This window comes from Pedobacter yonginensis (assembly GCF_003173595.1).
Classification (GTDB): domain Bacteria; phylum Bacteroidota; class Bacteroidia; order Sphingobacteriales; family Sphingobacteriaceae; genus Pedobacter; species Pedobacter yonginense.
On sequence record NZ_QGNZ01000006.1, the window covers coordinates 1 to 56,946 of the forward strand.

At 35.0% G+C, this 56,946-nt stretch carries 67 protein-coding genes (1 of these 67 only partly in view); 21 read left to right on the top strand and 46 right to left on the bottom strand.

Annotated features, from left to right (window positions below):
* Positions 1–132: 132 nt before the first annotated feature.
* Positions 133–408: a hypothetical protein gene (locus DHW03_RS18740; RefSeq protein WP_394340904.1), complete on the bottom strand. Its 276-nt coding sequence runs from the start codon at positions 406–408 to the stop codon at positions 133–135.
* A 171-nt stretch (positions 409–579) separates the two neighbouring features.
* Between DHW03_RS18740 and DHW03_RS19375 the strand changes: the two genes are divergently transcribed.
* Positions 580–747 carry a hypothetical protein gene (locus DHW03_RS19375; RefSeq protein WP_165825469.1) on the top strand — a complete coding sequence of 56 codons (168 nt, stop codon included), beginning with the start codon at positions 580–582 and terminating at the stop codon, positions 745–747.
* A 579-nt stretch (positions 748–1,326) separates the two neighbouring features.
* On the opposite strand, the gene DHW03_RS18745 is transcribed toward DHW03_RS19375, so the two are convergent.
* Positions 1,327–2,616 carry a hypothetical protein gene (locus tag DHW03_RS18745; RefSeq protein WP_109927394.1) on the bottom strand — a complete coding sequence of 430 codons (1,290 nt, stop codon included), beginning with the start codon at positions 2,614–2,616 and terminating at the stop codon, positions 1,327–1,329.
* 247 nt (positions 2,617–2,863) lie between these two features.
* Positions 2,864–3,223, bottom strand: coding sequence for a DUF6876 family protein (locus tag DHW03_RS18750; protein ID WP_109927395.1), 360 nt, complete (start codon positions 3,221–3,223; stop codon positions 2,864–2,866).
* 467 nt (positions 3,224–3,690) lie between these two features.
* Between DHW03_RS18750 and DHW03_RS18755 the strand changes: the two genes are divergently transcribed.
* A complete protein-coding gene (locus tag DHW03_RS18755; RefSeq protein ID WP_109927396.1) occupies positions 3,691–4,098 on the top strand; it encodes a hypothetical protein in 408 nt (135 codons plus the stop codon).
* 238 nt (positions 4,099–4,336) lie between these two features.
* Here the strand turns inward: DHW03_RS18755 and DHW03_RS18760 are convergent, their stop codons facing one another.
* The 31 genes from DHW03_RS18760 to DHW03_RS18910 form a co-directional block, all read right to left on the bottom strand.
* A complete protein-coding gene (locus tag DHW03_RS18760) occupies positions 4,337–4,831 on the bottom strand; it encodes a hypothetical protein (protein ID WP_109927397.1) in 495 nt (164 codons plus the stop codon).
* Positions 4,832–4,853: 22 nt separating this feature from the next.
* A complete protein-coding gene (locus tag DHW03_RS18765; protein ID WP_109927398.1) occupies positions 4,854–5,327 on the bottom strand; it encodes a PH domain-containing protein in 474 nt (157 codons plus the stop codon).
* 1 nt (position 5,328) lies between these two features.
* A complete protein-coding gene (locus DHW03_RS18770) occupies positions 5,329–6,411 on the bottom strand; it encodes a hypothetical protein (protein ID WP_109927399.1) in 1,083 nt (360 codons plus the stop codon).
* A gap of 344 nt (positions 6,412–6,755) precedes the next feature.
* Entirely contained in the window at positions 6,756–7,580 is an 825-nt protein-coding gene (locus DHW03_RS18775; protein ID WP_109927400.1) for a topoisomerase C-terminal repeat-containing protein, read from the bottom strand.
* A gap of 51 nt (positions 7,581–7,631) precedes the next feature.
* Positions 7,632–8,303: a hypothetical protein gene (locus DHW03_RS18780; protein WP_133248559.1), complete on the bottom strand. Its 672-nt coding sequence runs from the start codon at positions 8,301–8,303 to the stop codon at positions 7,632–7,634.
* Positions 8,269–9,570 (bottom strand): DUF3945 domain-containing protein, encoded by a 1,302-nt coding sequence (locus DHW03_RS18785; protein WP_109927402.1) that lies wholly within the window; start codon positions 9,568–9,570, stop codon positions 8,269–8,271. Before DHW03_RS18785 ends, DHW03_RS18780 begins: the two co-directional genes overlap by 35 nt.
* An 11-nt stretch (positions 9,571–9,581) precedes the next feature.
* On the bottom strand, positions 9,582–10,796 hold the full coding sequence (locus tag DHW03_RS18790) for an ArdC family protein (RefSeq protein WP_109927403.1): 1,215 nt from the start codon (positions 10,794–10,796) through the stop codon (positions 9,582–9,584).
* Positions 10,796–10,960, bottom strand: a complete 165-nt coding sequence (locus DHW03_RS19380) for a hypothetical protein (RefSeq protein ID WP_165825470.1) — start codon at positions 10,958–10,960, stop codon at positions 10,796–10,798. Before DHW03_RS19380 ends, DHW03_RS18790 begins: the two co-directional genes overlap by 1 nt.
* 1 nt (position 10,961) lies before the next feature.
* A complete protein-coding gene (locus tag DHW03_RS18795) occupies positions 10,962–11,615 on the bottom strand; it encodes a M23 family metallopeptidase (protein WP_109927404.1) in 654 nt (217 codons plus the stop codon).
* 160 nt (positions 11,616–11,775) lie between these two features.
* Positions 11,776–13,749, bottom strand: coding sequence for a type IV secretion system DNA-binding domain-containing protein (locus DHW03_RS18800; protein ID WP_109927405.1), 1,974 nt, complete (start codon positions 13,747–13,749; stop codon positions 11,776–11,778).
* A gap of 412 nt (positions 13,750–14,161) precedes the next feature.
* Positions 14,162–14,635, bottom strand: a complete 474-nt coding sequence (locus DHW03_RS18810) for a hypothetical protein (RefSeq protein WP_109927407.1) — start codon at positions 14,633–14,635, stop codon at positions 14,162–14,164.
* Positions 14,635–15,483 (bottom strand): conjugative transposon protein TraN, encoded by an 849-nt coding sequence (gene traN / locus DHW03_RS18815; protein ID WP_109927408.1) that lies wholly within the window; start codon positions 15,481–15,483, stop codon positions 14,635–14,637. Before traN ends, DHW03_RS18810 begins: the two co-directional genes overlap by 1 nt.
* A 10-nt stretch (positions 15,484–15,493) precedes the next feature.
* Complete coding sequence (traM, locus tag DHW03_RS18820) at positions 15,494–16,744, bottom strand: conjugative transposon protein TraM (RefSeq protein ID WP_109927409.1); 1,251 nt, start codon at positions 16,742–16,744, stop codon at positions 15,494–15,496.
* Between the two features lie 7 nt (positions 16,745–16,751).
* Positions 16,752–17,189: a hypothetical protein gene (locus DHW03_RS18825; RefSeq protein WP_109927410.1), complete on the bottom strand. Its 438-nt coding sequence runs from the start codon at positions 17,187–17,189 to the stop codon at positions 16,752–16,754.
* Positions 17,167–17,781, bottom strand: coding sequence for a conjugative transposon protein TraK (gene traK / locus DHW03_RS18830; RefSeq protein ID WP_109927411.1), 615 nt, complete (start codon positions 17,779–17,781; stop codon positions 17,167–17,169). Before traK ends, DHW03_RS18825 begins: the two co-directional genes overlap by 23 nt.
* 229 nt (positions 17,782–18,010) lie before the next feature.
* Complete coding sequence (locus tag DHW03_RS18835) at positions 18,011–19,162, bottom strand: plasmid transfer protein (RefSeq protein WP_240618575.1); 1,152 nt, start codon at positions 19,160–19,162, stop codon at positions 18,011–18,013.
* Entirely contained in the window at positions 19,159–19,941 is a 783-nt protein-coding gene (locus DHW03_RS18840) for a hypothetical protein (protein WP_109927413.1), read from the bottom strand. The genes DHW03_RS18835 and DHW03_RS18840 overlap by 4 nt, the downstream gene beginning before the upstream one ends.
* Complete coding sequence (locus DHW03_RS18845) at positions 19,938–20,603, bottom strand: hypothetical protein (protein ID WP_109927414.1); 666 nt, start codon at positions 20,601–20,603, stop codon at positions 19,938–19,940. Before DHW03_RS18845 ends, DHW03_RS18840 begins: the two co-directional genes overlap by 4 nt.
* Entirely contained in the window at positions 20,600–21,250 is a 651-nt protein-coding gene (locus tag DHW03_RS18850) for a hypothetical protein (protein WP_109927415.1), read from the bottom strand. The genes DHW03_RS18845 and DHW03_RS18850 overlap by 4 nt, the downstream gene beginning before the upstream one ends.
* A gap of 3 nt (positions 21,251–21,253) precedes the next feature.
* Positions 21,254–21,919, bottom strand: coding sequence for a hypothetical protein (locus DHW03_RS18855; RefSeq protein WP_109927416.1), 666 nt, complete (start codon positions 21,917–21,919; stop codon positions 21,254–21,256).
* A gap of 11 nt (positions 21,920–21,930) precedes the next feature.
* Entirely contained in the window at positions 21,931–24,762 is a 2,832-nt protein-coding gene (locus DHW03_RS19555) for a TraG family conjugative transposon ATPase (RefSeq protein ID WP_109927417.1), read from the bottom strand.
* Entirely contained in the window at positions 24,734–25,045 is a 312-nt protein-coding gene (locus DHW03_RS18865; protein ID WP_109927418.1) for a DUF4133 domain-containing protein, read from the bottom strand. The genes DHW03_RS19555 and DHW03_RS18865 overlap by 29 nt, the downstream gene beginning before the upstream one ends.
* A gap of 5 nt (positions 25,046–25,050) precedes the next feature.
* A complete protein-coding gene (locus DHW03_RS18870; RefSeq protein WP_109927464.1) occupies positions 25,051–25,356 on the bottom strand; it encodes a DUF4134 domain-containing protein in 306 nt (101 codons plus the stop codon).
* A 204-nt stretch (positions 25,357–25,560) separates the two neighbouring features.
* Positions 25,561–25,881 (bottom strand): DUF4134 family protein, encoded by a 321-nt coding sequence (locus DHW03_RS18875; RefSeq protein WP_109927419.1) that lies wholly within the window; start codon positions 25,879–25,881, stop codon positions 25,561–25,563.
* A 2-nt stretch (positions 25,882–25,883) separates the two neighbouring features.
* Positions 25,884–26,270, bottom strand: a complete 387-nt coding sequence (locus DHW03_RS18880; protein WP_109927420.1) for a hypothetical protein — start codon at positions 26,268–26,270, stop codon at positions 25,884–25,886.
* Positions 26,271–26,272: 2 nt separating this feature from the next.
* Positions 26,273–26,680, bottom strand: coding sequence for a hypothetical protein (locus tag DHW03_RS18885; protein ID WP_133248560.1), 408 nt, complete (start codon positions 26,678–26,680; stop codon positions 26,273–26,275).
* Positions 26,667–27,314 carry a ParA family protein gene (locus DHW03_RS18890; RefSeq protein ID WP_109927422.1) on the bottom strand — a complete coding sequence of 216 codons (648 nt, stop codon included), beginning with the start codon at positions 27,312–27,314 and terminating at the stop codon, positions 26,667–26,669. The genes DHW03_RS18885 and DHW03_RS18890 overlap by 14 nt, the downstream gene beginning before the upstream one ends.
* Before the next feature lie 11 nt (positions 27,315–27,325).
* Positions 27,326–28,810, bottom strand: coding sequence for a relaxase/mobilization nuclease domain-containing protein (locus DHW03_RS18895; protein ID WP_109927423.1), 1,485 nt, complete (start codon positions 28,808–28,810; stop codon positions 27,326–27,328).
* A 1-nt stretch (position 28,811) separates the two neighbouring features.
* Positions 28,812–29,213: a plasmid mobilization protein gene (locus DHW03_RS18900; protein ID WP_109927424.1), complete on the bottom strand. Its 402-nt coding sequence runs from the start codon at positions 29,211–29,213 to the stop codon at positions 28,812–28,814.
* A 1,127-nt stretch (positions 29,214–30,340) separates the two neighbouring features.
* Positions 30,341–31,264, bottom strand: coding sequence for a helix-turn-helix transcriptional regulator (locus DHW03_RS18905; RefSeq protein ID WP_109927425.1), 924 nt, complete (start codon positions 31,262–31,264; stop codon positions 30,341–30,343).
* Positions 31,265–31,296: 32 nt separating this feature from the next.
* Positions 31,297–31,866: a GNAT family N-acetyltransferase gene (locus DHW03_RS18910; RefSeq protein ID WP_109927465.1), complete on the bottom strand. Its 570-nt coding sequence runs from the start codon at positions 31,864–31,866 to the stop codon at positions 31,297–31,299.
* A gap of 179 nt (positions 31,867–32,045) precedes the next feature.
* Here DHW03_RS18910 and DHW03_RS18915 point away from each other — a divergent pair, with 179 nt between their 5' ends.
* The 6 genes from DHW03_RS18915 (at position 32,046) to DHW03_RS18940 (ending at position 35,714) form a co-directional block, all read left to right on the top strand.
* A complete protein-coding gene (locus DHW03_RS18915; protein WP_109927426.1) occupies positions 32,046–32,447 on the top strand; it encodes a helix-turn-helix domain-containing protein in 402 nt (133 codons plus the stop codon).
* A gap of 57 nt (positions 32,448–32,504) precedes the next feature.
* Entirely contained in the window at positions 32,505–33,257 is a 753-nt protein-coding gene (locus DHW03_RS18920; protein ID WP_109927427.1) for a ParA family protein, read from the top strand.
* A gap of 4 nt (positions 33,258–33,261) precedes the next feature.
* On the top strand, positions 33,262–33,525 hold the full coding sequence (locus DHW03_RS18925; RefSeq protein ID WP_109927428.1) for a hypothetical protein: 264 nt from the start codon (positions 33,262–33,264) through the stop codon (positions 33,523–33,525).
* 182 nt (positions 33,526–33,707) lie between these two features.
* Positions 33,708–34,244 (top strand): thermonuclease family protein, encoded by a 537-nt coding sequence (locus tag DHW03_RS18930; protein ID WP_109927429.1) that lies wholly within the window; start codon positions 33,708–33,710, stop codon positions 34,242–34,244.
* Positions 34,241–35,353, top strand: coding sequence for a hypothetical protein (locus DHW03_RS18935; RefSeq protein ID WP_109927430.1), 1,113 nt, complete (start codon positions 34,241–34,243; stop codon positions 35,351–35,353). The genes DHW03_RS18930 and DHW03_RS18935 overlap by 4 nt, the downstream gene beginning before the upstream one ends.
* Positions 35,343–35,714, top strand: a complete 372-nt coding sequence (locus DHW03_RS18940; RefSeq protein WP_109927431.1) for a hypothetical protein — start codon at positions 35,343–35,345, stop codon at positions 35,712–35,714. The genes DHW03_RS18935 and DHW03_RS18940 overlap by 11 nt, the downstream gene beginning before the upstream one ends.
* A gap of 49 nt (positions 35,715–35,763) precedes the next feature.
* Here the strand turns inward: DHW03_RS18940 and DHW03_RS18945 are convergent, their stop codons facing one another.
* Both DHW03_RS18945 and DHW03_RS18950 read right to left on the bottom strand, forming a co-directional pair.
* Positions 35,764–36,777, bottom strand: a complete 1,014-nt coding sequence (locus tag DHW03_RS18945) for a DUF4339 domain-containing protein (RefSeq protein WP_133248561.1) — start codon at positions 36,775–36,777, stop codon at positions 35,764–35,766.
* Positions 36,778–37,039: 262 nt separating this feature from the next.
* The gene (locus DHW03_RS18950) at positions 37,040–37,822 is read right to left on the bottom strand and encodes a recombinase family protein (protein ID WP_109927433.1); all 783 of its coding nucleotides are present in this window, start codon (positions 37,820–37,822) and stop codon (positions 37,040–37,042) included.
* A gap of 250 nt (positions 37,823–38,072) precedes the next feature.
* Here DHW03_RS18950 and DHW03_RS18955 point away from each other — a divergent pair, with 250 nt between their 5' ends.
* From DHW03_RS18955 to DHW03_RS18975, 5 genes are all read left to right on the top strand, one after another.
* Positions 38,073–39,791, top strand: a complete 1,719-nt coding sequence (locus DHW03_RS18955; RefSeq protein ID WP_109927434.1) for a DUF262 domain-containing protein — start codon at positions 38,073–38,075, stop codon at positions 39,789–39,791.
* A gap of 74 nt (positions 39,792–39,865) precedes the next feature.
* Entirely contained in the window at positions 39,866–40,438 is a 573-nt protein-coding gene (locus DHW03_RS18960) for a hypothetical protein (RefSeq protein ID WP_109927435.1), read from the top strand.
* Between the two features lie 450 nt (positions 40,439–40,888).
* Positions 40,889–41,569: a hypothetical protein gene (locus DHW03_RS18965; protein WP_109927436.1), complete on the top strand. Its 681-nt coding sequence runs from the start codon at positions 40,889–40,891 to the stop codon at positions 41,567–41,569.
* A 137-nt stretch (positions 41,570–41,706) separates the two neighbouring features.
* The gene (locus DHW03_RS18970) at positions 41,707–43,401 is read left to right on the top strand and encodes a site-specific DNA-methyltransferase (protein WP_109927437.1); all 1,695 of its coding nucleotides are present in this window, start codon (positions 41,707–41,709) and stop codon (positions 43,399–43,401) included.
* A complete protein-coding gene (locus tag DHW03_RS18975) occupies positions 43,398–46,214 on the top strand; it encodes a DEAD/DEAH box helicase (RefSeq protein WP_109927438.1) in 2,817 nt (938 codons plus the stop codon). The genes DHW03_RS18970 and DHW03_RS18975 overlap by 4 nt, the downstream gene beginning before the upstream one ends.
* A gap of 173 nt (positions 46,215–46,387) precedes the next feature.
* Here DHW03_RS18975 and DHW03_RS18980 read toward each other — a convergent pair whose 3' ends face one another.
* Positions 46,388–46,735, bottom strand: coding sequence for an MGMT family protein (locus tag DHW03_RS18980; protein ID WP_109927439.1), 348 nt, complete (start codon positions 46,733–46,735; stop codon positions 46,388–46,390).
* 403 nt (positions 46,736–47,138) lie between these two features.
* Between DHW03_RS18980 and DHW03_RS18985 the strand changes: the two genes are divergently transcribed.
* Genes DHW03_RS18985 through DHW03_RS19020 form a run of 8 tightly spaced genes read left to right on the top strand, consistent with a single transcriptional unit; the run spans position 47,139 to position 50,859 of the window.
* Positions 47,139–47,573, top strand: coding sequence for a LexA family protein (locus DHW03_RS18985; RefSeq protein ID WP_109927440.1), 435 nt, complete (start codon positions 47,139–47,141; stop codon positions 47,571–47,573).
* Positions 47,557–48,804 (top strand): Y-family DNA polymerase, encoded by a 1,248-nt coding sequence (locus DHW03_RS18990; protein ID WP_109927441.1) that lies wholly within the window; start codon positions 47,557–47,559, stop codon positions 48,802–48,804. The genes DHW03_RS18985 and DHW03_RS18990 overlap by 17 nt, the downstream gene beginning before the upstream one ends.
* A gap of 1 nt (position 48,805) precedes the next feature.
* Entirely contained in the window at positions 48,806–49,327 is a 522-nt protein-coding gene (locus DHW03_RS18995) for an SOS response-associated peptidase (protein ID WP_109927442.1), read from the top strand.
* On the top strand, positions 49,300–49,509 hold the full coding sequence (locus tag DHW03_RS19605) for an SOS response-associated peptidase family protein (RefSeq protein WP_109927443.1): 210 nt from the start codon (positions 49,300–49,302) through the stop codon (positions 49,507–49,509). The genes DHW03_RS18995 and DHW03_RS19605 overlap by 28 nt, the downstream gene beginning before the upstream one ends.
* A gap of 2 nt (positions 49,510–49,511) precedes the next feature.
* On the top strand, positions 49,512–49,736 hold the full coding sequence (locus tag DHW03_RS19005; RefSeq protein ID WP_109927444.1) for a hypothetical protein: 225 nt from the start codon (positions 49,512–49,514) through the stop codon (positions 49,734–49,736).
* Positions 49,737–49,747: 11 nt separating this feature from the next.
* A complete protein-coding gene (locus tag DHW03_RS19010; RefSeq protein WP_109927445.1) occupies positions 49,748–49,978 on the top strand; it encodes a hypothetical protein in 231 nt (76 codons plus the stop codon).
* A complete protein-coding gene (locus DHW03_RS19015; protein ID WP_165825471.1) occupies positions 49,971–50,408 on the top strand; it encodes a hypothetical protein in 438 nt (145 codons plus the stop codon). Before DHW03_RS19010 ends, DHW03_RS19015 begins: the two co-directional genes overlap by 8 nt.
* A 1-nt stretch (position 50,409) precedes the next feature.
* Complete coding sequence (locus DHW03_RS19020) at positions 50,410–50,859, top strand: hypothetical protein (RefSeq protein ID WP_109927447.1); 450 nt, start codon at positions 50,410–50,412, stop codon at positions 50,857–50,859.
* Positions 50,860–50,964: 105 nt separating this feature from the next.
* On the opposite strand, the gene DHW03_RS19025 is transcribed toward DHW03_RS19020, so the two are convergent.
* From DHW03_RS19025 to DHW03_RS19070, 9 genes are all read right to left on the bottom strand, one after another.
* On the bottom strand, positions 50,965–51,903 hold the full coding sequence (locus tag DHW03_RS19025) for a CHC2 zinc finger domain-containing protein (protein ID WP_109927448.1): 939 nt from the start codon (positions 51,901–51,903) through the stop codon (positions 50,965–50,967).
* Between the two features lie 283 nt (positions 51,904–52,186).
* Positions 52,187–53,617, bottom strand: a complete 1,431-nt coding sequence (locus tag DHW03_RS19030) for a hypothetical protein (RefSeq protein WP_109927449.1) — start codon at positions 53,615–53,617, stop codon at positions 52,187–52,189.
* Positions 53,618–53,768: 151 nt separating this feature from the next.
* The gene (locus DHW03_RS19035) at positions 53,769–54,230 is read right to left on the bottom strand and encodes a GIY-YIG nuclease family protein (RefSeq protein ID WP_109927450.1); all 462 of its coding nucleotides are present in this window, start codon (positions 54,228–54,230) and stop codon (positions 53,769–53,771) included.
* A gap of 24 nt (positions 54,231–54,254) precedes the next feature.
* Complete coding sequence (locus tag DHW03_RS19040) at positions 54,255–54,629, bottom strand: LytR/AlgR family response regulator transcription factor (protein ID WP_109927451.1); 375 nt, start codon at positions 54,627–54,629, stop codon at positions 54,255–54,257.
* A 114-nt stretch (positions 54,630–54,743) separates the two neighbouring features.
* Positions 54,744–55,355 carry a hypothetical protein gene (locus tag DHW03_RS19045; RefSeq protein WP_109927452.1) on the bottom strand — a complete coding sequence of 204 codons (612 nt, stop codon included), beginning with the start codon at positions 55,353–55,355 and terminating at the stop codon, positions 54,744–54,746.
* 14 nt (positions 55,356–55,369) lie between these two features.
* Positions 55,370–55,537: a hypothetical protein gene (locus DHW03_RS19390; protein ID WP_165825472.1), complete on the bottom strand. Its 168-nt coding sequence runs from the start codon at positions 55,535–55,537 to the stop codon at positions 55,370–55,372.
* A 285-nt stretch (positions 55,538–55,822) separates the two neighbouring features.
* The gene (locus DHW03_RS19055) at positions 55,823–56,128 is read right to left on the bottom strand and encodes a hypothetical protein (protein ID WP_109927454.1); all 306 of its coding nucleotides are present in this window, start codon (positions 56,126–56,128) and stop codon (positions 55,823–55,825) included.
* 496 nt (positions 56,129–56,624) lie between these two features.
* Entirely contained in the window at positions 56,625–56,852 is a 228-nt protein-coding gene (locus DHW03_RS19065) for a hypothetical protein (protein ID WP_109927456.1), read from the bottom strand.
* Between the two features lie 2 nt (positions 56,853–56,854).
* Positions 56,855–56,946, bottom strand: the final stretch of a protein-coding gene (locus tag DHW03_RS19070; RefSeq protein WP_109927457.1) for a hypothetical protein. 727 nt of this gene lie beyond the right edge of the window; the window shows 92 of its 819 coding nt (coding positions 728–819); the start codon falls outside the window, past its right edge; it ends in the stop codon at positions 56,855–56,857.

The window sequence follows — 56,946 nt, forward strand, 5'->3', positions numbered from 1 at the left end:
ACAGAAACAAAAGTGTTCCAAATAACCCAAATCCATCGGGAAAAATAAAACTTGTACTTAGCCTTTTTATATAGGTGGTGCTTTGTGATATCCATAGTAATGTTTATGTAATGACATATAGACGTCTATACATCAGCGCAATTTAGTTTGTGTCAAATCCTGTAGCCCAGCAATTCCACTTAATAATTCTAAAGAATGTTCCCTGTATTTAGCCAATTTACTTAATAATTCCTTACGTTCCTGTTCAAGTCTGGCAATTTGTTCTTCATGCTTTTTATTAATGTGTAAGCAGTGCATAAGGGCTTTTGTTTTAGTGCTGATATTATGCTTGTTTTTTACTGCTTCAACTACGCTTTCATCAAAATCGGTCAATTTTACTGTTAGAGTTCCCATGTTATTTTTTTTAATTGTTTTTCAATACACAAATATATAAATATATATTGACTTATTGATGTAATGACGTCATTTTTTTCATTTTTATTTGCTAATAGTTTTGGGATTTTGGCATTAATTTTGTATATTAGATGTAAAGATGCATTGACGTAATGATGTCTTATTATTAATTTAAATATAAATGTTATGACTGGGGTAGGAAAATTTATTGTAGCTGTTTTTGTAAGTTTCTTTTTAATGATCGGTGCTTTAGGTTCAAGTCATCCAGTTTTATTAATATGCCTGGCATTTGTAGTATGGATTTTATTTGTGCTTTCAGTTTCAGGTTCTTCAAAAAAATATCGTGCTAAATAGGGGAGTGGTATAATTGGTTTTTAGATACACAAAAACTATAATAGTATTTCGACCGTAGCCAACTAAGAAATTATATTATTCTTTTTGCTATAATTAGACCCATTACCGTTCTACTGTTTTTCTCTTCCAAAACCCAGCTTTATTTTTTTCTTTTTGCTGTAATAGTTCTTTAGAAAGGTATGAGACTATCCAGTTAACATAATTTTAAGCTCTTACATGCCGTTTTATTTGTAAAAGTGTAACTTTAGACGTTAAGCATAAACAAAATCGAATGAGGGGCTTTAAAATGACTTTTTTTGAAACTATGGCCGAAGGCAAAAACAAAAAAAATGTTTGCGGTTTTTCCGCAAACGCCTTATATATAGATTATGTTATTAAGATATAATAATGGTCGAAATACTATTAGGGTTCTTAAAAAAAAGTGCCATTCAATCAAATGAATGGCTTTTTTATTTTAGCCTCGGTCGAAATACTATTACGGTCGGTATCTCGGGTCGAAATACTATTACGGTCGGTCGAAATACTATTAGGGTTTATAGGCCATCGGTCGGAATACTATTAGGGTCGGTCGAAATACTATTAGGCTTTTTCTTTAGCGGTCGAAATACTATTAGGGTCGGTCGGTATACTATTAGCGGAGGTCGGTATACTATTAGGGTCTTGGGGTATTGAAACAGGTTCGATACTTAAAAATCCGCTATAGATCATAGAAATTGCTTCCTTGTCTTTTAGTTCTTTCTTCTTATCCCAATTATTGGCTTTGAAGTGTGCATTTTTTAGGATTTCAACCTTTTTTTGCAAATCAGCATCATTGTTATTTAACCAGCGTTGGAAGTTGTCTGCCTCACTCTCTAAGGCTTCTATTTTACTTAGGCGCTCAATAGGGTAGGAGATATCAAAGAACGTCCTTAAATCCTTTAATAGTGAGAATTTCAGGTTGTGGCTAACTTGTAGCTGTTTAACAATATCAGGATGTAAATTAGATTTGAAATCAAACTGTACAAAATAATCTTCCTGATACGGATTACTGGTGTCTCCATTCACAAATTTATAATCAAAAGAGAAGTGAAGTTTATTCTGCTCGCTATTAATCTGCTTATGAATTGCCTTTAGGATATTGCTTACGGCCTCTTTTTTGTGTTTTGGCTCTTTCTCGACTTGCTTTTTATTTTCAAGTTCCTTTTTAAATCTTACACCAGCGATATCGGCTAAAAAGTCGATGCTATAAAATGGTATCTGTTCATTATTTCCCCTCGAGGAATAAATATGAAAAACCTTGTTAAGCCAAATATAGATTTTCTTTCGGCTGTGGCCTCCTTTTCCCTTGCCGATCACTGGTAAGCGTGTGGTATCTAAGGTATAGTAACGCTGAACAAAACCGTTCATCATTACATCAGAAAGTCTGACTTCGTAAATCTTTTTAGTACCCATTACATTACCTCCCTGAACAATAATATCTTTCAGGATGGGGAAGTTTTCAAGCTGGATGATATTACCATCATCTTTGTATTGGATTACTTTTGAAAACAAAATGTTGTTTTTAAGCATCTTCAATAAGGTAAATTCTAAAATACTTTCAAAACTATGATCTGAATAAACAGTGTTTCCTGCAATGCCTTTAGCAACATCAGGATGCATAGAACAAAGGTTTTGTGCAGTAATACCAGTAAATTCGCTGTATTCCTTAATTGTAAATCGGGTATATCCGAATAGATTGTTATTTAACTTTTTACTCATAAAGATGATAAAGTCTAAAACATTCTGTGCATCATTCCCAAAAGACTTATCGATGTCCATCAAGTTATCTGCGATAGACCTATCAACTCTGGAAAGGTTATAGCTTAAAGTGGAAATATCGGTTGTACTCATATTATTAAATTTATACGTCTTGACGTCTTGACGCAAATATATAAATATATATTAAATTAACAAAAATTGACAGGCATTATTTTGACCTTTTCATGCATTTAAAAGTACGGTTTTTTTCTTTTGCTGTAAATCTGCTTATGGATAGCGTAGGGGGGATTTCTTAGTTTTATGATACACGAAAACCCTAATAGTATTTCGACCGTAAGCGCATGATCATAAAAAAACCCCATTACTGGGGTTATAAGGTTTAATATTCAGCAGGTAACATAATTGTACCGTTTACAAGCCAAACATCTAACTGGTTGGCCTTAAAATCCGAAAATGGGATATCTAAGGTTTTAAGTACATTCTTATTGCCGTCTGTAACGGTTATTCTAAATTGAGAGGTTTCGTTTATTCTTTTCAAGTTCCAAACCTGAAATTCTTCTCCTTGTATCTCATTTGAGTAGATGGAAATTGTATCTAAGAACCAATAACATTCATAAGTATCGGCCAAGTATTTTATGCCATCGGTGTAAATTGAACCGAAAGTATGCTGATAGAAGTTTTCTGAACCGCCAATAAATCCATTAAATTCATGTGTGTTGTTTAATTTAAAATTTTCCATTTTTTTTATCTTAATCATAAACCTGAATTAGTTTATATGCGCTCCATCGGCTCTATTACCGAATAAGTGCAATTCATTTCAAAAAAAAATGTGGTGGGTTTTTCCCTTTTGGGATACCCATTTTATTTTTAAATTATTTGGTGTGGTAGGATAGGGGGTTGCCCACGTTTCGGGGATATGTGCCGAACTTTGTATTTAAACTGATATGTCCTAACTCCCCCTTACTTATAGGCGTTTTGTTTAATACTATCAAAATTTGAAAAAGCTGATCAGCTGAGGTACATTTTTCACTATCGTTTCTGAATGGCCGGCTTTCTCCAGGAATGATAAAACAATTGTATTTTTCATTGGCCACCTGGTCTGCAGAAATTCAAAACACTATCAAATCTTATTGAATGAATTGGTTTACTTTAATTTCTTGTACCTATATTATATTTGTGACTTAAATTTATCTTAAACATCATACAATGAAGAAACTCTCATTTTTGCTAATCTTTACGCTTACTATCCTCGTTTCACATAGTCATGCGCAAGTTCAAACTAATACACAAACCAATTCATCTGATAATTCTATTATTGAAAAGGCTACTTATCGACTTTTTCCAACAACAAATATCTATAACTTCATAAAGCTGAATACCAGAAATGGTAAAATGTGGCAAGTACAATGGTCAACTGATACCGATAAACGATTTGTCACTAATTTAAGTTTGGTGTCTTTGGTCGGTGAAGCAGATGAGAAAAACGGCAGGTTTACTTTATCACCTACTCAAAACATTAATACATTTCTGCTCATTGACCAGTTGGACGGTCGGGTATGGCAGGTACAGTGGTCGATTGATCCTGAAAAAAGATTTATCATCCCGATAGAATAAAGCCTATTACGCTTCACTATTGTTTTCTCATAACCAGGTTCAACCGGCCATTTAAAAACAATAGTATTTTTTTCATTCCGGAAGATCTCCAGAACTTGAAAACACTATTGTTTTGGAAGTGCAGCGCAATGGATCTGCGCTTGCTCCACTATTGAAACGATAGTAAAATGTTTCAAAATAAAAAAAGGGCGTTGGCAAAAGCCAACGCCCTACAATGACAATTAGTCAAAGCTATTATTTAATTTATTTTAATTGACTTAACTAAAGGGTCGGTAACCTGCCCAACTGGTTTGGCTGTGTAATTAAAAGTTTCCAAAAGCTTACCATCAGCATAAACCTTTACAACTGCCGTAACTGGTATTTGTGCGTTGTCATCCGTATTATGCACCTGTGTAGCCGATAATGTAAAAGCCAAGTTACCTGCAACCGTTTTACTTTCAATTACCAATTTGGAACTGGTAGGCTCTCCAATATAATTGTAGGCATTTCCTTGTGCTATAATCTGTGTCCAAGCTGTATTTGCTGGTGTTGTAATTTCAGGAACAACAAAGCCACCTGTAGATGTGGTTAAGGTCGTTACAGCAAAAAGTAATTGGTAATTTTGATAGTTCCCTGAAAGGTCAACTTCGACCTTTACCTTTTTATCTGCGACTGGGGTAATTTCATCATCACTTTTTTTACTGCAAGAAACAAATAGCAAGGCTATTAAACTTAAAGATAGTACGTTTTTCATAATCTGTTTTTTTAAGGTGTTTTTAATTTAATTCAATGATTTTACTTTTTGAACGGGCTTTTTGTACCAGTTCTCTAACGGTATCCCCGAGGGTTGATTGGTTAACTCCCGTCAGGGCAATTATTACATCTTGCTTATCGGTAGTGATCAGGGTTAAGGTCATTATTTTTAAAATCCGCATTATAAAGCTTTGGGTTATGATATAATCTTTGACCCTGTAAAGTTCTAATGTAATGAGGGTATAACTGAAAATACCAGTTCGGATTTTTAATGTTTCTTCCGTAAGAATGTAGATGGTGTTTCGGATAGTCCAAAAACGATAAAAGGCAATACCCAAAATAATAATTGCAGGTAAGCAAAGCATATTTATCCAATATGCCCCAACTAAAAAGCCTATAGAAAGAAAAAGCCATCCGAAGATGGCTAAAAAACAATAGGCTAATGTTGGGCTTAACTGCAAATAGGGTTGCTGTACTGGTGTCCCTATGCTGTTCATATTATCTTCCTCTCGATGGGGTTTTAGTTTCCTGATTATCAACTTTGATATCCTCTTTCTTTTCAAACTGTAACTTCATATCCTTATCGTAGATATTGAGGTTCTTATATTGAGGGTTTGCAGATACGTAGCCCTTTTCTTCTCCGCTACTTTTCTCAAAGGTTACGGCTTGTAAGTTGCCACGGTTGAGGGATGAAATTAAACGTTCCCTTTTATCAGGGTCGTTTAGTTCTTTAATGGGATGCTTTTGTAAAGAAGCCTGTAGGTCGAAACCGTATTCTTTGTGGAACGTTTTAAAAGGGGAGTTTCCCTGTTCGTTCTTTTTTTCAAAGTCTAATTTCACCCAAATTTCCTCTTTACGTTTTGGGGTTTCCTGACCATCAATAACTTTGCCTCCCAACTCTGCTTTCTTTTGGATGGCTCGACCAGATAAAAGATTGTAAGCCTCTTTAGCAGTAATATCATTTCCTTTATTTAAGAAAAAAACCTGATTGACAGGGCTATCGAATTTCCCATCTTTAAGCCCCTTTTCTAATGATGCCTGATAGTTGTTTAAAAAAAATTTATCGGATGTGGTACTTTTGCTAAACCTTAATTCATAATTGATCAGGTCTTTTGCTACAGGGGTACTAAACTCTGCTGTTGCTCCGAGTGTGAATTTATCGGCTCCCTCCCTCATTCTGGCTTCTAATGCAGAATTGAGGTTTTCGCCAAACCCTAAATATTTAAGGCTGTTTTTTAAATAGTCAAAATTGTCTAAGTTGAGTTCAGTTTTCTTCATATCGAATTTAACACTATCAAAACTAACAAATTTTACCCCATTTTCCAGCTCTTTACCATCGTTTTTAGCAATAATTTGATTTTTGTCTACGAAATAATACACATCTTTATCAGCTGGCTGAAATTTATCGAAAAACAGGCTTTGTTTATCCTTTTTAGATAGGTTAAAACCATCAATAACATCAGGAATAGATTTTTCCTGCTCGGGACTAAGTTTAAGTTTTGAGTTTTGCTCTTTAGATACAAATTCAATTTGTTCAGGGGTCTGCCTTGCAACCTGAACAGGATGCGAAAGAATTTCCATTTTTTTGGGTTTAAATTTTGGTTGTTTGAGACACTTATGTTTTCTTGTTTTCGTTCCCCATCATCCTTAATTGGTTTAGGGGCTTGCTTTTGTTCAAAAAAATCAATTAAATCATCGGTAAAATCTGTTTCCCCTAAATCTGTTAGGGGGTTAACATCTCCTTGGTTTCTATCCATTGCGGTATAGTTAATAAAATGGGTTTACTAAATAAAAACTCTATTAAATGAGCATCAGGGATAGTAGTGGTTATCCTTTTTGATGTGGGGGGAATAGTGAAAGGGGCAAAAAGATATGAACGGATAGCCCGTGCAAGCCTAGAGCATTGGAATGCCCTAAAACTTTTTTTAAGAAACCTTTACAATATCTAGCTTATATTCATTGTTCAATTGGAACTGCGCTTTATACTGATCTGCATCTTTAGGCTTAAACAATTTCACCCCTGTTTTTTTACCATTACACAAGTCTATCAAGTCATTAAGCATAATCTTATTACCCGAAACCTCACGCCAGATCGTAAAATCACACTTAATATTTTCATCCCTATAATTTGAGCATCCGTACGCTTTATTATTAGACGAAACGTTACCAGTCTTACACTTTGGACATTTCAAAATTTCAAAATCAAACTTCAAATGATAATTTTCATCAAGGCTCAACTTAGCCCCAAACTCCTTACCGTTATTGCTTATAAAATCAGTCCTATAATCAGTCGAATTACCATTTAAAAGGGTTTCAGCATCATCATTAGAAAGTTCTACCTCCGCAATTTTTTTACCGATATACAGATCGCAAGCCTTATCGTTAAAATAATCCTCGCACGCAAACGCCTTATTAGTCACAACAACGCCTTTACCACATTTCGGGCATTCGCTCTGCAATTTAATTTGTTCCTGATTATCAAACTGGGGCTTAATATAACCGTCAACAATCGTCAACTTAGCACCGAAAGGCTTATTATCCTTATTAACGAAATCGTCAAAAAAAACAGTCTCCTTATTATCGCACAACTGTTTAACAATGTCATCGGTCATATTCTTTCCGAAGTACGTTTTAAAAATCCGAAAGCTACATTTGTCATCCATACTTTTAAAATGGTTACACAAATAGCCATTTGCGCCCTCAATCAATTCTCCTTGATTGCAAACCGGGCAATTTAAATTTCCATTCATAAATTAAAGGTTTTATATATTGACGTCTTGATGTGTTTACACATCGTTAATTCATCCTTTTGATTTCAAAAGATCTAAAAAATATATGTTTTGGCCGTTTTTCGGCTTATGTACTTTCAAATTGACACGCTTACCAAAAACACGGCAAAAGGAAGAAAAATTAAATCTTTTACGGTTTATCTCGGCAGTTTTATAAGAGCTATTAAGATTGCTGGAAGCGATATGTATAATGTCGTTTTTCAAAGAAAAATGACAATCTTTATTATTGAGCCAAAGTGAGATTTTACAATCATAGATATGCCCTAAAAGATCATTACCGAAAACGGTATGGTAATTGGCCGAGTGAAAAAGGCCTTTAATTTTTGAAATTTGACTTTTTGAGGGCTTAGCCCCTAGAGAAATAAAAAGACACCTATCAAAGTCATAATTTAACTCAAAATAATTTGTAAAGGCGATAGCCTCTATTGCTGAAAAAAAAAGAAAAATATCGGTCGGGAAACTGTCATTACCCCATGACCAAAAGTCTGTAGAAATGCAAAGCTTGTGGGTATTGAACCCAAAGATTTCAGAGCCGAAAAGATCATAATTAAATACTAACCGCCCAGCTATATCAGTTGAAAAGGAGTTATAAAAAAAACGTTGGGCATTGTGCCCAACGTTTAATTTTGATAGTAAAGGTACGATAACATTATCGGCCTCGGCCTGTTGATTGTTTTTCATCATTTTGTTTATCCTCATTTCTATCTTTGACTACATCAGGAAAATCTTTATCATATCCGCTATCTTTTTCCTTACCGTGATCAGGGTCGTTAACGCTTTTTTCGTTTTTGATATCGTCAGCATCTTTTACACTTAGGGCGTTCAATTCTGAATGCGACATATTGGATGCTTTACTAAACTCCCCTTTAACAATGGAGATTTCAGCCGAGATTGATTTATCATTCGGGAACTTGGCTTGCTTTCTTTCAAGTTGTATTTCAACCTCTTTTAAAGCTTGTAAGTAGCCTTTAGAATACGCTTGTTCTTTCTCTTTAGTGTTTAACTGTTGGGGCTGATTAACCCTATTTAACAGGCTTTTTATACCTGTAATTAAAAGGTAACTTATACCTCCATCTATTAGTATTGAAAGTACCAACCCTGCACGATTTGAGCGAATACCATTTTTGTCAGATGTACTCAACTGGATTTCTGTACCATCTTCTAGCGTTACGACCTCGCCCTCTTTTAGCTTACGTTTCTTTTCCTCGGTCAAAGTTTCTCCGTTGATTTTTTCGGGAGATTTAATTTTGGCTGGGTCATAACTCATAAACTGTTTAGTTTGTGGGTCATATTCGATTACGGCATCTTTATCCTTTTTAAATTCCCGAGCTTCGACAACCTCCCAGGTATTGCGGTTAACCATTTTTTTCTCCCAAGAGGTAATTTCTCCAACCTCGTTTTTGATGGGGGCATCAACCTCGACCAATTTATTACCTAGATTGTTAAGCTGTACCTTATCCCCAATTTTTTGGCCTGATTGAGCCAAAGCCCTATCTAAATCAACACCCCAAATATGTTTTGAAGTGCCGTCTTTCTTTGCAAGCTCGATGTAGTAACTAGAACTTTCTTTAGGGTCGAATTGAAAATGATCTTTACCATGAGATACGATTGTACCATAAATGGAAGCCGTTTTTTTGATATTTGCCTGTTGACCGTTAACAAGCTTGTCCTTTTCTTCTGTTTCTAAAAGTGGGTGGTCTTGTATTTCTTTATAAACAGGGTCTAATCTAACCTTATTTTCGCCCTCCTCCTGAACGATTGATACACGGGCATTTAAGGCCTCTATACCATAACCATTGCCTCTAATATCTTTGATCTCCAATAGATCAGTAACGTTACCCCGTTTTAGTGCGGTCGCATTTGAATTGTCCATTAATAACTGACCATCTTTCATAAGGCCAATTTTTTCTAATTCCTGTACTGGTAATTGATTTTCTAATACCGTATTCATAATTTCTATAATTAAAATTTGCGTTTAATACTGTTTTCTGTTTGTAATTCGGGTGTGGGGTGGGTCGAAATACTATTATGCTTTTCGGCCTTGATAGCTTCGACCTTTTCAGGGTTTCGTTTTGCCTCTACCAATGAATTAAACAACTGGTCGCTAGTCGTCAATTTCGTTTTGTGTTTTGTGTCGATGTCCTGAATTATAAATTCTTTACCATCGGCCTTTAAGACTTTTTGAGTGGCAGAATTATATTTAATCTCGTCTCCCAGTTGCAATGTGTTCGGGTTATAAGCTTCTGCTTTTGTAACCTCAATCTTAATATCCTTTTTTTGTTCAAAGCCGATAACATAATCAGCTATCCTTTGAGCATCTGCCGAAGCGGAATGGATTTCGTAAGGGGTATCGGTTAAAATTTTAATCCAACTGTCCACATAAGCAATATGCTGTTTTGGGTCATGGCCGATCTTCAATTCATGGCCTAACATCATGGATGCAATTTCTGCCCTTAATTCCTCACGGGCATATTCAGGAGTACCAAATTTGTTAACCAAATCACGATTTAGCCTTGAATGGTGGCCTGTCCAATGCCCTATTTCGTGTAAAAGGGTTGAGTAATACCGATCTGCCGTCTCAAATTGTTTTCTATCTGGCATCTGTATTTTATCAAACAAGGGGGTGTAATACGCACGATCTCCTGCAACGTGTTCAATTTTCGCTCCTGAAGCTTTTACGATATTTTCTGCCCTAGCGACTTTTTCCCATAATTCAATATCGTTAACCTCTTTAATAGGAAGCTGTGGGATACCTTTAATTTGTTCGGCATTAAAAACCCAAGCTTTGGTAACGATGGGGTTGTTATACTTTACGTTAATCATCACGGGTTTGCCCTTTTCGTCTAAAATGGGTTTTCCATTTTCATCAAGCTTCTTTCTTAAATCGTGGGTTTTGACAAAATTTATCATCAGGCCTTTTGAGCCTTTTTTAATTTCCCATCCCTCGGCTGTAGCCTGTTTGAAAGTTGCAAAACGTGGGTCTGAATAGGGGCTAAATAAATGGAGATAAAGAGAATTTAACCCCTTATAGTTTTTTCCAGTAACAGCGTTGTAAGGCATTACATAATCTGTACCTGCACTATTCCACGGCTTTTGCCACGGGGCAATGCCCTCTTTAAGTTGTTCGATTATCTTTTCTGCAACTAACTCATAGAGTTTTTTTGGTTCTTCTGCCATTATTCTACCCCCTCTCCATCATTAATTAAATCTTCATCGGGTAGGATATCGGCAACGTCTACACCGTACAATTCGGCCTCGGCCTTATTTAATTCAACATCTTCGCCATTGGCTACCAATTGCAATTTGTTCTCGAGTGAAATTTCAGTTTTAGTTTTCGACATGCTATCTGTTTTGAGTTAAAAAATCTGTTAATTGATCTTTCCTGTTTACGGAAAGAATTTCTTTGAGAAATGGAAGTGGGTTAATGCTATTCCCTTTGTACTTGACAATGAAATGTAAATGTTCCCCAGTTACCCGACCTGTTGCTCCACTAATTCCTAAAACCGTTCCTGCTTTAACTAAGTCCCCAACTTTAACGAACCTTACGGAAAGATGGCCGTAAGTAGTTTCGTATAAGCCATGATTGACCACAACATAATTACCGATGATATTATCATAACTGGAAACTACTACTGTACCGTGTAAAACCGAATGGATATCGGCCTGTCTTGCTGAAAGATCAATTCCATTGTGGAATTTTACAGCCCCTAGAACTGGATGGACACGAAAGCCAAAGGATGATGTTAATATTAATCTATCTATTGGTAGTGATGAAATTTCCAAAGGTTCTTTATCAGGTACGCTATTCGTAGCAAAAATTGTATCTCTAACAATCTTTATCTTAGTGATTGTATCCCTTTCCTTTTCAATTGGCTTCAATCTTATACCTACAGAATTAACCTGCTCAATGCTCCTGATAGAATTGAACTGCTGGGCATTAACTTTAACGACAGCAAAAAGAAAAAGCACAAATAAGTGAATTATAAATTTTTTCATAACGTTTTACTATTATTTTGGCGTAGCCGGTTTATTCCAGGATTTCGAAAACGATAGTGTTTTTTTTCTTCCGGAAAATCTGCAGAACTTCAAAACACTATTGTTTTGGAAGTGCAGCGCACCGGATCTGCGCTTGCTCCACTATCGAAACGATAGTATTCTATGAATAATAAGCGATGATATCCTCAACATCTTTCCTGATCTTCATAAAATTAGCATTCAGGATTTTTGCCTTATTACCTTTAAAATCATAGAAGTTTGGTAACTCCCTATAATTATCTTCTTCTCTTTTGATATCGGCCATATTAAGATTGACTTTGCAATGGACATTTGAGGTTTGGTATTTTCCCGTAAATTCTCCCCCTACATCCTCCGCAATTAAACCTACCAACTCCCCAGTATTTAAAGAAGCTATTTTACCGCTTGGTATTAATGGTTCATATTTTTCATTAAGGGAGACCGAAGTTTTAGAACGGTCGATACTTAAACCCTCTCCAATTTGTTTTTTCTTACCGAATAGGGTTTGTAACCATTCTAAGGTTTCCTTATTTCTTACTGAACCTGAAAGAACATTACCGATAACTGCGGTCATTGTTGTAGCGGTATCCTTGCCTTGAAGTTGCTTTAATTGTGGTAATTCTTGTAGACCTAAAAGAACAGCCACCTTATTACTTCTTGCCGTTGAAATTAGATTTTCAACCTTATGTATAAATAGGGTTGGTGCTTCATCAGCGATAATGGCCGTGGGTAAATTTCCTTTTGTATTTATTAGTCTGGTCAATCTATTTACCACAACTGAATAACAGGTTGAATTAATATTTTGTGTAGCAGGGCTGTTAGCCAAGATTAACAGCGATGGGTTTTTCTTGTCGCTTATTCTTAAATCAAAATCATCAGCAGAAAATACCCAAGCGGTTTCTTCCGTATTCAGCCTAGATATAAAGATTTTTAATGTTCCAATTTGCCCCTCTAACTGATCATAAGCCTTTTTTTCAAGTGCCGACCTAAAGGGAGAAAGTAAACTTTCCAATACTGGGAAAGTCGTTAAACATTGAAAAATCTCTTCATAGGTTCTATTCAGGAACGCAAGCAAATGTGAGAATGTAGAATATTTGCCGTCCTCGTGTCGGGATACAAAGAAAATGCAGGATGCTAAAAAGTTAACCGCCGATTGAGTAAAAAACTTATCAGCTCCACCACCTCCATCACTCTTTTGTAAGCTTTCGACTATTGCCTCTGCGGTTTCGGATGCATCGGCTAAAGTTTCAATATAATCAGCTCTAAGCGGATTAATACGTCTGCTTTTCTCTACCTTATCCAAGTTGATAACATTAAACTGAAAATCTTTCATTTTCCCGTTCTGCTTTGCCAATAGATAGTGATAGTAGGCAATCTGCCCCAAATCGGGAAATTTAAAATCGTAAAGGCACATTGTATATTCCTTTGCAATCATTTGCCTGATAAAAGGATTGACCACACCAAAGGATTTTCCCGAACCAGGTGTGCCGATTAAAATTGTTCCCCTGAAAGGATTAACTACATTGATAAAACCATTGTGAACTTTCCCTTTATAATAGAACTGCATGGGAATATTTACAGAGTACGGGGTATTAACTGCTTTTGTATGTTGCATAAAGCTTTCTCCCTCAATGTTCCATTCATCTTTACCAAAGTTGCTACGAATGATCTTACTGATATTATCCATTGATGTATGTATCAAAACAGCACCTACCAATGAGCAAACAATAAAACCGATATCGGCCAAAGAAGTGTAAGGAAAAACGTACTTGCCGTTTAAATGCAGAAACCAAATACTACCAAAGAATAACATTAGGCCAACGGCCAAAGGATAAACAATGTGTTTTTTAGGGTCTAAGTCTAATTTCTTTTTACTTAGCGTACCAATGCTAACTAGGCAAATTATGACTAGAATAGAAAGCTTGCTTAAAAGGATGTTTTTATACAAGGCCATGTTACCCAGTTTACCGAAAATTGTAGCAAGACCTTTGCCCATCCTACCCGACATAAAAACAGGCTCGGCATAAATAAACATCAAAATCTCTACAAACAATAAGAGGTAAACAACGAATTGCAATAGGCCGTGTAATTTCTGTAACTCTTTTTTTTCTTCCATGTGAAAAGGATTGAAACAAAAAAGGCGGTATCAAATACCGCCCCCTTGTTGATTATTAATATTTCGTCTAATTATGGAGTAAAATGTTAATGATGTTGTGACCTATAACCAATAACATTACTGACCAAATCAAAGCAATAAGACAAAAGACAAATGCAATAAATTTGGTTTTCCTAGTCCATTGCCTTAAACGGGTGGCTTTAGAGATAAGAGAATAATAGATTACATACCCTAGAATTGCCTCAACTGCAACGATACTGGATAGCATAAAAAACATTGCTAAATACACATTAAGGTATCTATCTAATTTTAACGATACTAACAGCACCGTAAAGCCTAACAAAAGCATCATTATATGCTTTGTTCTTATAAATGGTTGATAAGAAATAGTAGTTTCCATAATTAAACGTTTTTAGTTAATAGGTATCCTGATACCTGCCTCTAATCCAAATCTCCACCGTTCGGCCATGTTGCCAAATAAAACATACTGGTTTCGGTTGATGATCAGAAAATCAAAACCGTTGCCGATACTTTGGGCAAACTCGAAACCTGCTTGTGGAGCTAAAATGAATTTTTCTGTATTAGAACCTAAACCTGCCCCCATTCTTAACCTGACGGCTGTATTTACATTACGCCAAAGAACAGGTTTAAGGACAAATCCACCCATGACAGATTTGGTTTTTACTTCTTCATATTTTTGGTAATACTCTGCGAAGATTTCAATTTGATTAAAATACTTAGTGCTGATATCCAAACTTAGCGTAGTGGAAAAGGCATCGTTAAAAAAGTAACCGCCTCTAATGCTTAAAAATTTCGTTCCGTTTTGAGCCTTAACATTTGTGCCTAGCAGAAATATTGATAAGGCAATAAATAATGCCTTTTTCATTATAGGGTATCTGCATTAAGAACGTCCGAATAATCAAGCTGTAAGGTGATTACCCTACCAGAAATTTGTTTTTCCGAAAGTTCGATTGTAAGAACTTTGTTATCAGGAAAAGTGAATTTTTTGAATGCAAACACGTTTCTATACTTACGTTTAAATGCTGATTTCTCGTAAAGCTGATAAGCTGGTTTAAGTTCAATGGATTGAACGTTTGTAGCTTTGGTTATGCGCTTATCATCAATTTTAAAACGAAACTCGTCAATATCATATTTCAGATTAGTTGAGTTGGTGTAGGTAACATCAACAAAAACGTAATCATCTACAGTATAAACGTTGTTAATTTGGGCTGTCATGCCGTAGGCCGTTGAACGTACTGCATGGCTTCTTGTACCATTTTTTAAAGCGGTCATAGCGTAGTTATGCAAATCGTTTTGTGACATTGGGATACTACCAACATCTAAAGGATTAGTGTTTTTCGGTAGGATTTCGATTTGTGTTTGAACGTTGCTTTCATTTTCTGTGTACCAAACATCGTACTGGGCAATGAATTTTTCTCCCACTATGGTTACAATTCCTAAACTATGATTTACAAAACCATATTGCTTTATGCTGTCGGGTATAAACTTCAAGCGTAGAACATTTTTGACTGGCAAATCTCCCAACATAGATTTTGTCGAGATATCGGCATATTGAATAGGCTCTGGAGAAACAAAATGCAGTGATACATCTTTAGTTAAATAAATCCTTTCGAGCTTGTTTTTTAAAAGTGTTCCGTCCGTGCCTTTCTCCTGCGCAAAACTGTTGATGGCAAAAAGAAAAAATGAGGCTAAAAATAAAAATGTCTTTTTCATGTGTGTAAGATTAGTAGTTGTTTTGTTGTTCTTTTAGTTCATCAGGGTCAATTAAGTACACATAAGAAGCATACTTTAATTTCGCTTTGTTCTGCCTGATCAATTTTGATACTGCGGTAGATGTTGAAGTAAATAGTTTAGATAAGGCACTCATGTAAAGTTGATTTGCATTTTCTGGATTTTGTTGCATCTGAACGCTTGAACCAATGTCGCTTATCTCTTTTGTAAATGCCCTAAATGATGATGCAGGAACATAAAGCCCCTCCATACCGTCTAAGTCATAAATAGCTAACTTAACAGGTAGTATTTTATCGTCAGTCATTACAGAAAGGACGGTTAATTTAACCCTCTGCTCGTCAAATCCTGATATCAGGGCATAGATGTAAGTGCCTTTTTTTATTAGGTGTTTTCCTGCTTTAATATCTTCCAGTAAACGAATACGAACCCTAGAACCTGCGTAACCAGTAATTGACTGGTCTATGATCGCCTTTATAAAATTGTTCGATTTGCTAACCGTAACAGTATTGAATGCACTGTTAACGTCTGTTGCTTTTACTACGTCCAATTTTGGCAGTTTAACAGAAACGTTGTCAACCTTTTTTAGTAAGTCCTCTTGTTGTTTCTGTCCTTTATAATCAGGGTCACTACTTTTACCGATGCTATCAATAACTTTCATTTGTTCTCTGAAAAGTTGCATCGGGTCTTCGTATTTTTCCCTCGATTTACTTTCGGGATAACGGTTTCCGCTCTTTCCTTGTCCTTGTAGATTTGATAGAGCATTTGCCAACTCTCTATCTTCCCTGCTCATGCTGTTACCAGTATTCCGGTTTTCATAGGCCGACATACTTTGAGGGATGCTGTTACGGCCTGAATAAGCTGAATAACCGCTACCTTTGCTTTTAGTAGACTGGGGGTATTTAGCCTTAAAAGCATTATCGATACTGTCAAGCATATACTTTTCTCTATCGTTGTACTGGCCTTGTAGCTGTCCTCTATCTTCAACATCTTCACTTAAATTACCTACGGCTGTATAACCGTCTCCCTCTTTGTAGCTGTCCTTAAAGGCATCTAGTTTTGTTCCGATATCTTTGTTTTTAACGCCATCGGAAACTGGTGCTATGTCCGTTTGTAATTCAGGCTTGTTCTCTGCTGTTTTCTCATCATCCTTACTGAAAGATTTGTAAGAGTAAAAGAATAGAAACAGAAAAGGGAGTATGATTACGGGGATAACATATTTTGGTTTTTTAAAATCTATTTTCATCGCTTTTCTATTTTTTAGGTTTTTGTTGGTGGATTTCAAATTGTTTGATAGCCTCCTCTAAGAATAAGGTATCTTGATGGGTAAGCTTTGGTTTCTTTAAAACCTGTTCTACTTGTTCTCGCAATTTGATTAGATCATAAACCTTTTCGCCTACCCTGTAAGTCTGCCCTATACCATCGGAAACATTGGTTGCTACACCTGCGCTTTCTTTAACATAATGGGGCATTTTTTCATTTTGCCGTTGACTTGGCGAAAAGACTATGAAACACATAATAAGCGAAAAGGCAATTGCTACAAGCATTCCGATAAAGACCTGTTTAGAATGACTACTGATAAATCCTTTGCTTTTCTGTTCTGCTACCGTAAAATATTTACTGAACTCTCTTTTAATCTCCGAGGTAACTGTTACATCGGGGTCTTGATTAGAACTGATTTTTTTGAACATTGGTTAAGTCTTTATTTTCTAATGTTTTCCAGTTGGTTATTAAAACCCCATGCGAATTATTATCACTTCTAGGGATATCTTTTAAACCGCCAGTAGTAATAAGTGATCGGGTAACGGTTGAACTACGTCTTTCAATAATCTGCTTTCCGTAGAAAATAAATTTCTTGTTGACCATATCTAATTTTATGCTGTCGGTTTGTAAAGTCAAAACAGAACTGGATGAAAGAATAGAGGTGAAATAACCTTTTTCTTTAAGGTTGTTATATTGTAATGCCCCACTTTCATCTATCAGGTACATCGCCCTTTTCATTTGGTAATCGATATACTTATCATCAGGTGTAAGTGAAAAGAAAATACTGTGAAATAAATCAACCGAGGCTTTGTATTCAGCAGGTCGGTTAAGTTGCATATTGGTTTGTTTCGCCAATATCGGAACGCTATTGTCAAGAATATAAATATTCTCCCGAGCGTTGCTAACCTGTTTGTATGCAAAGAATGATACAATAAATACCACCACGATGGATGCTATAAAACTCCCAACGGCAATAACTAAGGCTAGTCTTATTTTATGTTCGATGTTTTTGATTAACATATTAAGATGTGTTTAAATGAAAAGGGCTTGAAAAATTCAAGCCCTTAATCGTTGTTTATTTGTGTGTAAAAAGAAAATACTTTTGTTCTATTGGTGGAGCTGGTGCAGATCAGTGAACCTGACCGAGCATTTTAATAGTGTTTTGGATTTCTGCAGTCCGGGATCTTCACAAAAAACACTATCGTTTTCGATGGCGCTTTTATTCCTGGGCGAAGCAAAAGAATAGTGTTTACTTTAATAATCCTTTGGAAGCGATACGGGCAACCTGCGAGCCTGTACGGGCGGCCGTTGACGATGCGGAAGTAATACCGGATGTTGAGATAATCCAAGTGCTGATACTCGGAACGGTTGTAATCGCTATCGCACCAACTAAAAAAGTAACAATTACAAGTCCGAAAGATAAGAGGCCGTTACCTGCAAACCACGCTAATTTTTCCATTGTGTTTGCACCACCAAGTAAACTGTTGTACTTATCTATTTCTATACCCATTGTGTATTCTTGCAACATTCCAACAACGTAAAGAATTAGGTAGGCAACACCTACGTACAGATTGACTGATATAAAACGGGCTATCCATGTTGTAAAAGCATCCCTAAAAGCAGGGAGTACACTTACGGCTACCGAAAACGGCCCGAGTATGACGAGAATAGTTCCGTATATGATTTGGAGCATGAAGATTATGTAAACGCATATTCTCAAAATCCAAAGGCCTAGCAACTCTATCATTTGTGTAACAAAAAGCTGTATGGCCGTTTGCATCCTAATCCTCATTTCAACAATTGGATTATAGATATTATCAGCAAAGAAACCTTTTACGTTTTCTACAATTTGCTTACCAACACCCTTATTTGTTTCGTCTGCTTCTTTTTCCGCTATTTCTGTACTGGCTTGCATTTTCAAGAGTTCATCCCCTACCTGTATCATCAGCCCTGCCCGTTCATAACGCATATTGTTGACTATTGTAATCTGCCCCTCGAACATGGCTTGTGTTTTATTAGCGACCAAAACCGTGGGATAGGCAATAACCTGAACAAACACCCCCCACCACATAATGACCATCATTAAAGCAAAAGGCCTTAGTAATGGCATTACTTCTAAATTTTTATCGCCCGACATCATTTCATAACTTTTTATTGAAAAGAATATCAACATAAAAATACAGGCCAAACCCTGTGCATCGTAAATGAATGGTGCCCAGTTGCCATAGGCATAATCTCGCATTCTAGTAAAAAACTTCATTACTGAACTTTCATAGACATCATTTCCCTGCATGAAACTTACAGCCTCTTTATATTGATCTCCAACAACAGGGTCGGCCTTAGCATGAAATGTAAGTACCCCGACCATCAGGATACATAGTATAATTATTTTGTTTCTCATTGTAGTTTTTTCCTCCTTTCCATTATATTATTTAGCCTTTCATCGGCTGTTTGTGGGTTTTCAATAACTATGTTTTTGTTTTCTCTCTGATTTTTAAGTTTGTCCTTATATTCAAGCATCATACCTGCCATATCTAATTTATGTCTCCATGTATCGGCTAATTTTCGATGTTCAAGCATAATTCGGTGGTACATTAAAATGCGCTGGCCTCGGTCGACATCTACAGACTTAGCAAGGTTGTATCTGTCAAGCAAACTGTTCATTTCAGTTAAGTACCAGTTATAAGCCCCACTTTCGGCCATGTATAAAACAACATTAGCAGGTACATTTGTAAATGCATTTCCTACGATGTTATCTAAGGACTTCAACTCCTTTTTGTAATACATCTGATAAAGGGGGTCAGCAAAAGCAACCGTACTAGAGTAATTTGTAAATTCTGCAATTGCGGTGTTTCTAAGTGTATCAGATTGTTTTTTGTAATAATCACTCGTTACCTGCATTGCTGTTGCTAATGCTAAGCGCTGGGTTTGTTCTCCACCCCCTTTCAATGGCCTACGGTCGGTATCTTTATAATTTGGATGTAGTAACCAAGTGGATGCGTAAGCAGCCCAAGAGTTCGGTTTCCACCAACTCCATTTAGGGTCGAATTTATCATCATCCCATTGCAGATAAACCATTCGTTCCTGTTGATGGATAATACCAACATCGTTGATTTTCTTTTGAGCGTAGGTACTTATTACCATAAATAAGCAACCTACTATTAAGTAAAGCTTTTTCATTGTCCTAATATTCTGCGTTTAGTGATAATCTCATTCAGTTTCTGTACATCCCTATTCACGTATTCATTATAAGGATTAAGGGATTTTATAAGGCCTCGTTGTTTCGCCCAATACATATTTTGCTTAATGGTGTAGATCATGGCATTCATAATTTGTAGTTCCTTGACAATTTTACTGATCAGTTCATCCCGAACGTTGTAATTCATCATAACATCCTGCCTATTGTCGAGTATGAAAGTTGAAACATCGCCAACCATTTTTATGCCCCTCATTTTCAATTGCTGGGCGGTATCTTCTGCAAACAACATCAATGCAGGGTTTCCCTGCGCTAAAGCAACGGCCTCACTACTATTTTTAAAAATATCATTGATTAGATAGCCCATTTGCTTAACCTGTATTGCATCCCTTAGAGCCTCGTTAACTTCTGTTAAGGAGCGGTGTATCATGTTTTGAACCAAGACCACACTTGATAAATTAATACCGATATCATCAGTATTACGCCTGATTTTTTCTAAAGATGCATGGTAGCCTAATTCTGCTCCCAATCTTACAGAGGCATTAGAGTTTACAATATTTAAATGACCCCTATCTAAAACAACCCTTTGGGCGTTGGCGGTTATTACCCCGAATAAGCAAACCAACATTAAGAAAGGCCTTTTCATTGTTTAAGAATTTTAACATTATTCATAATGTCATTTACCAAGGTTTCTTCCCTATTTATATAGTCTGAAAAAGGGTCTGTACCTCGTTTCTTCATGACAGAAGCTTGCAAGGTTCTAGCTACCCCACCGGACAAATAAGAAATGTTCCTTAATTCATTCAGGATATGCTCAAAAAGGATGCGCCTATCAGAAACTTTCATTTGGTTTACATCGCCAATTACGGCACAAAGCCCAATTAAATAGTTAACCAGTGAATTTGCCTTTTGAACAAAAATGACCTCGCTATCAAGGGCAATCGGTATGAGCAACGGGTCGGACTGCGCATAAACAACAATCTTCTGTTGTTCTTTAATAATTTCTCTAACCAAAGGGGTTGCACTAATTCCAATATTAACAGCATCGAAAACGATTGACATTTTAGCAAACCTTTCCTGTAAAGTTCGATAACGATCTTTTACACTGGTCATCAAAGTTTTGTTGGTGGCCTCAACTGCGGTGTTTTTCGCTTGTTGGTTCTTAGCATCAATTTGCTTCCCGTGTTCCGTTTTGCTATTTTCAATTAACTGGTGCATCAAAGGAACATTCAACTGGGCGTAACTGCTGACGGCTGACAGGAAAAATGCTGATAGAAATAATAATCTTTTCATGGCTTAGTATTTTAAGTATTTTCTTCTTTGCATTATTCCATCGAGCATTTGATCGTCAATATTTACATAACCCTGAAATGGGTTTAGAGACTTCCACAAACCCCTCATTTGAGCATAGTACATTGCTCTGTACATACCGTATGTCAATGAGCGTAGGATTAACACTTCTGTTAGAATATGGGATATCATTTTTGAACGCTCCCCTGCATCCATTAAGTTATCTTTACCACCTTTTAGAGCGAAACTGCTTACTTCTAATGCAAGTTTCGTGGCTCTTTGGTAAAAGAAATTTGCTTGTTCTTCTGCAAAAACTAAAAAGACGGGGTTTTTTCGGGCAATTGCTAAACCCTTATTAATATCGTCCGTCATTCCTATGGCTATCCTAGAAATTTCCTGTACATCTGAAAGATTGGTAAGGATTGAATTAACTTCGGATAAACCACGATAGATACGATTTTGCATATCATTGACTATTCCGAGCTGACCTGTTACGGCCAACTGCCCACGCTCTACCAGCGTTAATTTATCTTTGGTAACATTTAACTGGGTGTTGATGATGCTTGCGTGAGCGGCTGTAGCCGCAGATACAGCAGGATCAATGTACAACGATTGAGCCATTGCCCCAGTTATACCGAGGCAAAAAAGGCCTAATAAAATTAGTTTTTTCATGTTATAAGTGTTTAATTTAACTCGAATTGAGCAACACGATTTTCCCAGTAGAAAGGCTTTCCATTACCATTGATCTTCTTAAAGAAGATATCTAGTTTTAAACCAGACCGCTTAAAATCGTTCACGAAATTTTCTAGGCCTAATTGGTAACCATTGTAAAATTTGCTGTAAACTTCAACAGCTGATTTCTCGGGCTTTTCGGTTGTAAATGCTAGATATTGATGTAAGGAAACTTCCACACCGTAGACCTCTCCAACTGAACCCCTCCTTATATAAACCTCTTTAAATCTGCCTCTGTTCTCTGTGTTGTCAAGCTGATTGATGGTAAATATCTTTTTCCTCTCGTGCGGATTGATTGAAAGAAGTTTTGCAATTTCATCGAAGTTATCTTTAAACTTGGTTTGATCTAAGAGAATAACCGTATCAGAATTACTAATGATACTATCTTTTACAACAACATTACCGATAATATCCCCCAGTTCCTGGGTTACAACAATAGCCTCTCCGTAGAACTTTCTAACCGTTTTATAGAGATATAAAATGTAACCTGCCATTAATGGGGATGCTATAGCTTTCCAAGCTTCTTCGATGATAAGGGCTTTTCTTTGATCTTTTCTAAACCTCATTTTTTGGATAAATACGTCCATAATAATCAGGGTTACAATTGGAAACAATACCTTATGTTCCTTAATACTGTCTATTTCAAAAACGACAAACGGCTCTGTAAATAAAGAGCCGTCTACATCTTCGTTAAGGATTTGTTCAAATTCGCCACCTCTATAAAACTTCTTTAGCACGTATCTAAACTCGTCAATATCAAATGGTATTCTTTCCTGTTCCTTGATCTCTGGAATTTTATAAAGAGCAAATTCATAGAATGAATTAAAGTTGAGTTCAACAACGTTCTTTCTTTTAAATTCCGCTTTATTTTTATCCTTCGCCTCATATAAGTTTCGGCTGTAAATATCATCTACATCATCGTTTTTCTCACATTCGATATAATACTGTAAAGCTTCATTATAGAGCCTGTTATACTCCTGTTCATAATAATTATGCTTTTCACCAGCAGTACCATCAAATTTGGCTGTGAGTTCTATTGCCTCTTTCAAAATTTCATCTAACACTAACTCTTTCTTTGCTTTTTCTGAATAATCTAACTTATCAACTTCGGCTTTCGCTTCATTTAGTATTCGGTTTTCATCTTCTTCTGTGAGGTCAACAAAAAGAGGTTTACTGAAAAAATTACTGTAATAGGATGAAATGACTTGCATAATTACATCACTTTCAACCTGATTTACCGAACCCTCCGCGCCTTTCCATAATAAGGAGACTAAGGTTTTTAAGAAGTCCTTTTTCTCGATATTGTACTCTTTCTCATTGATGGCAAAAGGGTTCATCGTAATTGGATTATCTTCTGAATAGGTAATGTACTTACCTCCGTAATAATTACATAAACCCGAATACGAGTGTCCGGTATCTACGATAACAACATCCATTAACCATTTTGGAACTTCTGAATTATTGTACATACAATACTGCTCGATCAGGGCATTCATAAAAAAGGATTTGCCCGAACCACTCGGGCCAAGCACAAACTTATTTCTATTGTTAATCCTGTTAGTTTGCATCGGCAAATCGGCAGGGTCAATAGCTACTGGTACGCCTTGTCTGTCGGTAAATCTGATTTGAAAACCACTTTCTTCATCCTTAGACAAGGCTTCCTTAAAAAAAAAGCAAAGGGCGGCATCGGAAGTGGTCAGAAATAGATCGTAGTCTTTCAGCTCAACCGTATTGCAAGGCAAAACCGACCTGAACAGCTCCATTTGATTATAAGCATTCTTATTGGGTACAACGCCCTGTTGAAAAAGGGAACTTTCGATATAATTGCAAGTCTGCTGTATTTTATCAACGGGAGCGCAAACCAATATGTTAAAGTGCGAATTAACCAACATTTGGTTTTCACGTGCCACATCAACAAGTAGTTGGTCGATATCCTCCACACACATTAAATTCGCTGGGTCTGGAATGCCCGAATGCCTTTTACGTTTTAACTCTAATTTTCTTTGGGTAATATTTTGTTGTGGGATGTCTATAACCTGATTATAAACGATTGTCTCATAATTAGGCACATTATAAAGGAAACCCATCGTGTCAATTGGAAAACCTTTTAAACTGTCCTTATCGTTCCGTTCAAGATGTGTCGAAACCTTTTCCGGCAAATCAATGATGTCAATATTTATAAGGCTGATACTCCGTACAGCCCTGCTCCCCATTCTTATTTCTTCTTCCCCAGCACTCATATTATTTAATGCAACATTTTTGGTTTTGAAGTTCATTGATAAAATACGCATGACGTAATTATCAATCTCATTTGAATTTAAGACTTTCGGATAAAGGTGGTTTCGATCTAACAGGTCTAAAAGCTTGCCTATGTTCTGTTCAAACTCTTGATAATTCTTAGAATTGTAGGAATAGAAAATACCTCTTTTGCCCTTACGTGTTATAACAAAGTAAGTTGTTAAATCTGTATATTCTCTGCCGTTAAAATGATCATCGTACTTTTGTTGTAAGTAAACTTGTGCATCAGTTTTATCGTAGATTTTTTTTGTTAAAACGTCTTGTTTTTGGATAACATAACCCTCGCCCAGTATCTTAATCATATTGATATATAACTGGTGGCAACTGTCGTATGCCGATGGGTCTGCCGAATATTGCAGGACTGGGTTATTCATTTTGATGATAACCGCATAATCGCCCTTTAGATTGTACAATGTTGGATATTTACCTACTTCATCTGTTCCAAAATAAGGTAAGCTAAATTCCGTCTTTCTTTTTTGTGCCATTTCTCAATTTTTTAAAATCCGTACCAAACTGGAATACACCTGTATGCCTAGTTTTAAAGTGTAATCCTTTCTTTTGCTGTTGTGCAGTAAAAAATAGTCCGCCAACTAAGCCACCTACGCAAACAATTCCACCTAGTGCCATACTTGTTAGGCTACCTACCAAACCGCCCAATACAAGGGATATAACTAGCGAAGCGATACCCCAACCAATAAATTTTCCTTGAAAACCTTTGTAGATAAGGGGCTTTTGCAAGCCCCTATAAATGTTAAATTGTTTTGCCATTACTGCTATACACCAAAGAAAGCCTTAATGATTACAGCAACTAGAACTAAGAAAAGGCAACTGCCACCCCATCCCATAAGTTCTTTGTTGATGTCCTGATCGCCCGAGTTCCATTTTACGTAAACCCTAACACCACCAATAATACCTACCACTGCACCGATGGCAAGGCAAAGGGTCGCTACTGGGTCTACGTACTGGCGTAAGGAAGTGTTAGCGGCATTGATGCCCGTTACACCGTCAGCCATTGCTACATGTCCGCTTAAAACACATACTACTGCAACTGCGAACGCTTTTTTGAATTTGTTTGACATTTTCATAATGAAAAAAATTAATGGATTAAAAAATTAAATGATTAAAAAAAATATGGACTAAACATTGAAATGTTCCTGATTGGATAGCTTGAACGCTATCGTTTTTTGACCTCGAGCAGATCTGCTCTGTGTTGAAATACTATTAAAATACGAGTGGAGCTGAACAGATCTGCGCTTGCTCCACTATCAAAACGATAGTATTTATTAAACTCCGTAAAGTGCGCCTATGAACACGGCTACCAGTTGAAAGAAGATACATGATAAAAACCAACCGATGACTTGGGCATCAATATGATGTTTACCAGTATTCCAATTTGTATAAACCCGAACACCGCCCACTATACCGGTTATTGCACCAACACCATAGCAACAATATACTAAAGCTTGGTAGCTACGTTTTACCTCTCTAGTTGCATCCCCAAACTCTTGTAGTCCAGGTTGCGAAAAGGCAGAAAAACAGAGCGCACAAAAAAAGGCTGTGAGAAACACAACCTTTGAATGGTCAATTATTTTGCCTCGTTTCATAATTAAAATACAAATGATCGTTTTACATCGATGGTGTCACTTTTTGCCAATTTAATTAGATCGGACATTTGAGTAATACCGCCTGTTGATTGATTAATGTTATGGGATAGCAGATTTAATTCCTCCGTATCTTCTTCTTGCATTTCCCAAACCGTATTTGAAGTTTCTTCTTCTACCGCTACGTTTTGGTAAGTAGTTTCTTCCGCAATAGAAATTGGCACATGATCTTCAACCTCTGTAGCTAAAACATCTTCGTGAAATGTTAATTCGTCTGAACCGCTTGCTACTGCTATTGTGCCTTGTGATTTCATGCTATCAATAATGATATTGATAATGTAGTACAACACGTATCCTACTACAATAATGATTGTAAATTTTGACCAACTCATAATTATAAATCTTTAAGTGAATTTTTAAGTGAATTTTTGATCTCTGTTTTTATATCGGGGTAACGCTCCATAAAATCGTCTAACAGGAAATTTATAAACTGGGTAACATCTATATCCAGTGCATTTTTTAAATGACCTAGAATTGCCGAATGTTTATCATCAATCCTGATCAGCATTTTTTTACTCCCATTTACTTTTAGTTCCCGAATGGCATTAATCAACTTATCCAAATCCGAATCGCTTGGGGCTGGTCGGGTTGATAACTCTTTTTTAGGTTGCTCATTCTTTATCGGGGGTGGGCTTTCTTCCTTTTTTAAATCAGTTGTTTTTTCAACTTGTAAAGAGTTTTGCTCGTTTGGTTTATCACGCTCCTGCCGTACTTGTGCGGTTAACGCTTTAATGGATTGCATTGTCATGGGCTTTGCTTCTTAGAAATTCATTATAGATTAGTTCAAATACGGAAGCAACAACCTGTATGACATTTGGGGGTGTTTCGTAGGTTGTTATTCTTTGAAAATCTATTCTTTCAGTTATCGGCTGTGTTACAGCACCAAATTTCTGTAAACCAGCATTAACACTTTCTAAAGTTTCATATTTTACACTGGCTCTAATCCTGTTTGGTATAAAAACTATGGGTACGTCCTTATTAAGAAGTTTTACTACAGATGAAAAGTCAATTGTTGCATTGACTGAAAATTCATCGTATGCAAAAGGACTAATGATTAAATCTACCCCTTTAAAGATGGGAATTAGTGCATCGTTCTCGATGTTCCCTGCAACATCTAATATTGCAATCTGATCTTGGTTTTCTTTGAATACACCACTAACAATATCAAATTGATTAAGCTCTAAAGTTTCCACCTCGTAAAGTGGTGGGTTTTCCAAAACTAAAGAAGCTTGATGCTTATTGTAAATAGATTGTTGGTTGTCCATATCAAAAATAACAACTTCCCTGTTTTTCGCTAAGGATAGATAATTTGAAAAGAGAACCGCTAGAGTAGATTTACCTACTCCCCCTTTTTGGTTTGCGAATAGTATTATCATAATAGTTTTTTTTAGCGTGTGTTAATTCTTGCCTTTTTTTCTCTGCGCCTGTTTCGGCCATGTATTTGGCTATCGTCTACATCATCAGAAATATTCAAATCGAAGTCTTGAATAATTTCTAGTAAACTGCCTGATTGTTCTTGTTGTGGTAGTTGTTCTGAAACATTTTCGTTTTTTGGTTCTACAAATAGATTTGAATAGTCTTCTTGTGTAGATTTTGTTCCGTTTTCTCTTTGCTGTAATAGTCCTGAACTATTTGCCAACAACGAATAATCTTGTTCACTGGTTACCCTTTTGGCATCTATAAGGTATCCGCTTTCTTTATCCATAACATAGACAGAACCAGCATCTATGAATATTCCCAACTTATGAAAATTCAATCCCTCGTTTATTGAACCGAACTCATGAACTGCGGATTTTATAAAAGCTGATATTTCGTGAAATTTCTCTTTAGAAAGCTCTGCAAGGGTTGTTTCAAAATTCTTTCCTTTAAAGATGTTATTAACTGCTTCCTGTTCTTTGAAACCATCAACCTTAATAATGTGGGTATTAATTTCTTGGAACTCCCCTTGTCTGATAAATTCTTTTAATGGCATTATTTCCCCACCCTTAAAAACAGTACTACCCTTATTATCTATGATTGTGTAACCATGAGGTGGTAAACCGTTTTTACCATGAAATACTATATCCAATCCTACCCTTTTTAATTTCTCGGCCAAATCCGAGGTATAACCGATCTGTTTAAGTTCTTTGCTTTTGGATGGCTCGAATACTGGCCTGATTTCAGAACTGTTGGTTTTCTTATACTTTTCAATAATCTTCCTTACCTGGGCAATCTTTTTCTTGTTAGGATTATATTGCTCTATCTTTTTGTTTACATCTTGCATAGGTATTTCCCCCTGAACGCCATCGAACTTTCTTAGGATAATTTTGCTTTCATCATTACTTGTATGGAAGCCTCTTTGTTCGAGCAATAATTTAAACTGGGGTAAACTAGACACATTGAAAGCTAGAGCCCTTTTTATAGTTTCTGCGGTGTCATGCTTGATATCGGTACGCATTATCTTTTGAATGGCCGAGGCTGATTTTAGATATTCCAAGCTGTCGGGAACTTTTAACCCGTTCGGCTGTATTCTACTACTCACTACATGAACATGATTGTTATCTGTATCCTTATGGAAAATGACCATATAAGGATTTTGCCTATAGCCCATTTCTTTCATATAGGCATCAGCAATTTTTGTTAATTCATGTTTATCATATTCCCTACCAGTACATGATATCATCGCATGAAATTGTTTTTCCTTTACTTCCGAGTTAATGGATGAATAAGCTTTAAGGTAATTTTTATATTCCTCCGGCATAAGGTTTGGAACATTTTGCAGGTAGCCGAAATTTTCGACTTTCATCAGCTCCCCCAAATCCTTTTCTGTTTTCTTGGTATTGTAGCTAACTCCGTTGAAAGAACTACTACTGTTAAGAATTTTTGCTAACATACTACCCTTTCATTGTTCGGTACATCAAACGGAAAAGCTTATTTAATTCGCTTTCCTGTTCAAGAAAAATCTTCATTTGGTTGTTAAAATCAGCTACAATGTTTGGCGGTAGATCATGGGTTTTAGTAATCGTATTAGCGTGTTTAGCTAATTGATTAATATTATTTCCAACCTTACCTATGTCTGCACCGATAATTGATAATTGATTAATAACATCTTTTGTAACTATGAAACTTTGATTTTCTAAAACTCGCTTTCTAAAAAGCGTAGTCCTGTTCAAACCTGTATCATTTTCCAGTTGTCCTAAAGCTGTGTATTCTTTTGGTGTTAACCTAAGATGTACTTGTTGTGTCGCTTTATCTTCTGGTTTTTTTTCAGGTCTACCACCTTTATTTCTACCCATAATATTGTGCTATTTGTTATAAGAAAAATGAGTTGCAAATTTTTCCCTACCCCCCATTCAATAAAATCTAATGAGGTACGAATGGATTTTTTGGATGGGCAAGAGGTTAGAGTGAGAGAAAAACCCTACGGGTTTTTTGATACACGAAAACACATCTTGCAATATGAAAAACAACAAACCGTTTAGGCATTAAAATCGCCTGAATTTCGATCGCCCTATATACAGCGCTACCGATATACGTATAGACCATAATCGTTATTTATTAATCATCCAAAACCCTTAGTTGAGATCCGTATATATAGGTAATCATATATACGTATAGACGTATAGATGTATAGGCGTATAAACCTATATGCGAATAGGTTGATATAGCGATATACTTATATATCATCTTGTAAAAAAATCTCTTACAGCAAAAAGAAAAAGATTGAGGCAAAAGCCTTAGTACAGACAGAGAGTTTGACCTCAATTGATTAACTAATTAATCCTGCCTGTATATAAATTTTTTAGGAATACACACGTCGCTACTTTACCGTACGGACAAAACTGTCTGCCTATGGGTCATTGAAAATAAGCCGATTTCATACTCGTATGATTAAGGGTTATTACAACTGCACATAATTCCTGATTTATCATCAGAAACGTTTCTTCCCTGCCATTCAAAGTACTTCCTTTTTCTGCATACTTTTTGAAATCATATATACAGATATACAAATATACAGTTTCGCTATATTTTACAAAGCTTTTTTACTGTTTTGCTATATTTAAAGTTTATTATACTGATTGTCAGTATAATAAAGTTATAGCAAATAAAAAGCGAAGAACGCAATTGGCTGATCAGGTTCGATTTTTGTTTACTCTTAGATTAAAGAGAATGGGCGAAGTCTGGTAACGGCCAATAGAGATTGATTAATCCAAAATTGGCGATAGATTGAATGAGAAAAAATACGCAACAACTACTATTTATTTGCAGGGAGCATAGTATTTATATAGTAAGCAATTCTACGTAGTTGTGATTAAATAACTGATATATAGGAATATAGAAATATACGTATAATTACCTATATGGATATACGCATATAGGTATATACAAACAATGTATATATAGGATTGTATTTGATAGGGTATTAGCCTGTAACTAATACCCTGTTTAAATCGTGTCTGCTGGACACCCCGACTTTTAAAAATATATTTTGACTGTGCTTTGTAACTGTTCTTTCAGATATGAATAACTGGTCGGCAATATCCTTATATTTTAAGCCTTGACAGATCAATACCGCTACATCTTTTTCTCTAGTCGTGAGCTTGAATTCATCGCATTTTAGGTCGAACCTTTCCTCTACACTTAAATTATTTTCAGCTGATAATAACTGTAAGAGTATCTCGTTTTTCTTCCTTGCTTCCTTAACATTAGTATAGAAAAATAAAAAGGAGATCAATACAAAGCTTGTATTCATTACGGAGACTTCTAAGATTTGGCTACCTTGAAAATAACTAATACCAGGTAGCGATATCCAAGGCACAAAAGAAACAAAAATAAGCATGACCTGAAAGTCTTGCTGTCCATCTTCTTTCAATTTGCTACGGATAGCAATAAAAATATTATACATAGCATAAAAAGCATAGATAAATGGAATTATCATTCCATGCTTTACCGATTGAATGATTTTACCTGTAACGATGTATTCTATAACGATGAATATAACAAAAGGGAGAAATAAGAACATTCCAACACCCCAAACGGCATGGAAGCGGATGGCTCGTAAATCGTAGGTCTTGTAAAAGTAATAGGGAATATAGCACCCTACAGCAAAACCACTTCCATACGCCAAAATATTCTGAACCACGATTGAGAAATTTTGGTTCGGATCGGGAAACAAACCCCCAAAAAGATTATATATAACAAATAAAAATAAGAGCATTAAATAGTAACCCTGTTTTTTATCTATGGGATTTTGAAGATAAAAAAGGATTTGGTATAACAATAGGATGGTTTCGCTAATCAAAAATATCAGCGTCACCAATTCCATATCTGAATTAAGAACTTTCATAGGTAAATGGTAGATGTACGATTAGATGATGCTTAGGGTCGTTTTAGCATAAACAACGTGTAAGTAAACTCTATCTTATCATACACTTCAAATTTAAACCGGTTGTACCACGGAATATTCTTTAGAGTAGATGTTTCTAACAGAATGGTTAAATTTTGTTTTTCAGCATCATTGATTACCTCGTTTAGTAATTTGCTTCCCTGTCCTTGATGTTGCGCTGTTCTATCAACGCCAATAAACCAAAGGTAATAGAACGGTTCTTTTGGATAACGGCTTTTAATTTTCGTTTCCCTGCTCATTGCTTTACCAGCCCGTCCAATCCCAATAGAGTTAACAACGAGCATCAGGTCTAGCCAAATCGCCTTTAGTGTAGTTTTCTTTTTGTGCGGATACATAATTAGAGCGCACGCAGTTTTTTCTTCATTCAGATAAACCTCCCCAAAAAGAGTACAGATATCAAATGAGTAGGCCATCAAAGCCCTAATTCTTTTTACCCGTTTGTTGTCGGGCTTGACGATGTAGTTTACACTTTGGTTTTCATCGAATGAGTTGGTAAGGATTTCCACCACTAATTCTCTGTCATTTTTCGTAGCTTTCTTCATTGGTTTTCGTAGATGTAGATGCATATATAAGTATATACGGCAATAATCTAAAGTTTCATATCTTTACCGCCTGTAAATCATTCCATTTTATTTTTTGGGAAGCCTCTATCTGCATTTAACAAATATACGGTTTTGCTATAAATTTTCAATTGACAAAAAGCAAAGCTATTTTTATAACAATGAGTGAAATTGTACAATTAAAGAAAATCAGGAAAGCTCTTGGCCTCAATCAAAAAGAGTTTGCCAATACCATTGGCCTAACGCAGGGGGGTTATTCTGATATCGAGCGAGGGAAAAATGGGATATCGGGTACAGTAAAAAAAATGCTAATCCTCGTCCATCACATTAATATAACGTTTTTGGATGGTAAGGGAGAGATGTTCTATATAGAAATGCCAACGGATGAACCCGAATTGAGCATTTCATCAACTCCACTGGATAGTGACACAAAAGACACTACAATCGAACTTTTACAGGCAGATATCAACCGATTGAAAGCTGAACGTGATCTTTATATTGAACTATTAAACACCAAAGACAAAACCATAGAAAGTTTAGAAAAGCAGTTAAAAAATAAATGACGTCATAACGTCATTATGTAAATATTTATTTGTATCATTGCGTAAAGATGTATATAAATGAAAACTATAGCTATTTTAAATCATAAAGGGGGTACTGGTAAAACTACCTCTGCCCTGAACATTGGCGCTGGTCTGGCTCGATTGCAGAAAAAGACACTTCTTGTAGATATCGACCCACAATCAAATTTAACAGAGGGCTTAGGCATTAGAGATGTGGAAACATCAATTTACGAAAGCATCAGCGATGTTAAGTATAAAACGCCTTTACCTATTCAGAAAATTTCAGAGTTTTTGCACATAATTCCATCTTCATTGGATTTACTGGGGGCTGAATTAGAACTCGTATCAAGGCCAAACCGTGAGCGTATTTTCGCTACGTTACTTGAGCCACTAAAGAAGATATACGATTACATTATTATCGATTGTCCTCCTGCTTTAGGGATGCTAACAATGAATGCTCTTGTTCCATGCGACACGGTGCTAGTGCCTTTAGAAGCAGACTTTTATTCTTACAGGGGAATAGATAGGCTGGTGACTATTATTGAGACTGTGCAACTGCATTTTAATCCAACACTGGCAATAGGTGGGGTGTTCATTACGAAATGTAATCCGCAAAGATTATTAACTAAAAGCATTAGAGAAAGCGTAAAGAAACATTTTAATGATACCTTATTTGATACAATAATTCGTGTCAATGTTGACCTTGCGGAAGCCCCAGTATCGGGAAAGGACATTTTTCAATATGCGCCTACATCAAACGGAGCAAAGGACTATTCAGATTTAGTGGACGAACTATTAACAAAAATTTAAGATTATGGCAAAGACTAAAGACTTTGGGGGCTTAGAAAGTAACAATAAAAATATAGGCAATGGGGTTAATGCCCTTATAAAATCCCCCGTACAGCCTAAAACTACAGCAAAAGAAGAACAGAATAATGAAGATAATACCGATATGTCTAATTATCCGTTACGAATACCGAGAGCAACGTTAAAGGTTCTAAAGAGTATTGCGCTTGATAAAGATACATCATTAAAAGATTTAATTATGGTGGCATTACAGGAAAAATATGGTATATAACTAAAGCCTCTAAAGAGGCTTTTACTATTCTTTTGCTTTGCCTAGGAATAAAAGCGCCATCGAAAACGATAGTGTTTTTTTGTGAAGATCCCGGACTGCAGAAATCCAAAACACTATTAAAATGCTCGGCCAGGTTCACTGATCTGCACCAGCTCCACCAATAGAACAATAGTATTCTAAAAATGAAGTCTAAATTTCTAACTCTCGTAATAATTATTTCATTTAAGCTTTGCTATTCGCAAACTGTTAACGTCAAAAGGGTTATTGATGGCGATACATTTGTAATAGAAAACAACGAAAGGGTAAGGATGATAGGAATTAATGCCCCCGAAATCTCTGATATTCACGGGCTGGAAGCAAAGGAACACCTACAAGTTCTTATTGAAAATAAGCAGATCGTTATCGCATCGGATAAGATTTCCAATGACCGTGATCGGTATTCAAGACTTTTGAGATATGTTTATATCAATGATACTGATATAAATAAAAAAATGATAGAGGATGGATTTGCAATCGCCTATCTTAAATTCAAATTTGAAAAAGCGAATGAGTATAGTGATGCTCAATTATTTACCGAAGCAAAAGGCAATAACGGCAAAAACAAACCTAAAGAGGAAAACCATTATAATACCAGCGATTTTAACATAAAACGAATTGTTGTATTCGGGCTATTAGGGTGCTTAGTTGTATTGGGTATTTTTTACAGTTTTAGAAGATGAACCTGAAACAACCAATAAAAACGATAAACGTTTATTACTTTCTCACTGATGAATTTTTGAAATGTGATGAAGTTACATTTAGAAAAATAGGAAATCTTTACCTAGAACTTTACGGCCAGAATGCCTACAAATATATGGTAAAAACTTATCCGCTTTGGAAAGTTAGGGCTGTGGGAATATCAGGGCAAACCTTTAGACGAATACTAGAATGTGTGCCAAAATTTCTATCAGATGAAAAAAGGTTTTACATTTTGAAAGCGGAAGTATTGTATTTTGTCGAGAAAAAGCATTTCAATTTGAATAATTCTAATAAGAATAAGACTGGCACATTATCAGAAGTAAATCAATATTTCCAAAGCTATGAGAGTATCATAGATAAATTTAACAATCATAATTTGGCTTGGTTCTATGGAAATGGAATATTTAGCGAAAATGAGTTATGGGAGTTTTTGCAGGTTTGCAAATACTCTATTCAAAAACGACTTTCATTATCTTATGAGCAAGTCACAAACGACCTTGATTTATTACGTTCAAATCTGAATAAATATCAAATTCGAGAATTTAAGGGTGATTATTCTATAGATTTTTTAAGTAAAAAAATGGACGTATCGGATGTAAACAAAATTCTTGTTGAGCCTTTAAATTTTACTTCTTTTGAACTTACATTGAATGGCAGATTGAAAAAATTTGCAGAAAAATACATTATTGACGAACTGTTAAAACTCGACTTCACAACAAAAGAGGGGAGCGCAAATGGATTGATAAAGTCCAACGATATTGACCTCCTTTTTAACCAATATAATGATCTGCGAAAGGGTAAACAAGATGTTGCGATTAAGTCAACCTTTCAGGGCGAGGGTGGGGTATTAACGATTTCATTGGATTTTGTGCCTAACCAAAAACTTACTACCCAAATCGTTAATAAATCAGCAATATTATTTTTGTTAATCAGTGCATTTGGACTTTTTACTTATTTCTCTTTCAAGTACAAGCTGGGTTGGGCAGGATTTCCTTTATTGATAATGTTTTTTTTCCTACTTTCGACTACCAAAACATCCATTGATCAAATACTATCTAATTTAAAACAACTCAAAAAAAATGGAAAATGAAATAGCCAAGTACGAGAATAACAAGATAATTGATGTAATAAAAAAAATTCCTGATTTGACCGATCAGGAAAAGACATCTTTGATACAAAAGGTTCTTTCAGATGATGTAGCAATCAGAAATTCTGTTTTAACAAGGCTTGCAGACAGTCAAATTGCAATAAACGACTTAGTTGCTGTACAGGGTGAGATTACTGCATTAAACAAACAAGGGATGTATATAAAAGCAAAGCAAACTATTAAAACTGGTTCGGGCAATGTTGAAATAGAAATGAAAGGGGGCGATGCAAAATTAATAATCCCAGTTTTGGTAATTTTAGGTATAATTATTATTGCTGTACTTGCAATCCTATTTATGCGGTAAACAACAGCTTTTTCTTTTGCCGTTCTCCAACTTTTGTAACTGGCAAATACTATGAAATCTTCAAATCTACCCTTTTTCTATATCTCAAAATCATGTATACTACCAGGGCAATAAAACTTCCGATACATGAGTAAATAAGCCAAACCTTATAAACATGGCTTTGATCGAGAGTTACCTCATAATGTTCTCCAAAATTATCGTACCAAAGAATATAGTTGCTGTTAAAAACTGAGCCGTCTCTACCAGTCCAAGATTTTGAGTTTACAGAGCCTGAAAGCATCTTAGATGGGGCTATATTTTCAATCTTATGAAATGAGGAACTTAGTTCTTGAAAGTTTTTAATTTTATCGTATGTACCAGCGGAATACGATTTGTTTTCCTTATCGCTAGTAAGATATTCCAAAGCTATGTTATATGTGCCTTGGACTGTACCCCTGTATGTTGGGACAGTTATGCCAAATTGTCCGCCAATCCTATGATTTTCGGAAACTTTAAAAGCCATATTTTTTGATTGTGTTGCAACAATATCATAACCAGCTAAAGTTTTGGATAAAGTTAGAATTTGAAATCCACCACTTAGCAACTCATAAGCCTCCTTTACTTTTTTCCCCTCATTATCGGTAGGAATTGCAAAATCAGGTAACCTAAGTAGTTTCACTCGTACAGCATTTTTTTGGTAATCGCAAATTTCATCCTTGCCTAACATCAAATTGTCAATTTCTGTTGTTAGTTCATTGAGGTCGGTTTTGACCTGCAAGTTTACAATCAAATATCCTAAACCAATAGCAATAAAAATCCCTATAAAAAGAAATGCTATGGCAGGGATTGTAACTTTACTTCTTTTTTCGACTATATTAGTTACGGAAGTTTCTTCATCATTTTTTGCAACGGAAACTAAATTTTCGACCTTTAGCTGTTGCAGTTCTGGAACATCTTTTAACAATGTCCAATTGCTCATGTTATCAGAATAAACGAGGGTTTCGTTAGAAAGCTGTCTATTAAGTATTTCTTGTGCAGAATACGGGCCTTTTTTATCTAAACCGTCAAGATAATAGTAGTTCATGTTGGTTGTTTGGTTTACGAATTTATAAAAAGAAACCATACTTATGAACTTCACTATTATTTTCTCATAACCAGGTTCAACCGGCCAATGAAAAACAATAGTATTTTTTTTATTCCGGAAGATCTGCAGAACTTGAAAACACTATTGTTTTATAGGGGTCGACAATATATTCGTACCACCTCAATTATTGAAGCCGTATTGTTTCAAAGAATATATTTTATTATGAAATTTTGAAAAATGTCAATGAGGATCAGAGAAATAATTATTGAGATTCCTTTTTGTAGTAAAGAACCGAGGCTTTGATGTCATCCATTTCCAGTATTGGATGTTCCTCTAAAATTTGTTCATAGCTCATACCACTTTGAAGCATTTCTATTATGTCCTGAGCAGGGAATCGGTTACCTCTTATTGTCATTACTCCGCCCATCATTCCAGGAACAGAAGTAAGTCTGCTTAAAAGTTCAAAGTCTGATATTTCTCTTTGCTCTTTTGCAAGATTTATATACCTATATACTGTAGCAATACCAACTTTTAGAGATTTCGCAATCTTGCTTGGCTGTGATCCTGATTCGAATAAACTTAATGCATGCGATGCAATTTCCAGTTTCTCTGGACTTAGGTCTCTAGGTCTACCGCCAAAACGACCTCGGTCGTTGGCGGCCTTTAGGCCAGCCTTTGTACGTTCAATTAACATATCCCTCTCCAGTTGGGCCAAAGCGGTAAAAACATTGAAGATAAATTTACCTGTGGCACTATCGGTGTTGATTGCATCTTTAATGCTTTTAAAAAACGCCCCTTTACGCTTAATTCGTTCTACAATATTTACCAGGTCTTTTGCCGAGCGACCTAACCTAGATAACTGGTAAACGACTACAGTGTCATTGTCCCTCAATTGTTCTATCAGCTTTTCAAGTTCAGGCCGTTCTTTTGCCACTCCTGAAATTTTCTCTTCAAAAATTCTTTCGCACCCGTTTGCGTTCAGTTCATCCAACTGCAAATCTAGATTCTGCTCTTTTGTGCTAACTCTTGCGTAACCGTAAATCATATTATCATTAATTGCATAGAATTAAAGATAATGATAATTTAGTTATTGATAAGAATTATTGATAATTATTTCCCTTTGATTTAAGGAAATCAGTGCCGTTAGCAAAACACTAAAGACTTTATCAGTATTCCATCGTATTTTGATAGAGTAAATATATAGGCTGGATATAATACCAAATGTTCATGAAATTTCCTGTAAGTGGTTTTTTAATTATCTTAGAAGCGAAAATTAACACTCATAACAACTTATAATGGACGCTGGCAAAAGAACAATAAATGATATTTTTAATGGTAATAGGATATTAGAAATCCCCTTTTTTCAAAGGGCTTATGTTTGGGGCGAAGAACAATGGCAACGATTGTTGGAAGATATGGAAGCTGTTAGCATGTTCAACAAGCCATACTTTCTAGGTTCTCTAATACTGAAACAACAGGCCACCCACGCAGGAAACGCTGTTGGAGATATTAGAACCGTAATTGATGGGCAACAGCGAATTACCACACTAAACATTTTTTTTAAAGTGCTGTGCCTAAAGAAGAACCAGACAAATTTATTTGATAGAGTTTTTCGATTAATTAATAATAATGCAATAGCCTTATTGCATAATCATAATGATGTAGATTCTTTTAACCAAGTTCTTAACCTTAAAGACTTAGATGATATAGGGGATAAAGACAATATTATTCAGGCATATACCTACTTCAAGAAATACTTAAACCCCGAGAAGTTGGATATTCAAAATATTCTTGGGCGTGTACTATTTGTTGGGATTGACCTTGATGTGAATGAAGATGAACAGCAAATATTTGATACGATAAACTCACTGGGTGTCAAATTAACAACAGCTGAATTGCTTAAAAATTATTTTTTTAATCGAGATGAATTAGCGAGCTATAATGAGTTTTGGATGGAACTTTTCGAAAAGGATGAAACGATTAAAAATTATTGGGATAGAGAAATAACGACTGGTCGTCTGAAAAGAACTTTTATCGATTTATTTTTTTACTCATATCTTCAGATTAAAATTCAAGAAACGGATTTGAAAGTAAAAACCGATGATAAAATTGAATTCTCGAAAGTTGAATCATTATTTGAATCTTATAAACGGTTGATAAAGGATTATAACCTCGACAAGAAAACTATTCTTATGGAAATACGCGAATATGCTAAGCTATTCCAAGAAAATTTTGAACATGAGATAATTGAGAATGAGCTAGACGCAGAATTTGGAATTGAAAGGATTAATGCAATAATTTTTGGATTAGATACATCAACCTTAATACCTTATGTTTTGTACATATTAAAAAACGTTGACGATGAAGATGAGAGAAATGAAATTTTCGGCTTTTTGGAGTGTTATTTAATGCGAAGAATGGTTGTACATGCCAGTACAAAGAATTATAACCAATTATTCACTGACCGATTAATCTCCAATGAAATCTTATCTAAGGCAGAACTGGTGGATTATATCTCGAAAAGCTCGGATAAAGTTAATTATCTTCCTGATGATGAAGACCTAAGATATGGTTTTGATAACTCATACCTCGTAAACAAACAATCTGCGGGAATCTTATATTTTATCGAATCACGAATAAGAAATAGGCGGAAACACGGAACCCAACTATTAGGTATTAGCAAGTATAGTTTAGAACATCTGATGCCAAAAAAATGGGAGAATCATTGGGGAAGGCTAACAAATAAAGAAAATCGAGATTACCGGAATTCGAAATTGTATACACTCGGAAATTTAGCAATAATTACTCAATCCTTAAATGCATCTATTAGGGATGCGAATTGGAAAACAAAGAAAAAGGGTAAAGGGGATAAAGATGGCTTACTTCAGTATTCGGCAGGAATTGAAACTTTAGCACCTTTTCTAAACCTTGATCAATGGAATGAGGCCGAAATTGAAAAACGGGCTAAGTTCTTATATAATAAAGCCATAAAGCTGTGGAAACTGGAAGAGTAAAAAAAAGGAATATAAGGGATATTCTATCGAAAATTGCAGATAGCAAATTATAGCTAAAAGCTCAAATAATAATAATGAAAAAATTATTTCCTCTTTATTTCATCATTTTTTTTGCATCCTGTAAACAGTCAGAAAACCATGCTACAGATGGGATTGATACAAATATGCTGATAATTTCAGCAGAAAGACCTTTAGCAAAAGGAAACGATACCTTAAAAGATTATGGTATTACCGTTGATTCTATGCACACACTTCTATCAAGGGGTGTCAGACCTGCAACCATTGCTGAGCAAAAGCAATTTCAAAAACAAGTATTTGTTGAAGATTGGCAGTTAAGAACGGATGCAGATTTCAAGAAAAGGATTGAAGTGGCTATTAAAAATGGTGATAGTATGCATGACAATATTGTAGCTATTCGAATTAAGCTAAAAGGTGATAGTTGTAACTTTGATACGGTATTACAAAATAAGGTTAATATCAAGCCCGGTAAAAGATTTACACTCAGTAAGAAAATAGGTAATGTTAATTGCGAGAAAATAAATGTATCAAAAGCAGAATGCGTTATGGAAAACGGGCATGTTGAAATTGCTCGGATACATCGACCGTTACTAATAGAAAAATTTTTGACCGAAAAAGAACAAAAGTAGGTACCTGAAAACAAAATTTTTAAAAAATGCCAAGGCGTAGAATCATTGATACCCAGGAATGAGTATTTACCATAATATACTCGATTTTTCTTATTGTTTGAGTGGTTTTTTGAAACTGGTAATACAGCTTAAAATATTAGGGACTCAAAGTTTTGGTCAATAAGGATAAAACTTTTGATACCATTCAAATGAGATTATAAATGATCACAATTAGTTAAGTGATCAAAAGGTAAATTCACATCTATGATTCTGCCCTACATAATGGCAGCAAAGGACAGCACGAAATATCGTAGAAAAAAAAGAAGTATATTTGAAAACAAGAAAGCCCCGGATACGACCGAGGCTTTAAAACTTCACTTAGTTACGCTTTTCCGAAGAAAAGGAGGCTTTACTAAGCATAACGATACAAATCTATGCTAAATTTTTAATTAAACCAAAATTTTTTTTTAAATGAACTACTCTCAACTGGAACTGTATATTTCTCAACCGAGATTGAGCCGGTTTTACAGAGCTTGCGGAAACTCAAAAACAAAAACACAGAAACTCTATAAAATTAATCTGAGAGTATCACAGGCATTTTATCCTCTTATGAATTTGTTCGAAACATTTATTAGAAATGCTATATATAACCAAATTTCAATTCATTTCGCGGATAGTGACTGGATAATGAATCAAAAAATGTTTTTCATGAGTAGCGTAACGCTTACTAGATCTAGATTCTATCTTTTAAAACAAGTCCAAAAAGCTGAATCTGATATATTAAGGAGAGGTCTTGCGATTACATCTAGTAGAATAATTGCAGAGCAAACTTTTGGTTTTTGGACATCATTTTTTGATAACCACCATTTTATCTTAGTTGGAGGAGCGCCCTTAACGGCATTTCCTTATAAGCCCGCACACATTAATCGCTCGCATGTTGCCACAATGTTGGGTCGGATTAGAGAATTTAGAAACAGAATTTATCACAATGAACCAATTTGCTTTTCAGGTATCAATATTGACTTTGCATTAGCACTACAAGTGTTGCGAGATATTCATGATTTGATCGGATGGCTTGATCCTCAATTAAGGGCCTACACGGACTATTTTAATAACATTCAAAATAAAATAAATCAATCCAACAATTTATAATTAATGATTAGAAACTAAATCACAGTCGTATTCCAAAGGATCTTATAGTGTTTGTATCTTTACAGGCCTTTTTCTTAAGAAAACGTTTAAAATAGTTACTTTAGCACCCTCTATAAACTCACTCTTTTTTTAAATAAATGGCGACAAGTAAATACGAAAATTATACCAAAGAACAGCTGATTGAAAAAGTCAAGCTTTTAGAAAAACAGCGTTATGGCTTAGTTTGGGAGGACAAACCTGAAGAGATTGCTGATCAATGTGAAAGAGAACTTCCGGTTCTTGTGGAGGTTAAGGATAAAGAGATCACACTCGATCCAACAAAACCAACTAATTTTATCTTTGAAGGAGACAACTATCATACTTTATTTACTTTGAATTTCACGCATAAAAGGAAGGTTGATGTCATATATATCGACCCTCCATACAATACCGGAAATAAAAGTTGGAGATATAATAATGATTATATAGATAAAGAAGACAGGTTTAGGCATAGCAAATGGCTCTCTTTCATGAGTAAGCGATTAAGGCTCGCAAGACGTCTTTTAAAAGAAACAGGAATTATTATATGCGCAATCGATGATTATGAGTTTGCTTCTTTAAAATTACTATTTGATACCGTCTTTGGAGAGCAAAATAGGTTAGGTACTTTAGTTGTCGTTCATAATCCCAGAGGAAGAAATGATGATAAATTCTTTGCTTCGCAACATGAGTATATATTAGTGTATGCTAAAAATTCAGATAAGGCTATTGTAAACCATTTTGAATTGAATGACGATGATAGAGATCAATATAAAAAATCAGATGATATTTCTTCATTCGCCGAAACCTCATTTGTAAGAACTGGCAATAATTCTAAGCGAAGTGAAAGGCCAAATTTATTCTATCCAATATATTACAACGAGACTACCATGCAGTTATCATTATTGCGACAAGATGGATGGGAAGAATTATTGCCAATCAATAACGGTAACGAAGAAAAAACCTGGCGTTGGGGACAAGATACCTTTAATGAACTACAAGCAACAGAGTTGTTTGTAAAAAAAGTGAAGGGTATAAATAAAATCTATAAGAAACGAAGACTTACAGATACCACAGGAAAAAAACCGAAAACGGTTTGGTATGATCCAAAGTATGATGCCTCAAGTAATGGTATTATGTTATTACAAAAAATATTAGGACGTGATAACACATTTAACTATCCAAAATCAATTTACGCAGTTAAGGACATATTAGAAATTACGACAAATAAGGACTCTCTAGTACTGGATTTTTTTGCTGGAAGTGGAACGACGGGTCAAGCTGTACTTGAATTAAATAGGCAAGACAATGGCAATCGGCAATTTATCTTATGCACGAATAATGAAAACCAAATCTGTGAAGAAGTTACTTATCCACGTATAAAAAAAGTGATTGAGGGCTATGGAAATAAAGCAGGTATTGAAGCAAATGTAAAATACTTTAAAACTGATTATGTTCCGTACGTTATCACAGACAATGACAAAAGGACTCTCGTTTCTAGAAGCACAGAATTATTATGTATTTCAGAAAACACATTTGAAGTAGTTGCGCAGAATGAAAAACAAGGTTTTTCAATATTCAAAAACAAGGATCAATTTACAGCTATTATTTATGACGAAGATAGTATTGAAAGATGCTGTAAAGAGATTATTAAAATAGATCCCCAACATAAATTAATAATTTATGTATTTAGTTACGATCACACATATGACGAAGCGGATTTTGCTACACTAACAATGCGTTTTTATGTAAAACCTATTCCAGAAGCCATATTGAATGTATATCGTAAAATTTCCAAATTAAAGCGTAAATGAAGCAAGTAGCATACCAAGAGGAATATATAAATGAATTGACTGATACAGCTATAAAGCTTTTAAATGATAAATATAGGGAAGAAGGCACCATCATTCTTAAAGCCCCTACAGGATCAGGCAAAACTTTTATGATATCGCAGACTCTAACGAAGATTGTTAAAAAGAATAGTGCAACTTCATATAGTTTTATATGGTTATCGGTTAACTCTTTACACGAGCAAAGTAGGCAGAGCCTAAGCCAATACTTTGAGGACGAAAAGTTGCTAGATTGTATTTTACTTAACGACATACAAAATAATACAATTGAGGAAAACGAAATTGTTTTCTTAAACTGGGATAGTTTGATAAAGCAAAACAATATTTTCCGCATGGAGAACGAACAAGATTGGAATCTTGCATCTGTCATCGCTAATACTAAAGACGAAGGGCGGGAAGTGATTCTAATAATTGATGAAAGCCATAGAACAGCAAAAGCAGAAAAAGCTTTAGAAGTAATTGAAGAACTAAAACCTAGACTTACAATCGAGATAACTGCAACTCCGACAAGAATTAGTGGACACTTAATTGAAATTCCATTAGGAAGAGTTGTTGCGGAAGGAATGATTAAAAGTGAGGTTCAAATTAATCCTGGCAGTAAACAAATAAAAGAAAATAAAGATCTTTTGAGCGTTGCTCTTAAAAAACGTAAACAACTTAGGCAAAGCTATATCGACTTAGGGTCAGACATAAATCCATTATTATTAATACAAATACCTAATAAAAAGCAAACTGATAGTTCCAATCCAGAAGATTATATAATTGGCCTGTTAGCCGACTTTGATATTACGGAAGGAAATGGAAAACTAGCTATTCGAATTTCAGGTGTGGACATTAAAGATTTAGATGAAAAAGTTAAGCCTAATAACAGCCAAATTGATGTGCTAATTTTTAAGGAGGCTATCGCTTTGGGTTGGGATTGTCCAAGAGCGGCTCTTCTGTTTTTACAAAGAGAATGGAAACAGGATAGGTATAGTTTCAATATTCAGACGTTGGGTCGCATCATGCGCATGCCAGAGCAAATGCACTACCCTACAAAACCTGAATTAAATATTGGATATGTTTTTTCAGCCTCAGATAACTTTGAAATAGTTCAAGAGTTGGCTAATGATTACGTTAGTAATCTACAGATGGAAAGGGATGAAGATTTAAATATAAAACCACTTAAACTCGCTAGTGAATTTATAAGACGCAAGCGAGAATTAACAAGGCTATCCGGAGATTTCAAAAGATGTCTTTTTGACGCGGCAAATTTCCTAAACAATGAGGATCCTATCAATGAAAAGGTTAACCAAATAACCAAAATGGTTGCTATTGAAGGTAAAGTGAAGAATATAGATAGAGATGATAAGCAAGAAGTTGTATTTGACCAAAAGACATCGGTTAAAAAAGATATTAAGGAAATTACAGACAGTTATGTGAATTTTTGCGCTTCAATGGTGTTTCCATATGCTAAGGTAGAATCAACTAATACATTAAAATCTTCCATTAGAAGTTGGTTTAAGGACAAATTTGAAATAGGTGATGAAGATATTATCTCTACTATTGTAATGAGTAAGGTTAATAATTCAAAATTCAGAACAATTATCCAAGACGCTATAGAAGTGTATAAAAAGCTTCCGTCCAAAAAAGATGAAATTATTGTTAATGACAGCTGGGAGATTCCTGAAAGTATAAGTGTATTTACTGATTATCAACTTTTGCCAGAATCTAAGAAGTCAATAATTAAGCAACAAGATGAGAAGCGTCTATTTGTTAAGAAAAACAAGAATGGTAAACTTGATCTTTCTAACCCTGAAATTGAATTCATTAAAAACCTGGATGCAACAGACGATGATGTTCTATGGTGGTTTAAAAATGGTGTGAGTGAAAGCAAATATTTTGGAATTGCTTATAAGAAAAAGGATGACTTTAGTTATGGCTTTTATCCTGACTTTTTGATTAAGACAAAAAAAGAAACACTTATTATTGAAATAAAAGATGACAAAGATTTTGTTCCTGTAAACGCATTGAAACTGAGCGCTGGTAGCGATTACGTAAAAAGAGCAACAGGAAAGGAAGCCGTGCGGTTTTTTATGTTATCTCCTATTGACTACACTAGATTCTTTTCTAGCTTAAAAAATCAAGATCTTGACAAGTTTAAATCGTCTTTCGAAGAAAAGCTTTTAAGATATAACAAAAGTAATAAGACGCTAATAGAAAGTAAGGAAGAACAAAGTGAAAAGGACAAAGAAGTCCTTGAGTTACTGTCTGATCTCGATCAAACTATCAACGAATTAAAAGATCAAAAATTTAAAAATGAATTGTTGGAAATGCAGTTAGGGGAAGCTCGGGAAAATGTAGATACCTTGGTTAAATCTTTAGTGACTATAAAGCCAAACGATACTGAACCTGACCCTTTAAAAATTGAAAAACCATTTAATATTTGTGTGTTGGGAGAGGCTTCTGATCACGCACTAATTAGCAAAGAGCTAAATAAATATTTTGTTAAGCTTGGTGTATCTCCTACTGACTGGGATATCGAATACTTTAATAATTCCAAGTTACAAAACGTAAATGTATTAAGATCATTGCATAAAGGACAAAGTAGGTTTACCATCATTATTACTGGTCAAATATTTCATCACTCAGGAAAGGGTAATGCAAAAGCCAATATTATTTCTGAATTAAAAAATGAAAAATACATCACTCATTATATTGGAGCAAATCCAAAAGACCTTTTAACACCAGATAAGATTATTGATGTTGTTAACGAACATATTTTTACAAATAATTAATAGACATTTAGTTAGTAAGCACCGTATCTTAAATAGTGCTTACTAATAAATATTTTTCAAGTGTAAAAGTTGAAATTTTTAGGATGGTAACAATAATTACGAAGATGGTCTGTAACTAACGCCAATTAAAAAACGTTAATCATAGCAAATTGGGTTGAACTAATACATCATACCTATAGTTCATTAAGTGGGTCCCAAAAAATATGTTCAAACTGCTGAACATGATTATTTTCGATGGTTAGCCCCTCATCAGTTAATAGCTTTATCATTGACTTTTCTCCCAAAAAATGATGTTGGCCGGTAAGGATACCGCTCCGATTAACCACACGATGTGCAGGCAAATTCGGAGCAATTTCGTGAGAATGGTTCATGGCAATACCTACGAGCCTAGAAGATTTTTTGGAACCGATTGCATTTGCAATGGCACCATAAGTAGTTACTCGGCCAAATGGTATCTGCTCTACAATTTCATAAACAATTGTATAAAAATCTTTAGCTAAATTAGGAGATTCTTTAGGCATTTCAATATATTTTAAGCTTACATTTATTTGACGGTGTATGACTTATTTCACTTGGATCGCTTAAGTTAACCTTAGTATAATTAAATCATTTTGATTTGTTGCCAATGTGGATAAAACATTTATTTTTTACATTAGGTTTGAATTAAGTTAGTGTTAAAACTAACTCATGCCTGAACTTCCCCCGCTTCACAATTTCTCATATCCCTTATTGAAGCCACTAAAAATTCCTAGGTTCACATTCAGGGCTTTCCAATATAGGCTTGTATTATTATTATTTCCCTTTTCAAAAAGTTATTACCTATTAATTGACTCTACATATATGATCAAGTTTATTTGAACGTTGGTAAATAAATTTGTTTTGCTAATATTTTTAGCATTATTTTGTTAGTTCAAAAATTGCATTATGCTTAGAGAGATTGATTTTGCACGTAATACCGATAAAGAGCCGTTAGCAAACCCTGGTGCAGTTTCAGGATTTGTAAGTCCTGCCGATGATTACATGGAAAGGCGTTTACATATTGCTCAAAAAATCGTCGATGACCCTGTAAATACATTTTACTTTGAGGTACAGGATAACGAAATGAAAGCATACGGGATATTAAAAGGTACTATTTTGGTCGTGGATAGAAGCAGGGATTACAAAGATGGTTCAATAATCGTTTGTAATGTTGAAGGAGAATGGCTAAACCGTTGCATCGTCCATAAGGATAATGAAAAATTATTATTAACCTCACCAAACGACAATAGGCCATTAAATGTTACAGGTCGTGAAGTTGTTGTTTTCGGTGTTGTTTCATGGTATTGCGTTCCTTATAAAAGTTATGTTCGTCTTAGCTGACTGTAATAATTTCTATGCCAGCTGTGAAAGGCTCTTTCGTCCTGAGCTGAATGGCAAACCCGTAATTGTATTAAGCAATAATGATGGCTGTGTAATTGCCCGGAGCAACGAGGCAAAGGCACTTGGTATTGCGATGGGTGCGCCAAAGTTCAAAATTGAAGAAGAGATCAGACAACACAATATTACCATTTGCTCCAGCCATTACGAATTGTACGGAGATATGAGCGCAAGAGTAATGACCAATTTGGCAAGATTTACTCCTGAAGTAGAAGTTTACAGTATCGACGAATGTTTTCTAAAACTAACGGGCTTTAAAAATTTAGAAAGCTGTGCGTTAACCATTAGAAATACCACAATAAAGAACACTGGCATTCCTATAAGCATTGGTGTTGCTCCAACAAAAACGCTTGCGAAACTTGCTAACAAACTCGCAAAAAAAACGCCATCAGGTGTAATGGTTCTTGATACAGACTGCAAAATAGCTGAGGCGCTGAAGACTTATGCAGTAGAAGATATTTGGGGTGTTGGTCGCCAATATGCCACAAAATTAATTTCCGAGGGGATTGAAACGGCAGAGCAATTAAGAAATCTACCTGCTGAATGGGTTAATAAAAATATGACTATTGTAGGTGCTAGGATGTGGCGAGAGTTGTGGGGGCAAAGCTGTTTACAGTTGAAAACAGTTTTAGATCCAAAAAAGGGAATGTGTACAAGCAGGGCATTCGGAAAACTTACTGGAGATTACGGGGAACTCGAGCAAGCAACGGCAAGTTATGCATCAAGATTGGCAGGGAAATTACGCAGGGAAAAACTTTGCACAATGGTATTATCAGTAAGATTACTTACCAACCGTTTTAAAACTGACCAACCCCAAGCATACCCAACTATCAGTATAAACTTGCCACACCCAGTAAATAACACTACAGATTTGATTAAAGCATCGATGAAAGGATTGAAAAGGATTTATCTTAAAGGATTTCTTTATCAAAAAGTTGAAATAATTGCCATTGGTTTAATTCCTGAAACTGAAGTACAGCTAAATATGTTTGAACAGTATAATGGCATTAAAAATAATAAACTTTCTAATATCTTGGATGGGTTAAATAAACATTATGGAAGTGGTACAATAAGGATGGCTACAGAGGGGAAACAGCAAAAATGGGCAATGCGCAGACAATTTTTAAGCCCACGTTACACCACAGACTGGAAAGATATCATCAAAGTAAAATAATATGTGCGCAAGATATACCCTAACCGCTGAACAAAAAGAAATTTTAAGGTCTTACCCTTTTCAATTTACTGGAGAGTATCAACCTGATGGGAATATTGCGATTACAGATGACGGTTTCGTCATCACATCAGATGAACCCGAAATTGTTCAAAGCATGAGTTTCGGCATTGTTCCATATTGGGCTAAATCAACCGATCTTAAATACGATACTTGGAACATTAGGTGTGAAGAAGTTTTAGAAAAACCGACATTTGCACCGCTGTTAAAAAATCATAAAACCTGTTTAATTATTGCAGATGGTTTTTATGAATTTGAGAAATTAACTGATGGAACAAAACAGCCTTGGCGATTTACTGTTACAGGAAGAAAAACGTTTTTAATGGCTGGCCTTTGGTCTGAGTGGGTAAATTCTGAAACTAAAGAAACTTTTCGCTCATTCGGAATTATGACTACAGAGGCAAATAAAATGGTTGGCAAAATTCATGAAAAAAAAGGATGCCAGTTATTTTACCTAGAAGTTTAGAAAAGCGTTGGATAAACAAATCACTACCACCTGAAGAACTTCTAAAGCTTTGTGTAACTTTTCCGGATGCCTTAATGACTGCTTATAAAGTGAGCAAGAAAGTAAATACTGTGAGCACAAAACGAAAACCCAATAAAGGTATCGACTTAACTAAACCAACACAAGGGAGTTTAGATTTTTAAACATGGAACAGATTTATAATTTTAAAATTGATGGTAAGGAGATTGGAGTTAGTAGTGATGATGGCCATAATTATCACGTATCAATTAACGGTGTTTACACCGGTATAATTTTTCCTGAATTTGATGATGAACTTAGCGATGGCGGTACGCTCTGGAGAACAAAAGATTTAATCGCTGTGAATTTGGTGGCAGAAATCGGCAGGCAAATTGAAGACGAGGACATGTAAAAACAGCAACAATGGAACACATACAGCAATTAATAGATTTAATAAAAAGTGAAACACTTGCAGATGATATCAGCGAAGTAATCCAAATTGGGGACAATGAAATAAATATTGTTCTTAAACCGGGTGCGGACTATGCAGAAGTTGATAGTGCTGTAGGAGATTTTCAGCTTGAATATGTACATTTAGAACCCCAATTAATCATCAATTATGTTGATGAAAACGGCAATAAATTCAATGAATAGAGAGCATAACGAAAACAACTACGCTTTTAAACTTGGTTCTAATATAAAAACTGCTATCCCTGAATGTAAAGTACAGCTTTGGTTTTACAACCAAATTGATATTTTCAGAAACGGGAGTTTTTCTACGCAACGTTCGTCTGAACAAAAGAACCGAGAGAATAAAATTTGGGTTTATGCCTTGTTGGAAAGCTTGCCTGATATCGATTTACAAATCGAAAGGGTTGTTATTGTTGTATATGAAAACAATGAAGAGCGTTCTCAAATTATAATAAACCCAACCGAATTTGATGTTACGGCTTTTGATTGGGCAATAGCTAACCCCTTGAATGAGCCTCGAAGACGACCGGGTAACGATATACCATTACCGCTTAACCACCCATATTATAGCAATCCGAATTATTTTCGGAGTAAGGCCTTTAAAAAAAAGTAGTATGATAAATTTAGACTTCCCTTGGAAATTCAGTAACGGCAAAATAATCATTTACACGATTATTCAGCAAGCCAAGGATAGTCCGTATTTTTTTTATGCTCACGATAACCTAATCGGAAGCGTTAATAAAGTTAATGGAGATTGGGTTCAAATTAGTGGAAGACAGGCTTTGGATAGTGTAATTGAAGGAATAGGAATGTTTATCGAGGAACATATTAACTTAGCTACCTTACCTAATGATATAATACAGGGTTGGCCAAATGAAGTTTTGGAAGTTGATACAATCTCTGACGAAGAATACTTGATAATCATAGCAGATAATGTAGATATTATCAAATTTGAAATAGAATTTCGTGACCAAATACCTGAGCTTGTTAATCAGGAATGGCAAGTAAAATTTCAGGTCGCAAAGAAAATTAGTGATGAAAGCTTCGAAGTGGATGTAAATTAGTCCTTTTCTTTAACAGCTTTTAACCTTTAAAATTCCAATCTAATAGGATTTACAACACTTAAATACCTTTTTGTGGGCGATTTCACATAAGATGATAATTGGATATTATCGTTTGATCTGAGTAATATTGTTTTGCTTTTGCTGTACTAAAAAATCATTAATATCACCTAATCCTTTTTCACTGTAAAAAGAACTTTTATCTTCGGCCAACTTAATAAACTCTAAGGCCTTTTCAGTTGCTTTCTTACCTCCTACTCCATTATCAAAATACAGATGTACTGGGATATCCTTTTCTATGGATTTTTCATTTACATTGATGCTTAGCTTTTGGGTGAGATTACCTGTACTGTTCAATACAATTGCGTAAAAGCTTTCTTTCGGGTTTAAGTTTCTATAACTACTAAAATCCATACTGCCCTCAAACATCTTTATACTTTGTGGGTTCGCACCAATAGTAAAGGATGAAATACCACCACCGTTTAAGTTGCCCTTATACAGCTTAGATCTTACGGCATAACCGCCGTTTTTATTTTCAAAGCCGATGGCAAAAAAATTATCCTTTCCATTTGTCCAATGAACTTCTTTACCAGCGGTGGCAACGTCTTTCAACTCCAAACCTCGGCTTTCCAAATAATTTAATAATGCTGGGTGCTGTACGTTATCCAATACCTTAGTTATTGAAACATTATATTCGGTTTCCCCATTCTTTTTATAAAATGCTTGGTAGGCGTCTGCTACGATATCGGTATTTTTATCAAGTCGATTTATGGCCTCAACGAATGATTTATTTTCAAAAAGCTGAACAGCTTTGATGATGTCGCCCCCCTCTCCTTTAGCATGGTCATACCAAAGATTATCTTTTTCCTTAACAGATATTGAACCCGTCTTTTGATGATGGAAGCCGAAAAAATACTCTTTACCTTTTTTCCCATCAAATCGCAATTCTCCTAATTCTTCAAGTTTAAAAAAGTAATCCAGTAAGGATACTTCGGCCTTAATCTTAGAGGCCTGGTCTGTTAGTTTTGCATAATTGATTTTAGCCATTGTAGTATTACATTAAAAGGTTACTATCTATTAATTTGGTGGAATGTATTCCGTGTAATGGTTTTGTGTAGTGCTTAAAGTATAAAAAAACCGAATTTATTTCGGCTGTCCTTGGTCACATTTAAACATTCGTTTTTATGTAATCCAAATCAACATAAACTCATTGCCAAAAATTGAAAAATTATTTCATTAGTAAATGAGATATGTTGATTAGGGTTTAGAAAGGTTAACAAGATATATGTCAGCAATTTTTGAACAAATTTCCTATCAACTGTAGTCCTTATTATTTTAGCAAAGTCTTTAAATTTTCAACAGAAGTTTTTACTGTCTTATCTAGCATTAAATTAGATGGCTTGCCTTTGTGTGTTTCCGTTATGTATTTTATTAAATCGTTTACAGGTGGTGATGTAATACTTGGTTTAACTATTTCTATAAGCTCTTTAAATTTTCGTTCAGATAATGAAAACTGAAGTCGGCTTGCAATCCTTGAATCTGTAAAAGAGAGAGCTGCAATGTTTGCTTGATGTGAATCAAGACTAGAGAGAATTTCGGTATATATTTCATTTGCAGCAGATGCAACTCCGTTTCCATTTGTCAAAAATGTCTCAACTATTGCCATTACAAATTTCTTTTCCACAGACTTCGGAATTTTCATTGGTTGTCCAATAATTCGTAAAAGTTGTCGAGCAAATGCTGGCTCGTTGTAAAAATTGTTGAAGCCTCTATGTGCAGACAAAAGATTGTCAATTGTATTATCAATTTCGATTGCCCTTAAGTCGTCTGGAATATAACTTTCTGCATTTACAATTTGCAAAAATTGTCGTGATATCTTCTTTTCATCTTGACTATTATTGGCCGTAAAGTGAGCATACTTTAAACCAAATGACTGCTTTACATCTTCGTCAACACGCCCCCAAATTTCAGGAAGTAATAAGTTAATATTCTGATGCGTTTGGCTCGTAGTTTCTGGTCTAACATATATTCCAAAAAAACCAGAAGCTAAGTTATTGATCTGCTCTTGGGTAAGACTAGTTGAGAAAACGGCTATTTCTTGCGCATCGCTTGCTGAAATGGCTGTGTTCTTTACACCCTGCAAGAGTTGTTTTATCCTGATTGTAACATTTGAAATTGGTAATGTTATAACCTCCTTAATACAGGTTTCAAGCCATGAGACTAATTGAAGTCCAGTGATTTCACTATTGTTTGGATGTGCAGCACTTGCCCAATTCCTCATATAGTTGATGTATTCAAGATGCTTAAATCCAAGGTCTGAAATTAATCCAATCTCTTTAGCGCCTTTAATTAGGTCGTAATCATCAACTTTGTCTAAATCATCTTCATCCTTTAGTCTTTTTCTTCTTTCGCCAGTTACTGCATTATCATAAAAGAACTCTATGTCATACTGTGATACGCGTTTTCTAATTTGTAAAATAGTTTCATCCCATAAATAATTTAACGATGCGTCAAAAAGTCCAGATGCTGTACTTGCTATAAACTTGGAAAGATAAAGTGATTGTTGTTTATCTTCTTGCGTTATTTGATCAAGTACAGTATCAAGGTTTTTAAAAACATTAACTCTCTCTGGGATATTAACGAACACACCATCAGTTGGTAAATTATGTAAGTTTAATACCTGTTTTAATCCAGTTTCAAATTCGTTCAATTGAATTAAACTGTTACTCGCTGGTAAATTTTGTGGTAAATTTTCGTTCATATTTGGTTCTTTAGGATTACCCCCTAAAACATTCTTAAATTATATCGCTTGTGGGGTGTTTATTTATATTTTCTCTAAGATATAATTTTTATAAAATATGTCGTTATTTAACATCCTCAATTGAAATTGGCATATCCAATTGAGGCATATATTAAGCACTTTTTCGTTTGCCTCGCTTGTTCAACCGAATATCTTTTTCAATAAGGACTTCAATCATTTCTTCCAATTCTTTTCTACCCAAAGATACTTCCAGATAAGCGAATTGAAGTTTATTACTTATATGCTCATTAATCAAAAGCTCAATGTGGGCTGGAAATTTTATTTTGTTCGTAGCTTTAACAAATCCATCTATGCTGGAATAATGCATTGTTCCTATAGTTCTTCTAATTGTATGGTGTCGGCTATCCAAAAGGTCTTTCATACGTCCACGTAAATTACCTGTCTCACCAACATACACAATTTTGTCGTCTTGTTTGAAAGTATAAACTCCTGCTTTTGATGGAATTGTGTTTGCCCACTGCCTTGTTAAAATTGCCTGCTTGAAATTACTGGAATGCATTAGCTTGTCCATTAGCATTTCGAGGTACTGGATTTCATTCTCTTTAATTATCATGCTTAATATTTATAAATTGCTTACTCAATAGGTTGTTTTTCGATTAAGTCTAGATTTGATTTCAGATACAGCATCCAAAAACTTTTGTAGCCTGATAGGTTTCGTGAGAAATATATTTTTCTCCAAATCAATTTCAGGATGGGAATATGGTCTATCTGCACTAACAAAAACAACAAAAGCAAAATCCATTATCTTTTTAGCTAGTTCAACTCCTGAAATGTAAGGCATGTTAATATCGGTAAATACAATATCTGGTTTCAATAGATTGATTTGATTAAGGGCGAGCCTGGGATCATTTGCTGAGCCTACGATTTCTAAATCATGGCTTTCTTTGATATAGTCAGAAACCAGATTAATACCATGCATTTCATCATCTACTATATAGCATTTATAATTCATTTTGAGAGTGCGTTATTTATATATTATGTTAAGATTATGATTTATCGACTATACTTAGGTTCTCATAAGGTGAAAACTTACAAACTGGTTTGCCGTTGTTTTCTAACTGTCTTTTTACTTTGACAACTCCCCTAACCTATCTTTATCATAGGTTTCATGTAATTCTTGAAGAACATAATTATCAGGCTGATCTTTTTGGTATAAGCTGACTAATTGAGGGTTATTAGCGTATTTATCTAACGTTAAATATGCGCTCCACATGCGGAGATCAGTATCTAAAAAATCGTAAAGTTCTTTGATATGTATTAAAAGATGGGAGTAGTCAAAATCGATTTCATACTGATCATACACCATACCTAAAACAACATCCTGAAATGGCTCGAAAAAACCTTTAATAGAACTTATTTGAAAATCAAGTTCGTACAATTCATTTTCTCTTATGCCCCCTCCTTTATTTGCTAAAATAAAGCCTGTTTTTACTTCTTTATCCAACTCTGAAAACTTTAAAGTTACAACTACCGCATAAGCCCAGTCGTAAAAAGCGTGCTTAACTTCAATTTTACGGTAGATTATATCCCTCGACAGCGATTTTCTTTCGCGATATAAACTATGAGCAATCCTATCCAAATTTGATTGATTAATTAAGAAGTCTACGAGCCTAATAATCTCTTGATTAGTGAGGTCAAAAATATTCCTACTGTGATATTTTATTTTTTCTAAATTCATCGGACAATGGTTTATTAGTTGAAAAATAGTTTTTGTTCTTCCAAAAATTTAAAGACCTGCTTTTCATTGTTTCTAAAAATAACAATAGAATAAAAAACAGGGTGTTCTTCAATTTCCAGAACTTCTCCCAAGTTGATCAGGGTATCGCCTATTTTAAGGTCTTTGAGGTTAATTTCTTTCATAATATTGTGATTGATTTTATTTCATTTATTAAGATTAGCCCCCTTCCGTTTGGACATTATTTTATCATAAGCAGATACAATCAACTTTTCGGTTGATCTTCTAACTTGTTCGATTCCCTGATCGATTTCGTCTGACTTCTTTTTAACTTTTGAATATCGCCTACATTCAACTATATAGCCGATCAGCACGGCAAAAAAAAGAATAAAGATGGTTAATAGTAGATACTGCATAATAATCGTTTAATTTATAAATACATATTGACGTCATGATGTCAATACTCCTTTTTAATTAGCCATGTAATCGGAATAATTAAACAGGTCGGTATGAATAAACCTGTCTGTACTATTTTGTATTATTCCATCTTCTCCAAATAAAAGAGCTACCTTAAAGCCTGTTATTGGTATTATTATAGGTTTGTTACTCTTTAAAGACTGCCTTACATTTTCTTCTGTTATCATTTTATCTAATGCAAAATTTTCCTCACTAAAAAAGTTAATCAGCCATTTATAAAGTTCCTTTTCTGTCCTGCACGGAACAGGGTTTATTAAGGCTCTTGGTTCTTCGGTTTTTATAAATCCTATAATGTACATTCTATATCATTTAGTGGGTGTTACATCATCAAAAAAGTAAAGGCCATTTTTATGTAGATAATTCAAAATCTCCAACCTTACTAAGTAAGTAAGCCTACCATCTTGTAGAAATTTTTCTCTCCCTAACTTTTGTATTTGTTCGATTTTCCTAATATTGAGCCTACGGAGACTATTTAAGGTAAAAACCCTGACTTCATCTATATCAATTATTTCCTTGTCGCTGAAAATCATTTTTTAAATTTTAGAAGTAAGCTAAAATCCTATCGTTTCAATAGTGGAGCAGTGAGTGATCAGGTGCGCAGCACATTCAAAACGATAGTGTTTTTATTTTCTCCAGCTCGACCAGGTTAAACAAATCAATAGTATTTTGATTTATTCTTTTCCGATCCTCTGGAATAATTTCATTTTGTTTTGGAAATATAGCAAAACTATATATATTTACAATCGAGAGCGTTAATAGAAATGGGGCAAAATCTTAGGACTAGCCCTTTCTCTTTTAGTACTCTTCTGTTAATTCGATTAGAGAATATTGCTCTTTCTTTTTTGTTAAGTGATTATTAAAAACCTTGAAAGTCTTAAATCCAAACAAAGCTTTTGCATTGAAAATAAACAGATAGTCCTTAGTCAAATTTGATTTGAATACACTGGCTAAATCTTCGCCATTGTGAAACTCGATTACCTCTTTTTCATCAAGCCGTTTTTTCAGGTTGTTTTCTGCTGACATATTTATAAGTCTAAAATTCTTATTGAACTGGTTTGAGGTTTCTTAATTTCTGAAAGTTCAAGTTCGGAATACTCAAACATCAGGGCTTTGCATA

Bases quoted from the DNA above. Each gene is read 5' to 3' on its own strand.
- DHW03_RS19375 (WP_165825469.1), top strand. From the start codon at position 580: ATGACTGGGGTAGGAAAATTTATTGTAGCTGTTTTTGTAAGTTTCTTT.
- DHW03_RS18745 (WP_109927394.1), bottom strand. From the start codon at position 2,616: ATGAGTACAACCGATATTTCCACTTTAAGCTATAACCTTTCCAGAGTT.
- DHW03_RS18750 (WP_109927395.1), bottom strand. From the start codon at position 3,223: ATGGAAAATTTTAAATTAAACAACACACATGAATTTAATGGATTTATT.
- DHW03_RS18755 (WP_109927396.1), top strand. From the start codon at position 3,691: ATGAAGAAACTCTCATTTTTGCTAATCTTTACGCTTACTATCCTCGTT.
- DHW03_RS18760 (WP_109927397.1), bottom strand. From the start codon at position 4,831: ATGAAAAACGTACTATCTTTAAGTTTAATAGCCTTGCTATTTGTTTCT.
- DHW03_RS18765 (WP_109927398.1), bottom strand. From the start codon at position 5,327: ATGAACAGCATAGGGACACCAGTACAGCAACCCTATTTGCAGTTAAGC.
- DHW03_RS18770 (WP_109927399.1), bottom strand. From the start codon at position 6,411: ATGGAAATTCTTTCGCATCCTGTTCAGGTTGCAAGGCAGACCCCTGAA.
- DHW03_RS18775 (WP_109927400.1), bottom strand. From the start codon at position 7,580: ATGAATGGAAATTTAAATTGCCCGGTTTGCAATCAAGGAGAATTGATT.
- DHW03_RS18780 (WP_133248559.1), bottom strand. From the start codon at position 8,303: ATGATGAAAAACAATCAACAGGCCGAGGCCGATAATGTTATCGTACCT.
- DHW03_RS18785 (WP_109927402.1), bottom strand. From the start codon at position 9,570: ATGAATACGGTATTAGAAAATCAATTACCAGTACAGGAATTAGAAAAA.
- DHW03_RS18790 (WP_109927403.1), bottom strand. From the start codon at position 10,796: ATGGCAGAAGAACCAAAAAAACTCTATGAGTTAGTTGCAGAAAAGATA.
- DHW03_RS19380 (WP_165825470.1), bottom strand. From the start codon at position 10,960: ATGTCGAAAACTAAAACTGAAATTTCACTCGAGAACAAATTGCAATTG.
- DHW03_RS18795 (WP_109927404.1), bottom strand. From the start codon at position 11,615: ATGAAAAAATTTATAATTCACTTATTTGTGCTTTTTCTTTTTGCTGTC.
- DHW03_RS18800 (WP_109927405.1), bottom strand. From the start codon at position 13,749: ATGGAAGAAAAAAAAGAGTTACAGAAATTACACGGCCTATTGCAATTC.
- DHW03_RS18810 (WP_109927407.1), bottom strand. From the start codon at position 14,635: ATGAAAAAGGCATTATTTATTGCCTTATCAATATTTCTGCTAGGCACA.
- traN (WP_109927408.1), bottom strand. From the start codon at position 15,483: ATGAAAAAGACATTTTTATTTTTAGCCTCATTTTTTCTTTTTGCCATC.
- traM (WP_109927409.1), bottom strand. From the start codon at position 16,744: ATGAAAATAGATTTTAAAAAACCAAAATATGTTATCCCCGTAATCATA.
- DHW03_RS18825 (WP_109927410.1), bottom strand. From the start codon at position 17,189: ATGTTCAAAAAAATCAGTTCTAATCAAGACCCCGATGTAACAGTTACC.
- traK (WP_109927411.1), bottom strand. From the start codon at position 17,781: ATGTTAATCAAAAACATCGAACATAAAATAAGACTAGCCTTAGTTATT.
- DHW03_RS18835 (WP_240618575.1), bottom strand. From the start codon at position 19,162: ATGAGAAACAAAATAATTATACTATGTATCCTGATGGTCGGGGTACTT.
- DHW03_RS18840 (WP_109927413.1), bottom strand. From the start codon at position 19,941: ATGAAAAAGCTTTACTTAATAGTAGGTTGCTTATTTATGGTAATAAGT.
- DHW03_RS18845 (WP_109927414.1), bottom strand. From the start codon at position 20,603: ATGAAAAGGCCTTTCTTAATGTTGGTTTGCTTATTCGGGGTAATAACC.
- DHW03_RS18850 (WP_109927415.1), bottom strand. From the start codon at position 21,250: ATGAAAAGATTATTATTTCTATCAGCATTTTTCCTGTCAGCCGTCAGC.
- DHW03_RS18855 (WP_109927416.1), bottom strand. From the start codon at position 21,919: ATGAAAAAACTAATTTTATTAGGCCTTTTTTGCCTCGGTATAACTGGG.
- DHW03_RS19555 (WP_109927417.1), bottom strand. From the start codon at position 24,762: ATGGCACAAAAAAGAAAGACGGAATTTAGCTTACCTTATTTTGGAACA.
- DHW03_RS18865 (WP_109927418.1), bottom strand. From the start codon at position 25,045: ATGGCAAAACAATTTAACATTTATAGGGGCTTGCAAAAGCCCCTTATC.
- DHW03_RS18870 (WP_109927464.1), bottom strand. From the start codon at position 25,356: ATGTCAAACAAATTCAAAAAAGCGTTCGCAGTTGCAGTAGTATGTGTT.
- DHW03_RS18875 (WP_109927419.1), bottom strand. From the start codon at position 25,881: ATGAAACGAGGCAAAATAATTGACCATTCAAAGGTTGTGTTTCTCACA.
- DHW03_RS18880 (WP_109927420.1), bottom strand. From the start codon at position 26,270: ATGAGTTGGTCAAAATTTACAATCATTATTGTAGTAGGATACGTGTTG.
- DHW03_RS18885 (WP_133248560.1), bottom strand. From the start codon at position 26,680: ATGCAATCCATTAAAGCGTTAACCGCACAAGTACGGCAGGAGCGTGAT.
- DHW03_RS18890 (WP_109927422.1), bottom strand. From the start codon at position 27,314: ATGATAATACTATTCGCAAACCAAAAAGGGGGAGTAGGTAAATCTACT.
- DHW03_RS18895 (WP_109927423.1), bottom strand. From the start codon at position 28,810: ATGTTAGCAAAAATTCTTAACAGTAGTAGTTCTTTCAACGGAGTTAGC.
- DHW03_RS18900 (WP_109927424.1), bottom strand. From the start codon at position 29,213: ATGGGTAGAAATAAAGGTGGTAGACCTGAAAAAAAACCAGAAGATAAA.
- DHW03_RS18905 (WP_109927425.1), bottom strand. From the start codon at position 31,264: ATGAAAGTTCTTAATTCAGATATGGAATTGGTGACGCTGATATTTTTG.
- DHW03_RS18910 (WP_109927465.1), bottom strand. From the start codon at position 31,866: ATGAAGAAAGCTACGAAAAATGACAGAGAATTAGTGGTGGAAATCCTT.
- DHW03_RS18915 (WP_109927426.1), top strand. From the start codon at position 32,046: ATGAGTGAAATTGTACAATTAAAGAAAATCAGGAAAGCTCTTGGCCTC.
- DHW03_RS18920 (WP_109927427.1), top strand. From the start codon at position 32,505: ATGAAAACTATAGCTATTTTAAATCATAAAGGGGGTACTGGTAAAACT.
- DHW03_RS18925 (WP_109927428.1), top strand. From the start codon at position 33,262: ATGGCAAAGACTAAAGACTTTGGGGGCTTAGAAAGTAACAATAAAAAT.
- DHW03_RS18930 (WP_109927429.1), top strand. From the start codon at position 33,708: ATGAAGTCTAAATTTCTAACTCTCGTAATAATTATTTCATTTAAGCTT.
- DHW03_RS18935 (WP_109927430.1), top strand. From the start codon at position 34,241: ATGAACCTGAAACAACCAATAAAAACGATAAACGTTTATTACTTTCTC.
- DHW03_RS18940 (WP_109927431.1), top strand. From the start codon at position 35,343: ATGGAAAATGAAATAGCCAAGTACGAGAATAACAAGATAATTGATGTA.
- DHW03_RS18945 (WP_133248561.1), bottom strand. From the start codon at position 36,777: ATGAACTACTATTATCTTGACGGTTTAGATAAAAAAGGCCCGTATTCT.
- DHW03_RS18950 (WP_109927433.1), bottom strand. From the start codon at position 37,822: ATGATTTACGGTTACGCAAGAGTTAGCACAAAAGAGCAGAATCTAGAT.
- DHW03_RS18955 (WP_109927434.1), top strand. From the start codon at position 38,073: ATGGACGCTGGCAAAAGAACAATAAATGATATTTTTAATGGTAATAGG.
- DHW03_RS18960 (WP_109927435.1), top strand. From the start codon at position 39,866: ATGAAAAAATTATTTCCTCTTTATTTCATCATTTTTTTTGCATCCTGT.
- DHW03_RS18965 (WP_109927436.1), top strand. From the start codon at position 40,889: ATGAACTACTCTCAACTGGAACTGTATATTTCTCAACCGAGATTGAGC.
- DHW03_RS18970 (WP_109927437.1), top strand. From the start codon at position 41,707: ATGGCGACAAGTAAATACGAAAATTATACCAAAGAACAGCTGATTGAA.
- DHW03_RS18975 (WP_109927438.1), top strand. From the start codon at position 43,398: ATGAAGCAAGTAGCATACCAAGAGGAATATATAAATGAATTGACTGAT.
- DHW03_RS18980 (WP_109927439.1), bottom strand. From the start codon at position 46,735: ATGCCTAAAGAATCTCCTAATTTAGCTAAAGATTTTTATACAATTGTT.
- DHW03_RS18985 (WP_109927440.1), top strand. From the start codon at position 47,139: ATGCTTAGAGAGATTGATTTTGCACGTAATACCGATAAAGAGCCGTTA.
- DHW03_RS18990 (WP_109927441.1), top strand. From the start codon at position 47,557: ATGTTCGTCTTAGCTGACTGTAATAATTTCTATGCCAGCTGTGAAAGG.
- DHW03_RS18995 (WP_109927442.1), top strand. From the start codon at position 48,806: ATGTGCGCAAGATATACCCTAACCGCTGAACAAAAAGAAATTTTAAGG.
- DHW03_RS19605 (WP_109927443.1), top strand. From the start codon at position 49,300: ATGCCAGTTATTTTACCTAGAAGTTTAGAAAAGCGTTGGATAAACAAA.
- DHW03_RS19005 (WP_109927444.1), top strand. From the start codon at position 49,512: ATGGAACAGATTTATAATTTTAAAATTGATGGTAAGGAGATTGGAGTT.
- DHW03_RS19010 (WP_109927445.1), top strand. From the start codon at position 49,748: ATGGAACACATACAGCAATTAATAGATTTAATAAAAAGTGAAACACTT.
- DHW03_RS19015 (WP_165825471.1), top strand. From the start codon at position 49,971: ATGAATAGAGAGCATAACGAAAACAACTACGCTTTTAAACTTGGTTCT.
- DHW03_RS19020 (WP_109927447.1), top strand. From the start codon at position 50,410: ATGATAAATTTAGACTTCCCTTGGAAATTCAGTAACGGCAAAATAATC.
- DHW03_RS19025 (WP_109927448.1), bottom strand. From the start codon at position 51,903: ATGGCTAAAATCAATTATGCAAAACTAACAGACCAGGCCTCTAAGATT.
- DHW03_RS19030 (WP_109927449.1), bottom strand. From the start codon at position 53,617: ATGAACGAAAATTTACCACAAAATTTACCAGCGAGTAACAGTTTAATT.
- DHW03_RS19035 (WP_109927450.1), bottom strand. From the start codon at position 54,230: ATGATAATTAAAGAGAATGAAATCCAGTACCTCGAAATGCTAATGGAC.
- DHW03_RS19040 (WP_109927451.1), bottom strand. From the start codon at position 54,629: ATGAATTATAAATGCTATATAGTAGATGATGAAATGCATGGTATTAAT.
- DHW03_RS19045 (WP_109927452.1), bottom strand. From the start codon at position 55,355: ATGAATTTAGAAAAAATAAAATATCACAGTAGGAATATTTTTGACCTC.
- DHW03_RS19390 (WP_165825472.1), bottom strand. From the start codon at position 55,537: ATGAAAGAAATTAACCTCAAAGACCTTAAAATAGGCGATACCCTGATC.
- DHW03_RS19055 (WP_109927454.1), bottom strand. From the start codon at position 56,128: ATGTACATTATAGGATTTATAAAAACCGAAGAACCAAGAGCCTTAATA.
- DHW03_RS19065 (WP_109927456.1), bottom strand. From the start codon at position 56,852: ATGTCAGCAGAAAACAACCTGAAAAAACGGCTTGATGAAAAAGAGGTA.